This window comes from Phreatobacter sp. GW821-FHT04C01 (genome assembly GCF_059420385.1).
Window position 1 is genome coordinate 1 of record NZ_JBWKTP010000018.1, and the last position, 56,815, is coordinate 56,815.

Consider the following 56,815-nt stretch of genomic DNA (forward strand, 5'->3'; position numbering starts at 1 on the left):
GCCGCAATGGCCAGCCCCGCCGCACACCCGAGTCAATCCGCCGCACTTCCTCTCCAGAGATATGTGCATGCCGTAGGCGAAGGCGTGGGAGAGGGTTCGCGCGGCTTCAGCCCCATTCGCTATTCGCCACTCGCTACCTGCCGAACCGCGGCACGATCCGCTCCGGCGGGCCCTGCATGAGGCAGAAGCCGGAAGCGCGTGGGGTGAAGCCCGCGGCCGAACGGCTCTCCTGGCAGGTGGCGTGTCGATCCTGGCACTGCTCGCGCGTACCATAGACCGGGCCCGAGCGCGCCAGCAGCGCCTGGGCTTCCGCCAGCAGCGCCCGGCAGCGCTCAGCCGGGCGGCCGGAGGCCGTGCAGGCCTGTTCGGATCGGAATTCGGTCCCGCCGGGACAATCGCCGCCGCTTTGCCAGGCAAAGACCATGACGCCCGCGACCGCCGCGACAATTGCTGCCACGGCGACCGCGACGGGGCGCATCAGACCAGCCTCGACTGCACCTTGGCCGCCTCGATGAACGAGCGGAACAGCGGATGCGGCTCGAACGGCCGGCTCTTCAGTTCGGGATGATATTGCACGCCGACGAACCACGGATGGTCGGGATATTCGATCGTCTCGGGCAGCACGCCGTCGGGCGACAGGCCGGTGAACACAAGGCCCTTGTCCTCGAGCCGCGCCTTGTAGTCGAGATTGACCTCGTAGCGGTGCCGGTGGCGCTCGGAGATCACGTCGGAGCGGTAGATCGCGGCGATCTTGCTGTCGGGCTTCAGATGCGCGGTATAGGCGCCGAGCCGCATGGTGCCGCCGAGATCGCTGCCCTGGCTGCGCTTGACCAGCTCATTGCCCTGCAGCCACTCGGTCAACAGGCCGACCACCGGCTCCGGCGTCGGGCCGAATTCGGTCGAATTGGCGGCGCCGATGCCGGCGAGATTGCGCGCCGCCTCGATGACGGCCATCTGCATGCCGAAGCAGATGCCGAAATAGGGCACCTTGCGTTCCCGGGCGAATTGCGCCGCGCGAATCTTGCCTTCGGCGCCGCGCTGGCCGAAGCCGCCGGGCACCAGGATGCCGTGGACATGCTCGAGATAGGGCGACGGATCTTCTTTCTCGAAGACCTCGCTCTCGATCCAGTCGAGATTGACCTTGACCCGGTTGGCCATGCCGCCATGAGCCAGCGCCTCGATCAGCGACTTATAGGCGTCCTTCAGCCCGGTATATTTGCCGATAATGGCGATGTTGACCTCGCCTTCCGGGTTGTGCACCCGGTCGGAGACATCGGCCCAGCGGCGCATGTCCGGACCGCCCTTCGGCTCGACGCCGAAGGCGCGCAGCACCTCGTCGTCGAGGCCGGCGCGGTGATAGGCGAGCGGCACGTCATAGATCGAGGCGGCGTCCTGCGCCTCGATGACGGCGGAGGGACGGACATTGCAGAACAGCGCCAGCTTCTTGCGCTCGCCCTGCGGGATCGGCCGGTCGCAGCGGCAGAGCAGGATGTCGGGCGCGATGCCGATCGACCTGAGCTCCTGCACCGAATGCTGAGTCGGCTTGGTCTTCAGCTCGCCGGCCGAGGCGATGAACGGCAGCAGGGTGAGGTGCACATAGATGCTGTCGCCCTCGGGCAATTCGTTGCCGAGCTGACGGATCGCCTCGAAATAGGGCAGCCCCTCGATGTCGCCGACCGTGCCGCCGATCTCGACCAGCACGAAGTCATAGCCCTCGTTGCCGGTGCGGACGAAATCCTTGATGGCATCGGTGACATGGGGAATCACCTGGATGGTGGCGCCGAGATAATCGCCGCGCCGTTCCTTGGTGATGATGTCGAGATAGATGCGGCCGGTGGTGATATTGTCCTGGCGCGTGCAGGGCCGGCCGGTGAACCGCTCGTAGTGGCCGAGATCGAGATCGGTCTCCGCGCCGTCGTCGGTGACGAACACCTCGCCGTGCTGCGTCGGGCTCATCGTGCCCGGATCGACGTTCAGATAGGGGTCGAGCTTGCGCAGGCGGACCGAATAGCCACGCGCCTGCAGCAACGCACCGAGGGCAGCGGAAGCAAGTCCCTTGCCCAAGGACGAAACCACGCCGCCGGTGATGAAAATATACCGCGTCATGGGGCTTCCTCTTTAAAGCTCTCAATCCGATTCGGGTAGCGGCCTGCGACGAGATCGCGCAGGCAGTCCCACAAAAAAACGAGGGCCGGTTGCCCGGCCCTTGTTGTGATCACGTCCGGCACCTCGAAAGGCGCCTATCGGCGGATGCCCGGACCCTGGCGGTCCGGGATCGCGGGTCAGCGCGACGGCGCGGCCGGCGGCTGCGAACCGCCCGGTGCCGACGGTGGCTGCGAACCACCCGGAGCCGCCGGCGGCTGCGACAGGCCGCGAAGCCCTTCGAGCACGCCCGTGCCACCACCCTGCCCCGATGACGGCACCTGCGGCGTGGCAGGCGCGCCGGGAACCGCGGGCGCGGAAGGCGCGGCCGGAGCCGTGCCCTGCTCGAGCAGCGAACGCGGCCCGCGGGCCTGGGTCGCCAGCAAGGCCAGCACGATCGAGGTGAAGAAGAAGGCCGCCGCCAGAATGGCGGTCGCCCTGGTCAACACATTGGCCGTGCCGCGCGACGACATGAAATTGCCGCCGCCGCCCATGCCGAGGCCGCCGCCTTCGGAACGCTGCAACAGAACAACGATGATCAGCGCAAGCACGATCATCAGATGAACGACGAGAATGACGGTCTGCATGGAGGCTCGACGGTCCTTCGAGATAAGGAAAGCGGGTCTCTACACGATCGAATTGGCCTTGCCTACCCCGGATTGCCCAGGAATATGGCAGGCGTCATTCGCATGGGGAAAGCGCTTCGGAAAGGTGGCGAAAGCCACCTTCGACATCGGTGATATGGGCACTCCGGCGCCATTTGCCAGCCGGGCAAGACTGCCTTGCGGCAAATCGGGCGCGGCCGACGACGGCCGCCGGAAACAGCGGTGTCAGCGATAGGCCGCCGCGATTCCCAGGAAATCGGCTGCCTTCAGGCTGGCGCCACCGACCAGCGCGCCGTCGACATTTTCGACCGCCATCAGCTCGCGGGCATTGGACGGCTTGACCGAGCCGCCATAGAGAAGGCGGATGCCGGCGGCCTGCTTGCCGTGGCGCTGGATCAGCTTCTTGCGGATCAGCGCATGAACCTCGGCGACGTCGGCCGCGGTCGGCGTCAGGCCGGAGCCGATGGCCCAGACCGGCTCATAGGCGACAACGACGGTCTCGGGGGTCGCATCCTCGGGCACCGAGCGCTGGACCTGGCGTCCGACCACGGCCAGCGTCTTGCCGGCCTCGCGCTCGGCATGGGTTTCGCCGACGCAGACGATGGCGGTCAGCCCGGCACGGATCGCGGCGAATGCCTTGGCCGCCACCAGCGCGTCGGTCTCGCCATGATACTGGCGACGTTCGGAATGGCCGACGATGACGGCGGTCGCTCCGCTCTCGACCAGCATGTCGGGCGCGATATCGCCGGTGAAGGCGCCGGAAACCTCGGTGTGGCAGTCCTGGGCGCCGATGCCGATACGGCTGCCGAGCGCGCTGACGGCGGCCATCTGAAGCAGGGTCGCCGGCGGGCAGATCATCAGGTCGACCTTGGCGCGCAGCGCCGGGTCGTAGCCCTCGGCCATGGCTGCGATCTCATCCAGCGCCTTTTTCGAACCGTTCATCTTCCAATTGCCGGCGACCAGGGGACGCAGCGCCATCAGGACCTCCTCGCTTGTTTCGCGGCTTGCTACCAGATGGCGGGTTTCACCGCTACCGGGCGCGCTTGCCCGAAACAGGGGGCGTCACTATGCTCCGCCAACTTTTTTGGCCCCCCGACGGCGCGGGCCGTCTCACGGAGTTCGCACGGGCATGCTGACCGGCATTCGCACAACCTTCGCCACGGGCTTCATGCGTCTCGTGCTCATCGCCTTGATGGGCCTGCTCGTCGGCAGCTTCGCGATCTGGGGCATCGGCGACATCTTCCGGGGCGGCACATCGACGACGCTGGCGACCGTCGGCAGCACCCATATCTCGCAGCAGACGTTCCAGACCATGTATAATCGCGAGGTCCAGAACCTCGGCCGCATGCTCGGACGCGGCGTGACGCCCGACCAGGCGCGCGGCTTCGGCATCGAGCAGCGCGTGCTCAGCCAGCTGGTCACCGACGCGACCCTCGACGAGCGCGGCCGTCAGCTCGGCCTCGGCATCGACGACGCGACGATTCGCAACCGGATCATCTCCTCGCCGTCGTTCCGCGGGCCGACCGGCCAGTTCGACGTCAACACCTTCCGCGAATTGCTGCGCCAGAACGGCTATACCGAGCAGAGCTATATCGACATCGAGCGCCGGCTGGCCGTGCGCCAGCAGATCGCCGGCGCCATTTCCGACAAGCTCGGCACGCCGCAGGTGCTGCTCGACGCCCTGGCGCGCTACCAGGGTGAAACCCGCACCGCCGAGTTCGTGACGATCGGCGCGCGCGCCGCCGGCGACATTCCGGCGCCCGACGCCGCGGTCCTGCAGGCCTTCTTCGAAGCCCGCCGCGCCGCCTTTCGCGCGCCCGAATATCGCAAGCTGGTGCTGCTGACGCTGTCGCCCGAAGAGCAGGCATCCTTTGCCCAGGTCCCGGCCGATCAGATCGACGCCGAGGTCGCGCGCCTGCGTGAAGCCAGCGAGAAGCGCACGATCCAGCAGATCACCTTCCCGAATGCCGAGGAGGCCGCCGCCGCCGCCGCCCGCATCAAGGCCGGCCTCGATTTCGAAGCCCTGGCCAAGGAACGCAATATTTCCGACGCCGACCTGACGCTCGGCACGCTGTCGCGCGCCGAGATGACCGATCCGCCGGTGCGCGACGCCGCCTTCGCGCTGGCCGAAGGCGCCGTCAGCGAACCGGTCCGCGGCAGCTTCGGCACCGTCCTGTTGCGCGTCACCAAGGCCGAGCCGTTCAATGAACAGGCGACGCGCGAGCAGGCCCGCGTCCGGCTCGCCATCGAAGTGGCGCGCAATGCCGTGAACGAGTTGCACGACAAGATCGAGCGCGAGCGGGCCAGCGGCCTGCCGCTCGCCGATATCGCGACCAAGGTCGGCCTGGCCGTCACCGTGGTCGACGCCGTCGACCAGAATGGTCACGATCCCTCGGACGCCCAGCTCAACCTGGCCGGCGCCACCGAGCTGCTGCCGGCCGCCTTCCGCGCCGAGATCGGCATGGAGAACGATCCGGTCCAGATCCGGCAGAGCGGCACCTATATCTGGTTCGAGATCGCGAGCATTACCCCGGCGCGCGACCGCACCCTCGACGAGGTCAAGGACCGTGTCGAAGCCCGATGGCGTGAGGAAGAGGTGAAGAGCCGTATCGCCAAGGCTGCCACCGAGATGACCGAAGCGATCCGCCAGGGCAAGCCGCTCGCAGAGCTCGCCCAGCCGCTCGGCCTCGAGGTCAAGACCAGCCGCGCCTTCACGCGTTCGACCACCGAAGGCGACTGGGGCACCGGGGCGATTCAAACCCTGTTCGTCACGCCGAAGGGCAGCGCCGCCAATGCGCCCGCCGCCGACGGCATCGATCGGATTGTCTTCGTGACCACGGATATCGCGCTGCCGGCCAATACGCCGGTCGACGCGCGCACCCAGGGCCAGCTGACGCAATCGGTCGAAGACGACATTCTCGGCCAGTATATCGCGCGCCTGCAAAAGGACTTCGGAGCCAGCATCAACCAGACGGTGCTGCGCCGCGCGATCGGAGCCGGCGAAGGCGGTTGAGGCCGCTTCATTCGCCCGGGGAGTTAAGACGATGCAGATCGAACCGGCCTTCGAGGCCTTTGCGTCCGTTCACGCCGCGGCCAGGCCGCAGGTGCTGTGGACGACGCTCGTATCCGATCTGGAGACGCCGGTTTCGGCCTATCTCAAGATCGCCGGCGGCAAGGCCAACGCCTTCCTGCTCGAATCCGTCGAGGGCGGCGCGGTCAAGGGCCGCTACTCGATCCTCGGACTGGAACCCGACCTGATCTGGCGCTGCCGCGGCTCGGTCGCCGAGATCAACCGCCGTCCTGGCGCCGACCGGACGGCCTTCGTGCCGCTACCCGAAGCGCCGCTGATCGAGTTGCGCAAGCTGCTGGCCGAAAGCAAGATCGACATTCCCGACAAGCTGCCGCCCATGGCGGCCGGCGTGTTCGGCTATCTCGGCTACGACATGGTCCGGCAGATGGAGCATTTGCCCGACGTCAATCCGGATCCGCTCGGCCTGCCCGACGCCCTGTTCATCCGGCCGACCGTGGTGCTCGTCTTCGACGCGGTCAAGGACCAGATCACCGTGGTGACGCCGGTGCGCGCGCAAGCCGGCCAGACCGCCAAGGCGGCCTATGACCGGGCGGTCGACCGGCTGACCGCGGTGGTCGATGCGCTCGACACGCCGCTCGACAAGCAGACGCCCCTGCCCGATCACGCCGAGATCATGGCGGGTCTCGTCTCCAACACCAGCGAAGCCGATTACTCGGCCATGGTCGACCGGGCCAAGGAATACATTGGCGCCGGCGACATCTTCCAGGTGGTGCTGTCGCAGCGCTTCTCGACGCCGTTCCAGTTGCCGCCCTTCTCGCTCTACCGGGCGCTGCGGCGGGTGAACCCCTCGCCTTTCCTCTACTACCTCGCCTTTGACGGCTTTTCGGTCGCCGGTTCTTCGCCCGAGATCCTGGTCCGCGTGCGCGACGGCCAGGTGACCATCCGCCCGATCGCCGGAACCCGGCCGCGCGGCGCGACGCCGGCCGACGACAAGCGGCTCGGCGAGGAACTGCTGGCCGATCCGAAGGAGCGGTCGGAGCATCTCATGCTGCTCGACCTCGGCCGCAACGATGTCGGACGGGTTTCGAAGATCGGCACGGTCAACGTCACCGACCGGTTCTTCCTCGAGCTCTATTCCCACGTCATGCATATCGTCTCGAATGTCGAGGGCGAGCTCGACCCGAAACACGACCTGATCGACGCCATGGCCGCCGGCTTCCCGGCCGGCACCGTGTCGGGTGCGCCGAAAGTCCGCGCCATGCAGATCATCGATGAGCTGGAGAAGGAAAAGCGCGGCATCTATGCCGGCTGCGTCGGCTATTTCTCGGCGACCGGCGCCATGGACACCTGCATCGTGCTGCGCACCGCGGTGGTCAAGGACGGCGTCATGTATGTCCAGGCCGGCGCCGGCATCGTCGCCGACAGCGTCAACGCCATGGAACAGGCCGAATGCGTCAACAAGGCCAAGGCCCTGCTGACCGCGGCCGACGAGGCGGTGAAGACGGCGGCCCGCGCCGGGAGGGGACAATGAGCGGCGCCGGTCCGATCCGTTCGCGTTCATCCCGAGCGATTTTCTCCGGCCTTTCCTGCTTCACGGCCGCCGCGCCCATCCAGGTCGCGGCGGCCTTGGTCTTTCGATGGTGGTGGCGCGTGCCGGCCGACGGCCTGTTTGCCGTTTCGGTTCTGTCCGCCGTTTCGCGCTTTGCGAAAACCCCGATGATCGATGCATCGAGATGACCCCATGAAAATCACCCTCATCGACAATTACGACAGCTTCACCTGGAACCTGGTCCATTACATCGGCGGCCAGGGCGCCGAAGTCGACGTCGTCAGGAACGACAAGATCAGCGCCGACCAGGTGATCGCGTCCGATCCCGACGCCATCGTGCTCTCCCCCGGCCCCTGTACGCCGAACGAAGCCGGCATCTGCCTGGAGCTGGTCGGGAAGGCCTCCGCCGACATCCCCATGCTCGGCGTCTGCCTCGGCCACCAGGCCATGGGCCAGGCTTTCGGCGGCACGGTGGTCCGGGCCCCTGTCCCGATGCACGGCAAGCTCTCCGAGATCAGCCATTCCGGCCGCAGCGTGTTCCGCGGCATCAACGGCAAGTTCCAGGCGACCCGTTATCATTCGCTCACCGTCGACCGCCACGGCTGGCCCGACGCCCTGGAGGTCACCGCCGAGACCGCCGACGGGATCGTCATGGGCCTGATGCACAAGGACCGGCCGGTCCATGGCGTTCAGTTCCATCCGGAAAGCATCGCTTCCGAGCATGGCCACCGGATGATCGGCACTTTCCTGGCGCTGGCCGCCGAATGGAACCAGGCCCGGGGACGCCGCTGATGGAACAGTTCAAATCGCTGATCGCGACGGTTGCCGGCGGCGCCAGCCTCGGACGCGCCGAGGCCGAGCGCGCCTTCAACATGATCATGTCGGGCGAAGCGACGCCCTCGCAGGTCGGTGGCTTCCTGATGGCGCTGCGGGTACGCGGCGAGACCGTCGAGGAGATCACCGCGGCGGTCGCCACCATGCGCGCCAAGATGGTGGCGGTGGTGGCTCCCGATGACGCGGTCGATGTCGTCGGCACCGGCGGCGACGGCTCGCACTCGCTCAACATCTCGACCTGCGCCGCGTTCATCGTCGCCGGCGCCGGCGTTCCGGTGGCCAAGCACGGCAATCGTGGCATGTCGTCGCGTTCCGGCACGGCCGACTGCCTGATGGCGCTCGGCGTCAAGCTCGACCTGCCGCCGGAGGCGATCGGGCGCTGTGTCCGCGACGCCGGCATCGGCTTCATGTTCGCGCCCGCCCATCACCCCGCGATGAAACATGTCGGCCCGACCCGGGTCGAGCTCGGCACCCGCACCATCTTCAACCTGCTCGGGCCCCTGTCCAACCCGGCCGGTGTCAGGCGGCAGATGGTCGGCGTCTTCGCCCGCCAATGGGTCGAGCCGCTGGCCGAGGTCCTGAACAATCTGGGCTCGACCCGGGCCTGGGTCGTGCATGGCTCCGATGGTCTCGACGAGATCACCGGCACCGGACCGACCGCCGTCGCCGAACTGAGGGATGGCCGCGTCTCGACCTTCCAGGTCGAGCCGGCCGATGTCGGCATGCCGCTGTGTTCGGCCGAGGCGTTGAAGGGCGGCGATGCCCCCGACAACGCGGCGGCGCTGCGCGCGGTCCTGACCGGCGCGAAGAACGCCTATCGCGACGTCTCCGCCCTCAATGCCGCCGCCGCCCTCGTCGTCTCGGGCCGGGCCAACACCTTGCCCGACGGCTACGCCATGGCGCTGGCGGCCATCGACAGCGGCGCCGCCGCCGGCAGGCTCGACCGGCTGATCGCCGTGTCGAACGCCGTCTCAGCATAAGGATCGCGCGGCATGGCCGATATCCTCAAGGCGATCGAGGCCTATAAGCTCGTCGAAATCGCCGCCGCCAAGGGCGTCAAGCCCTTCGCGGTCGTCGACGCCGAGGCGCGCCGGGCCGCGCCGCCCCGCGGCTTCGCCCGCGCGATCGAGACGACGATCGCGGCCGGCCGCACCGCGCTGATCGCGGAGATCAAGAAGGCGAGCCCGTCCAAAGGCCTGATCCGGCCGGATTTCGATCCGCCGGCTTTGGCCCAAGCCTACCAGGCCGGGGGCGCCACCTGCCTGTCGGTGCTGACCGATGCGCCGTCATTCCAGGGCGCGCCCGAATTCCTCACCGCGGCGCGCGCGGCGACCACGCTGCCGGCGTTGCGCAAGGACTTCATGCACGACGTCTATCAGGTCGCCGAGGCGCGCGCCTGGGGCGCCGATTGCATCCTGGTGATCATGGCCTCGGTCGATGATGCGCTGGCGGCCGATCTGGTCGCCGCCGCCGACAGTTATGGCATGGATGCGCTGGTCGAGGTCCACGACGACGACGAGCTCGACCGGGCCCTGCGCTTGCCCTCCCGGCTGATCGGCATCAACAACCGCAACCTCCGGACCTTCGAGGTGACGCTCGCGACCTCCGAGCGCCTCGCGCCGCGGGTGCCGGCAGATCGGATCATCGTCGGCGAAAGCGGTATCTTTACACCGACGGATGTCCAGCGCCTGTCCGCTTCCGGCATCCGCGCCCTGCTCGTCGGCGAGAGTTTGATGCGCCAGCCTGACGTTACGGCAGCGACACGGGCGCTCCTGACGTAACGCTACCCTACGTAAAGCAACATGACGTTGCGCCCTCAGCTCTTTTCCGAACAATCCTGGTTAATTCGAAGTTACTATCCACTGTAAAATCAATACACAATTGAATCGCGTCCGATTCCGATTACTTATTTTGTCGCCTCTATTGTGGCCCTGGGTCGTAGGAACAGGATCACTTTTTGATGTGGAATCGTCTTCGGCAATTTCGCGATGATCATCGCGGTGCAATCGCGGTGGTCTTCGCGGTCGCCTTGTATCCCGTCATGGTGATGATCAGTTCCGCGGTCGACCTCAGCCGGATCAGCCAGCAGCAGGTCCGGCTCCAGGCGGCCCTCGACATCGCGGCCCTGCGTGTCGCGCGCCAGATTTCCGATGGCACGCTGACCGGCGATCTGAGCACCGTGGCGCGCGCCATCGTCATGGGCAATATCAACCCGAGCGAGTTGAAGAACGTCACCGTCATGGCGTCGCTGGACGGCTCCTCGGTGCGCATCAACGGCAGTGGCCAGATCAGTCCGCTGGCGATCAGCCTGTTGTCCACCGGCAGCCTGACGATATCGGGCACCGCATCCGCCATCTGGCAAACCAAGAAGATCGACCTCGTCCTGGTGCTCGACAATACCGGGTCGATGGCGAGTTCGAACAAGATGAGCGCGCTCAAGACGGCGGCGACGAACCTGATCGCCACGTTGCGCGCGGCGGCGACCCAGCCGGACTCGGTCCGCATCGGCATCGTCCCGTTCGACACCCAGGTCAATATCGGAACGACCTATCGCAACGAAAGCTGGCTCAGCTATTCCGGCAATATCGATGCGTCGAACTGGACCGGCTGCGTCATCGACCGCAACCAGTCCTATGATGTCGACGACACCGCGCCGACATCCAGCGCCACCAACTTTCCGGCGCGCAACTGCACCACCGGCAAGCTCGCCACGATCCTGCCGCTGACCACCGACTGGACCGCCCTGACCGACAAGGTCAACGCCATGAACCCGTCGGGCAATACCAACATCACGATCGGGCTCGCCTGGGGCCTGCACATGCTCACCCCCTCGCTGCCGCTGACCAATGCCCGCACGCTCGCCCAGGAGCCCAATCTCGAGCGGATCATCATCCTGCTGACCGATGGCGACAACACCCAGAACCGCTGGAGCTCCAATGGCTCGACGATCGACGCCCGCACCGATCTCGCCTGCGCCAACGTCAAGAGCAACGGCATCCGGCTCTATACGATCCGGGTGATTGACGGCGACGCCGCCCTGCTCCGCCGCTGCGCCTCGCAGTCCACCATGTATTACGAGGCCAGCACCGCCGAGCAGCTCGGCCCCGTGTTCCAGCGCATCGGCTCCGAGATCAGTCAACTGCGCCTGAGCCAGTAAGGCGCGAATGGCGAATAGCGAATAGCGATGGGGTTGAAGCGACACGCGTCACGCGCGTCACCCCTCGCCCGCTTGCGGGAGAGGGTGGCGCCGTCAGGCGCCGGGTGAGCGCCTGAAGGACGCCAGCCTATCAATTCGACCCGAAATTCACGTTACGCATTGACGCAACCACCCTTACCCGGCCGCTGCGGCGGCCCCCCTCTCCAGCGAAGGCGCGGGCGAGGGTTGACGCAGCCCTTCGGCGCCGGCCCGCCCTTCCCTACTTGCCATTCGCCCGACAGAAAAAACCCGGCGCTGGCAGCGCCGGGTTTTTTCATGTCTGTCAGGATCGGCCCGGCACCAGCCGGGCGCCAACCGATTACTTCGCGGCCGCGGCCTTGCCGAAGGTGCCCTCGTAGGGCTTGTAGATTTCCTTCGCGAGATCCGAATAGAGCTCGCCGATCTTGGTGGCGCGCGCGATCGCGGTCTCGTAGGCCGACTTGACCAGCGTCGACTGCAATTCGATCGCCTTGTCGAGGCTCTTCACCGCCGCGAACTTCTCGACCGCCGCCGTGCCGTCCTCCAGGGACTTCTTGGCATAGTCGACCACTTCCGCCGAAATGGCCTGGTAGCCCTTGGTCACCGCGGTGAGGCTCTTGACGGTCCGATCGAGACCGTCTTTGCCAAGCTTCTGCACGTCATCGAAATTCTGGAACATGACATGGCTCCTGAGGCGGCTGCGCCGCTTTGGTTTATTTTCCGCCAGGGCGAAACGCCCGGGAGACATATTTCACGTAGCCATATTGCTGCACTGCGTCAATCCAACTTTCGCGGTGCAACATAAGGAATATCAAGGCACTAAGACTGATCGGATGATCAGCGTGCCGGCTTCCTTTCGCAACTCGACGTGATTCGCTTAACCAACTGGCAACCGCGACCGGTTACCGTCCTCTCACGTTCCCGTCCTCGACGGGGGCGGCGTGAAGAGTACGGCTGCGTATCGCCGATAGTGGTGTTGCGTCGCCGGCGGCCCTCGACCAGGGTCGTCGGTTTCGCAGTCCTGTCGATCCGCGCCCGACCTCCAACGCGAGGGACAGGGACGCGGACCGGTCGCCAGAAGGCCCCCGGCCGCCTGCAGTCAGGGGTGGTGCAATGGCGACCACAATCGGCGCCGGCCGGACCGGATCGGGACGCTTCTTTCGGCGCTTTGCCGCGATAGCCGTCACCGCGGGTTTGATCGCGAGCACCCTGCCGAGCCAGGTCGAGGCACGCCCCCGGCGTTATGGCGGCTATATGCCGGCCTATTCGTCCATCGTCATCGACGTCAAGAGCGGCCAGACGCTGCATGCCGAGGCCGCCGACGCCCCGCGCTTTCCCGCCTCCATCACCAAGGTGATGACGCTCTACATGCTGTTCGAGCAGATCGAGGCCGGCCGCTTCTCGCTGCAGTCGCCGCTGCGCGTCTCGTCCGAAGCCGCCAGCCAGCCGCCGACCAAGCTGGGCGTGCGCCCCGGCTCGACGATCACGGTCGAGGAAGCGATCCGTGGCCTGGTGACCAAATCGGCCAATGACGCTGCCGTCGTCATCGCCGAGAACATCGCCGGCGACGAAGAGCGCTTCGCCACGCTGATGACCCGCCGCGCCCGCGCGCTGGGCATGAGCCGCACCACATTCCGCAACGCCTCGGGCCTGCCGGATGCCGAACAGGTCACGACCGCGCGCGACCTCGCCACGCTCGGCCGCGCGATCCAGGATCACTTCCCGCGCTACTGGAGCTATTTCCAGACCTATTCCTTCTCCTATCGCGGTGTGAACCACCGCAACCACAACAACCTGCTCGGCCGGGTCGAAGGCGTCGACGGCATCAAGACCGGCTATACCCGCGCCTCGGGCTTCAACCTGCTGACCTCGGCGCGCCGCGGCGATCGCCAGCTCGTCGCCGTGGTTCTCGGCGGCCGCTCCGGCGGCTGGCGCGACGCCCGCATGCGGCAGCTGCTGGAAGCCAATTTCCCGCAGGCCTATGCCGGCCGCCGCACCGCCCCGGTGCTGGCCCGCGCCGCCGAGCCGGAGACCCGCGCCCCGACACGCATCGCCGTCGCCGCCCAGGTGCCGGTCCCCGGCCGCCGCCAGCCGATCGCCGCGCCGATGCCGATCACCCCGATGGCCGCCGCCGTCGTTGCCGCCGGCCAGACCCGCGGCGGCGCCTCGACCGGAGCCTCGGCCGCCGCGCCGGTCACCGCCAGCGCCCAGGCCCAGCGTCCGGTCATTCGCGAAGAGACCGCGCCGGCCCCGGTGGTCGCTTCGCTCGCCGCGGCCAACAGCCAGCCGGCCGCCTTGCCCGGCAACCCCAATCCGCGCCCCGGCGTCCTCGGCACATTGCATTCCTCGCAGCTGACCACCGCCTCGGTATCGCCGCGCACCCTGCAGATGGCCGCCGGCGCCGCGCCCGCCCACGCCGAGCCCATTCCGGCCCGTCGCGGCGAATGGTCGATCCAGCTCGGCGCCTTCCCGACCGAAGCCGCCGCCCAGGCGACCCTCAAGGAAGCGCGCGAGACCACCGGCCGCCAGCTCGGCTCGGCCGATCCCTATACCGAGCGCGTCGAGCGCAGCGGCATGACGCTGATCCGGGCCCGCTTCGCCGGCTTCGATCGCGCCAGCGCCGACGCGGCCTGCCGCGTTCTGAAGAACAACGACTACGACTGCATGCTGGTCCGCAACTGAGCGGACCCGACGAAGCCCGGATGAATGTGTCAGGAGTTCCGGCGATGGTTTTCCAGGAGAACGTCCTTGGCTTGGTTGACGCGGGACGCGAGCCACGTCGAGCCCCCCTGGTCGGGGTGCAGTTTCTTCATGAGCGTACGGTGCGCGCCACGGATGGCCTGCTCGTCCGCCCCCGGCTCAAGGCCAAGGATCTGGTAGGCCTCCTCTTTGGTCATCGCGCTCGAGGCCGGCGGGCCGCCTTGCCCCGCACCCGCATTTCCCTCAGCGTGTTCACGCCAGCGGGGGTCTCGGCGGTCAAGATAAGCTTCGAGTAGAGCGGCACTTTCGGCATCGATCTCGGCGAAGGCCTGGATCAGCCGCGGAATCTGGATCTGCTCGAGGGTTTGCCCGGCCAGCGAGCCGGCGACGAAACGGCCGGACATCCGGCCGGTGTCGATGTCGAGTTCCATCTCGATGAAGCGCGACCGGACGCTGGAGGTTTGCCGCGGCGTCTTGGTGCCGGCCTGGCCCCAGCCGCCCAGCATGCCCTGCCCCGGCACCAGGCCGAGCAGCGACATGCCAACAATGCCGAGCGGAATCGCCTCGTAGAGCAGCCCGCGCGACATCAGGAACAGGGCCGCGCCAATAACCACCACGCCGCCGACCTTGCGCATCTGCTGCGACAGCCATTTCGGATTGGCGCCGAGAATGGAGTTGAGAGCGCCTGAAAAGACGACCACCGCAATAATGCCGGCGATGAGATAGGTCATGCTGCGGGTCTCATGCGGTCTGGCTCATTTCATCTGCCCGAGTAGAAGCTGGGCGCCACGCGCGCCTTTCGCCGAGGCATCGGTCAAGGCGACGCGGCCCCCCGAGGCGAAGATCGCCACGGCCCTGAGCAGTTCGGCGAGCTGGGCGGCCGCGCCGGGGTCGAAGCGGGCATAGGCGCCGCGGGTGATCCGCGCAATCTCGCGATAGGCCTGCTCGGCGGCGGGATCGCCGCCCTCCTGGAACAGGAAGACCGGCACATTGGCCAGCGCCAGGCGACCGGCCTTGGCGCAGAGGTCGTCGAGGCTCTCTTCCATGGCATCGCCGACATAGACCAGCGCATGGATACGCTTGTCGCTCGCCTCCTCCGCCGCGTGGCTGAGCACGCGGCCGATCTGCGTCTGGCCGCCGACGCACTGGATCTTCTGCATCAGGCCCGCGAGCCTGGCGGCGTCCGCCACCCAGCCGGAGGCGCGGCACTCGCCGATGCCACGGAAGAACACCAGCTGAATGTCGAGCGAGCCGACCTTGGCGGCTTCGGTGAACATCTGACCCTGGATGCCGCAGGCCATGTCCCACATCGGCTGGCGGCTCATGGTGGCGTCGAGCGCGAAGATCAGGCGGCCGCGTTCCCCGGCGACCTTCGGCTTGCCGACCGCGGCCGCGGTCTTCAGGAAGGCGGAGATGTCCGCGGCACCGGACGCCGGCACGGCACCGGTCTTGGCTTTCGCGGGATCGACGATATTGGACGGATCTTTGGGACTCATGACCTTGAATCTGGCGCGGCCGGCGTTGAATGCAAGCCGCTTGGCACGACCGACCCGCTTCTGTCACCAGCCCTGTCGTCCCATGCGGGCGCCGAACGCCGGATCGGCACCGATAGGCCCGCAACCCGGCGACGGAAGCGCTGCGACCGGGCCCATCGGCCTGGACCATCATGGCGCGGCCGGCCGCCGCTCCCGCCGGCATTGCCGCATGCGGCAATCGATCTCATCCGGTCATTTCGGCTCTGGCGCGCCACGGCTGATCCGTTCTAGCCTGCCTTTGCGTCAACCGGCGGCAAGCCTTCGCCGGCCTGGAGGAATCCCGATGGCTTTTCTGTCCCGCCGCTTCATGATCTCCGGTGGCCTGGCCATCGTCACCAGTCCGGTCCTGGCGCGGGCGGCGTTCGCCCAGCACCAGCATCACCAGGGCCAGTTCGAGCGCCTGAGCCAGCCCGGCCGGGTCGACCTGCCCGCCATTCATCACGAACAGGCGGTGACCGACAGTCCCGCGCCCAAGGCGGCGAACCAGGGCCGCTGGGTCGAGCGGGCGCCGCTGCCCATCCCGCGCACCGAAATGGCCTGGGGCGCCGAGCGCCAGGGCAAGATGCATCTGGTCGGCGGTTATGCCGAGCAGCGCGTCGACCGGCAGTACCACCACGTCTATGACGCGGCGACCGACCGCTGGGTCACCGCCGCCGAACTGCCACGCGGCGCCAACCATGTCGGCGTCGCCGTCGCCGGCAACAAGCTCTATGCCATTGGCGGCTTCATCGAGCAGAACCGCACGCCGCATGCCGAATGCTTCGTCTATGGCGCCAATGGCGACACATGGTCGAAGATCCGGCCGCTGCCGGAGGCCTGCGGCGCCATGGCCTGCGTGGCCATTGGCGACCGGGTCCACGCCATTGGCGGCGCCATCGGCAACAGTTTCGACAACCGCAAATCGATCGACTGGCACCTGGTCTACGACCCCAAGGACGACAGCTGGACCCGGCGCGCGCCCTTGTTCCTGGCGCGCGACCATACCGGCACCCTTGTCGTCAACGGCCTCATCCACGTCATCGGCGGCCGGGTCGACACCTTCCTGACCAATTCGAACCTGCACCACAGCTACGACCCGGCAACCGACCGCTGGACCGCGCGCGCGCCGCTGCCGACCGGCCGCTCGGGCCATGGCGCGGTCTGGTACCGCAACCGCATCTTCGTCATGGGCGGCGAGGGCTGGAACCGGGTCTACGGCCAGAACGAGGCCTTCGATCCGGCCACCGACAAGTGGGAATCCTATGCCCCCATGCTGACGCCGCGCCACGGCACCGGCGCGGTGGTGGTGGGCGATGCCATCCACGTCGCCGGCGGCGGGCCGCAAATGGGCGGCGCTGTCAAGAGCGCCGTGCACGAGGCTTTTTCGCTGGGATGACAGGCGGGCTCCCGCGAGCCCGCCTCTTGATCGAGCAGAAGTGCACGGCACCAAGGATAGCCGTCCTTCGAGGCTCGCAAGAGCCTCGAAGGACGACTATCCTCGATGCAATGCTTCAATCCGAGGTGATCAGGCTCGAGCCCTACTCGGCCGAAACCAGCTTCAGTCCAGCAATGCCCACGACGATCAGGGCGATGCAGGCAAGGCGCGTCAATTGCGCGGATTCGCCGAGCAGGGCGATGCCCAGAATGACCGTGCCGACCGTGCCGACGCCGGTCCAGATCGCATAGGCCGTGCCGAGCGGCAGGGTCTTCAGCGCCAGGCCAAGCAGGCCCAGGCTGACGACCATGCTGGCAATGGTCAGCACCGTGGGAACGGGGCGTGTGAACCCGTCGGTATATTTCAGGCCGATCGCCCAGCCGATTTCAAACAGGCCGGCGAGAAACAGATAGACCCAGGCCATGACAGAACCTCCGTCAACGGCAGGGTCGTCCCCACCTCGAGTTGGGAAAAAGCGGCGAGGTCGTCCACGTCGCTGTCTCGGCAAGGCCTGTCCTGGACAGGCCCTGCTCAGATAGGGTGCCGCCGGCCGGGTTCAACCGGCCGGGCCGCGATCAGGCCGTGCCGGTGACCCGGGCGACGAAATCGGCCGGGCTGAGCAATTCACGCTCGCCGGTATTGCGCATCTTCATCTCGACCTTGCCTTCGGCCAGGCTGCGCGGCCCGATCATCACCTGGCAGGGAATGCCGATCAGGTCGGCGGTGGCGAATTTCGCGCCCGGCCGGTCGTCCCGATCGTCATAGAGCACCTCGACGCCCTTGGCGGTGAGCGTGCGATAGAGCTCGGCGCAGGCCGCGTCGCAGGCACTGTCGCCCTGCTTGAGGTTCAACAGCGCCACGTCGAAAGGCGCCACCGAAGCCGGCCAGCGGATACCGGCCTCGTCATGGCTCGCCTCGACGATGGCCGCGACCACCCGCGACGGACCGATGCCGTAGGAGCCCATGTGAACCGGCACCGGCTTGCCGTCCGGTCCCTGCACCTGGGCGCCCATCGGCTCGGAATATTTGGTGCCGAAATAGAAGATATGGCCAACCTCGATGCCGCGCGCCGACACCCGGCTCGCCTCGGGAATGGCCTCATAGGCCTTCTGGTCGTGCATTTCCGAGGTCGCCGCATAAAGCGACGTCCATTTGGCCACCGTCGCCTTCAGGCCGCCGGCATCGTCGAAATCGGTGTCGGCGGCCGGCACCTGGAAGTCCAGGTAGTCGCGGTGGCAGAACACTTCCGATTCGCCGGTATCGGCCAGGATGATGAACTCATGGCTGAGATCGCCGCCGATCGGGCCGGTATCGGCCCGCATCGGGATCGCCTTCAGGCCGAGCCGCTCGAAGGTCCGCAGATAGGCGACGAACATCTTGTTGTAGGAATGCACCGCGCTCGCCTGGTCCAGATCGAAGGAATAGGCATCCTTCATCAGGAACTCGCGCGAGCGCATCACGCCGAAGCGCGGCCGCACCTCGTCACGGAACTTCCACTGGATGTGGTAGAGGTTGAGCGGCAGGTCCTTGTAGGACTTCACATAGGCCCGGAAGATCTCGGTGATCATTTCCTCATTGGTCGGACCGAACAGCATTTCGCGGTCCTGCCGGTCCTTGATCCGAAGCATCTCCTTGCCATAGGCGTCGTAGCGGCCGCTCTCGCGCCACAGATCGGCCGACTGAATGGTCGGCATCAGGAGCTCGATGGCACCGGCGCGGTTCTGTTCCTCGCGAACGATCCGGCTGACCTTCTGCAGCACACGGTAGCCGAGCGGCAGCCAAGCATAGATGCCGGCGCTCTCCTGGCGCACCATGCCCGCGCGCAGCATCAGGCGGTGCGAGACGATTTCGGCTTCCTTCGGCGTCTCGCGCAGGATCGGCAGGAAATAGCGGGACAGGCGCATCGAAGACCTCTGAAGCACTCACAAGACAAACGGCGCCCGAGATGACGCCGACGACCGGATAAGACATGGCGCGGCCTGACGACCGCAGTGCGGGAGCGGGACTTGACCTGCTTTTGGCCGGTTTCGCAAGGGCGAAGCCGGCAATCCAGAGCCAACCGTCCAACGCGCGCTCCTGGCGCGCCAAAAAGAAAAGGCGGGATCATTGATCCCGCCCGTTCCAGGTTATGCATGAGAGTTTCTTGGTCGTCGCGGATGATCGCGCCGAAAGTCTCTTTCCTTGATCAACCCATGACGGACGTCCCGGTGGACGTCGCACCTTAGGGGGTCTTCCTCCCAAGACCTGAGCCACGAGACCTTCCTTCTTGTCGAAGGGGCCTCTTTCTTTGCAGCAAGGGGACGCTAGACGACCAAAATTCGTTTGTCATCAACTTGTGCAGTTGGTGGCGAAAAAAAGTGCACCAGAATGCACTCGGAAGAATACGTATATTATCCCAGCGGCGGCTTCGGCAGCAGTGGAAAGTTCTCCAAGGTCAGGAAGCCGCCGACATAATTGGCGTAGAACAGGCTGAACAGCACCGCCGAAACCGCCGTCGTCCAGATCACGTTGCGCAGCATGTGGTGGCGCGCCGGCGCGCCGCGCTCGGTGCCCGGCACCACCCGCCCCTCCTCGATCTGCGAGCGGACGCCGAACGGCAGGATCACGAACAGGGTGGTCCACCAGATGATGAAGAAGATCGCTATGCTGCTGATGAGGCTCATGCCTGTTCGAGCTCCACGAGAGTGCCGCAAAAATCCTTGGGATGCAGGAAGAGCACCGGCTTGCCATGGGCGCCGATCTTCGGCTCGCCATCGCCCAGCACCCGCGCCCCCCCAGCCTTCAACTGATCGCGCGCCGCGATGATGTCGTCCACCTCATAGCAGAGGTGATGAATGCCGCCATCCGGGTTCTTGTCGAGAAACCTGGCGATCGGGCTTTCCGGCCCGAGCGGCTCCAGCAGCTCGATCTTGGTATTGGGCAGCTCGATGAACACGACGGTGACGCCATGCGCGGCCTCGACGACCGGCGCCGTCACCCTGGCGCCCAGCGTGTCGCGATAGACCGCGCTCGCCTTGGCAATGTCGCGCACCGCGATGGCGACATGGTTCAAACGCCCGATCATCCGGACCTCCCGCGCGAGCAAGCTCTGTTGACACGACCGGCCGCGGCATGCGGCCGCGCGCCTCGGGTCACCGCGCCGGAAAGACGCCGCGACCGAGGCGCTTATACCGTGATGACCAGCACGTGGCACATCGGCTTTTTGCCCCATCTGCCGTTCAGCGTACCCCGGATGGTCTTGGTGACGCTTTCGCGCACGGCTTCCGGATCGCGCCGGCGCGCCTTGGGCAGCGTCTCGATGCAATCCAGCACGGCCTCGCCGACCAGGTCGCCCAGGTCCTCACCAAGCGCATCGACCTCGGGGATGCCGGCCATGTCGAGCTCGATATCGCCGACCAGGTGGCCGCGCTCGTCCATGGCGAAGGCGACCGAGACGATACCGGCGAAAGCGAGCTTGCGCCGCTCGGGCACCACCCGGGCGGCCTCTTCCACCAGCAGCATGCCGTCCTTGAACAGCCGCGCGGCGGGAATGGCGTCGACCACGTCGGGATCGCCGGGTGCCAGGCGAATGACGTCGCCGTCGGAGGCCAGCATGACCTCCTTGACGCCCATGCGCTTGGCCAGCGCGGCATGTTCGGCCAGGTGCAGCGGTTCGCCATGCACGGGAATGGCGATCGCCGGACGGACCCAGCGATACATCTGCTCGAGCTCGCCGCGGCGCGGGTGGCCGGAGACATGCACCAGCCCGTCCCGGTCGGTGATGATCTTGATGCCCTGCTTGACCAGGCCGTTGACGATGGCGCCGACCGCCTTCTCGTTGCCGGGAATGGTGCGCGAGGAGAAGATCACGGTATCGCCCGGCGTCAGCGTCACCTCCGGGTGGTCGTCATTGGCGACGCGCGCCAGAGCCGCACGCGGCTCGCCCTGGCTGCCGGTCAGGATGGCGACCACCTTGTCGCGCGGCAGGTAGCCATAGGATTCGGCGCCGACGAAAGGCGGCAGGCCGTCCAGCATGCCCTGCTCGCGGGCGATACTGACCACCCGATCCATGGCGCGCCCGACCAGCACGACTTGGCGGTCACAGGCGAGCGCTGCTTCCGCAACCGAACGGATGCGCGCGACATTGGACGCAAAGGTGGTGACCGCCACCCTGCCCTTGGCCTTGCCGATGATCTTGGCCAGCTCGACCGCCACCTCGGTTTCCGAGGGCGACTGGCCCTCGCGAATGGCATTGGTCGAATCGCCGATCAGCGCCAGCACGCCTTCGTCGCCGATCGCGGTGAACCGGGCCTCGTCGGTCTTGTCGCCGAGCACCGGGTTGGGATCGATCTTCCAGTCGCCGGTATGAATGACCGTGCCGAGCGGCGTGCGGATGGCGAGCGAGGTCGATTCGGGGATCGAATGCGCCACCGCGATCATCTCGACGTCGAACGGCTCGAGGCGGAGACGTTCGCCCGGCCGCAGGATATGCAGCGGGATCTTGGGCGCTCCGCTGTCGCCATAACGCTTGGCCTCGAGCATGGCGGCGGCAAAGGGCGTCGCATAGATCGGGCATTGCAGCTTCGGCCAGAGATCGGCGACCGCGCCGATATGGTCCTCATGGGCATGGGTGATGATCAGCGCCTTGAGGCGCTTGCGCTCGCCTTCGATGAAGCGCGTGTCCGGCATGATCAGGTCGACGCCGGGCAGATCCGGCCCGGCAAAGGCGACGCCGCAATCGACCGCCAGCCATTCCTTCTTGGCCGGCGAGCCGTAACCGTAGAGCGACAGGTTCATGCCGATCTCGCCGACGCCGCCGAGCGGGACGAAGACCAGTTCCGGGGTATTGCCCTGCGGGCGCGGCTTGGTGGCCATTTTATTGCACCGTCTTTTCCGGTGCCATCAGCACCTCTCCGGCGGTGATGAACTGACGGCCATCCGGCGTGTCGAGAATCAGCCGACCATGGGCGTCGAGCCCTGTGAAAATACCTTCGGCACGCTTGCCGTCGGTGTGAAGGAACAGCGGTCCGCCGAGGCCGGCGGCGCGCGCCAGCCAGCCCGCGCGGATCGCATCGAAACGCTCGCCCCGATTCCAGAGAGCCAGCGCCCGGACCATGGAGGCACTCAAGGCCTCGAACAGCTGGTCACGGGTAAAGTCGAAACCCTTGGCGGCAAACGAGGTGGTCGGATAGGGCGTATCGCTGGGGTGGTGGAGGACGTTGACGCCAATGCCGATCGCCACATGGGTGGTGGTCCCGCGCGTCGTCGCCTCGACCAGGATGCCGACGGTCTTGGCTCCGTCGAGCAGCCCGTCATTCGGCCATTTCAGCTTGAAACGCTCGACGGCGCCGGGGGCGACCGCCAGGAGCGCGTCGTCGAGCGCCAGCGCCGCGACGAAGCAGAGCTCGGCGACATGGGCGACCGGCGCCGGATCGACCAGCAGCAAGGTGGCGAACATATTGCCGTCGGGCGACGTCCAGCTGCGCCCGCGCCGGCCCCGTCCGGCGGTTTGCCGGTTGGTCACGAACCAGGTCGGATGCACCTCCCCTTGCGCCGCGCGTTCGAGCGCGACGGCGTTGGTCGAGCCGGTTTCGTCGAAGGTGGTGAGACGGTAACCGGCCGCCGCGGCTGCTTGGGAGAGCTTTGTCACCGGATCAGAACAATGATCTTGCCGCGGCGCCCGCGGCCGCCACCAGCGGCGCCGGATAGACGACGAACAGGACCACGAACAGCGCCGAAACCGCCAGGACCACCTTCAGTTCGGCCGCCATCGGTTCGAAGGGCGCCGCCGGCTCGTCGAAATACATCAGCTTGACGACCCTGAGGTAGTAGTAGCAGCCGACCACGCTCGCCAGCACGCCGATCACCGCCAGCACATAGAGCTTCGCCTCGATCGCCGCGGCGAAGACGTAGAACTTGGCGAAGAAGCCGGCGAGCGGCGGAATGCCGGCCAGCGAGAACAGCAGCGCCGCAAGCGCCGCCGCCATGAACGGATTGGTGCGCGACAGGCCGGCGAGATCGTCGATCGTCTCGATCGATCCCTCCTTGCGGCGCATGGCGATGATGCAGGCGAAGGTGCCGAGCGTCATGATCATGTAGACCGCGATATAGACGGCCACACCCTGCACGCCGTTGGCCGTGCCGGCGGCGAGCCCCACCAGCGCGAAGCCCATATGGCCGATCGACGAATAGGCCATCAGCCGCTTGATGTTGGACTGGCCGATGGCGGCGAACGAGCCGAGCAGCATCGAGGCGATCGAGACGAACACCACGATCTGCTGCCATTGCGGCGCGGCCGTCGGGAAACCGTCGACCATGGCCCGCACGAACAAGGCCATGGCGGCCACCTTCGGGCCGGCGGCGAAGAAGGCGGTCACCGGTGTCGGCGCGCCCTCATAGACGTCGGGCGTCCACATGTGGAACGGCACCGCCGAGATCTTGAAGGCGAGACCGGCCATCAGGAAGACCAGGCCGAAGATCAGGCCGAGGCCGATCGTGCCGCTCTTGATCGCCTGGGCGATGCCGGGCAGCGACACCGTGCCGGTGAAGCCGTAGATCAGCGAGCAGCCATAAAGCAGCATGCCCGACGACAGCGCGCCGAGGACGAAATATTTCAGGCCGGCCTCGGTCGAGCGCTCGTTGTCGCGATGGAACGAGGCGATGACGTAAAGCGCCAGCGACATGAGCTCGAGGCCCATATAGAGCGCGATCAGGTCGTTGGCCGAGATCATGACGCCCATGCCGGTGGCCGACAGCAGCACCAGCACGGGGAATTCGAAACGATCGATGCCCTCGCGCCGGAAATGATCCCAGGACAGCAGCAGCGCGGCCGCCGCCCCCGCGAAGGCCAGCACCTTCATGAATTTGGCGAAGCCGTCGAGGATGAAGGAGCCGCCGAAGGTCAGGCGCGGCGGGCCGCCGATGGCGCAGGTGGCGATCGCCGCCACCACCAGCAGCAGGATCGCCGCGATGGTGACCGAACCGGCCGATTTTTCGCCGGTGAAGACGCCGAACATCAGGAGCGCCATGGCGCCGATCGCCAGGATCAGTTCGGGCAGGACCGGGACGAGGTCGAGAAGCGGAGCGTTCATGGATCCCGTCCCGTCAGCGCGGCAGAACGGCGGCGGCCTTGCCGGCCGCGGCGTTCGCCTGATTGTAGGATTCGACGAGCGCGTTCACCGCCACCTCGGATGTGTTCAGCACCGGCGCCGGATAGAAGCCGAGCACGATGGTCAGCACGACCAGCGGCACCAGGATCACCAGCTCGCGCCGGTCGACATCGGTGATGGTGGCCAGCGACGGCTTGTCGAGCACGCCCCAGATCACCTGGCGGTAGAGCCAGAGCGCGTAGCAGGCCGAGAACACCACGCCGGAGGTCGCCAGGAAGGCCACCCAGGTATTGGTCTTGAACGTGCCGATCAGGGTGAGGAACTCGCCGACGAAGCCGGATGTGCCGGGCAGGCCGACATTGGCCATGGTGAACACCATGAACACCACCGCATAAACCGGCATGCGGTTGACCAGCCCGCCATAGGCGGCAATCTCGCGGGTATGCATGCGGTCGTAGACGACGCCGACGCAGAGGAACAGCGCGCCCGAGACGATGCCGTGCGACACCATCTGGAACACCGCGCCCTGGATGCCCTCGGCATTGCCGGAGAAGATGCCCATGGTCACGAAGCCCATATGGGCGACCGACGAATAGGCGATCAGCTTCTTGATGTCCTCCTGCATCATCGCCACCAGCGAGGTGTAGATGATGGCGATCACCGAGAGGGTGAAGACGAAGGGCGCGAAGAAGGTCGAGGCCTCCGGGAACATCGGCAGCGAGAAGCGCAGGAAGCCGTAGCCGCCCATCTTCAGGAGCACGCCGGCCAGGATCACCGAACCGGCGGTGGGGGCTTCCACGTGGGCGTCCGGCAGCCAGGTATGCACCGGCCACATCGGCATCTTCACCGCGAAGGACGCGAAGAAGGCCACCCACAGCCAGAACTGCATGTTGCGGCTGAACACGGTCGGCCCGAGCTTGATCAGCTCGGCGATGTCGCTGGTACCGGCGGTCCAGATCATCGCCATGATGGCCAGCAGCATCAGCACCGAGCCGAGCAGCGTGTAGAGGAAGAACTTGAACGAGGCGTAGATGCGCCGCTTGCCGCCCCAGATGCCGATGATCAGGAACATCGGGATCAGGCCGGCCTCGAAGAACAGGTAGAACAGCACGATGTCGAGCGCGCAGAACACGCCGATCATCAGCGTCTCCAGCACCAGGAAGGCGATCATATATTCCTTGACCCGCTTATCGATCGCCTCCCAGGACGCCAGGATGCAGAACGGCATCAGGAAGGTGGTCAGGATGATCAGCGGCAGGGAAATGCCGTCAATGCCCATGCGGTAGGAAATGACGCCGCCGAGCCAGTTGGCCTTCTCGACGAACTGGAATTCCGCGGTCGCGGCGTTGAACAGATAAAGCGGGATCAGCGACAGCCCGAAGGTCACGAGCGTCGTGAACAGCGCGATCATCCGGATATTGCGCTTGGCAGCCTCGTCCTCGCCGCGCACGGAAAAGACCAGCAGCGCGCCGAGCAGCGGCAGAAAGGTGATGATCGACAGGATCGGAGCGTTCGACATCAGTGCAATCCGCCCGAGAACATGAACCAGGTGACGAGGGCGGCGACGCCGATCAGCATCACGAAGGCGTAGTGATAGAGATAACCGGTCTGGATCCGGACGACGCCGCGGGTGACGTCGACGACCCGGGCCGCGATGCCGTCGGGACCGAAACCGTCGATCAGCCAGCCGTCACCCTTCTTCCAGAAGAAGCGGCCGAGCGCACGCGCCGGGCGCACGAAGATGGCGTCGTAGAGCTCGTCGAAATACCACTTGTTGAGCAGGAACTGGTACAGGGCCGGATGGCGCCGGGCGATCTCGCCGGGCATTTCCGGGTGCCGGATATACATGTACCAGGCGAGCGCGAAGCCCGCGGCCATCATGACGAAAGGTGTCCATGGCACCCAGCCGGGCACGTGGTGGAACTCTTCCATGATGTGATTGTCCGGCCGGAAGAACAGCGCTTCGCGGAAGAACTTCTCGACGCCGTGGTGGTCGGCGAACCAATAGGTGAAGGCAAGGCCCGAGAACACCGCGCCGATCGCCAGCAGGATCAGCGGGATCAGCATGACCTTCGGGCTCTCGTGCGGCTGATGCGCGCCGTGGCCGTGATCGTCATGGCCATGGGCGGCATGCGCGTGGTCGTCGTGACCATGAGCGGCGTGGGCATGATCGTCATGGCCGTGAGCCCCGGCCCAGCGCGGCTTGCCGTGGAAGGTCAGGAAGATCAGGCGCCAGGAGTAGAACGAAGTCATGGCGGCGGCGACCACCGTCAGCGCGAAGGCATAGGGGCCCATCACGTTGTGCGAGGCATAGGCGACCTCGATGATCGCGTCCTTCGAATAATAGCCGGCGAAGCCGACATGCAGGAAGGGAATGCCGAAGCCGGTCAGTGCCAGCGTGCCGATCAGCATCATCGCATAGGTGACTTTGATGTGCGGCGCGAGGCCGCCCATGTTCCGCATGTCCTGCTCGTGATGCATCGCATGAATGACCGAGCCGGCGCCGAGGAACAGGAGCGCCTTGAAGAAGGCGTGGGTGAACAGGTGGAAGATGCCGACCGAATAGGCGCCGGCGCCGAGCGCGACGAACATGTAGCCGAGCTGCGAACAGGTCGAATAGGCGATGACCCGTTTGATGTCGTTCTGCACGAGGCCGACGGTCGCCGCGAAGAAGGCGGTGGTCGCGCCGAAGAACATGACGACCGACAAGGCGGTCGGCGAATATTCGAACACCGGCGACAGCCGGGCCACCATGAAGACACCGGCGGTGACCATGGTCGCGGCATGGATGAGCGCCGACACGGGCGTCGGGCCTTCCATGGCGTCCGGCAGCCAGGTGTGCAGCAGGAACTGCGCCGACTTGCCCATGGCGCCCATGAACAGCAGGAGGCAAACGACGGTCAGCGCATCCAGCTGATGGCCGAGGAATTCCATCTTCTTGCCGACAAGGCCCTGGGCCGCGCCGAAAATGGTGTCGAACTCGATCGAACCGGTGAGCTTGTAGAGGCCGAAAATGCCCAGCGCGAAACCGAAATCACCGACCCGGTTGACGATGAAGGCCTTCATCGCGGCGGCATTGGCCGAGGGCTTCTGGTACCAGAAACCGATCAGCAGATAGCTCGCGAGACCCACGCCTTCCCAGCCGAAGAACATCTGCAGGAGGTCGTCGGCGGTCACCAGCATCAGCATGGCGAAGGTGAACAACGACAGATAGGCGAAGAACCGCGGCCGATGCGGATCCTCGTTCATGTAGCCGATCGAATAGAGGTGGACGAGGAACGAGACGCTGTTCACGACCACCAGCATGACCGCGGTCAGCGTGTCGACGCGCAGCGTCCAGGACACCTCGAGCGCGCCGGCCGAGATCCACGGGAACAGCTCGATGCTGGCGGTCTGGCCGCCGAAGCCGACCTGGAAGAAGGCGACCCAGGACAACAGGGCGGAAATGCCGAGCAAGCTGGTGGTGACGATTTCCGAGCCGCGCGCGCCGATGGCGCGGCCGAACAGCCCGGCGATCAGGAAGCCTGTGAGCGGCAGGAAGACGATGGCTTGATACATGTCCCCGTCAGCCCTTCATCATGTTGACGTCTTCGACCGCGATCGACCCGCGATTGCGGAAGAAGACCACGAGGATGGCGAGGCCGATGGCGGCTTCGGCCGCGGCGACGGTCAGCACCAGCAGCGCGAAGACCTGGCCGACGATGTCGCCCATATGGGTCGAGAAGGCCACGAAATTGATGTTCACCGACAACAGGATCAGCTCGACCGACATCAGGATGACGATGATGTTCTTGCGGTTGAGGAAGATGCCGAGCACGCCGAGCGTGAACAGGATCGCGGCGACCGAGAGATAATGCGAAAGACCGATCGTCAGCATGGTCAGACCCCCTGCCCCGACTTGACCTTGACCACCTCGATGGCGGTCGCCGGCGTGCGCGCCGACTGCGCCGCCGGGTCCTGCCGCTTGATGCCGACCTTGTGGCGCAGCGTCAGCACGATGGCGCCGATCATCGCGACCAGCAGGATCAGCCCCGAGGCTTGGAAGTAGAACAGGTACTTGGTGTAGAGCACCTGCCCGAGCGCTTCGGCATTGGTGACGTTGGTCGGGATCGCCGCGACCACCGTGCGGGCCGCCGACCCGCCGCCCAGCGTCCAGGATCCGAGCACCATCAGAAGCTCGGCCAGGATCACCAGCCCGAGCAGCACGCCCACCGGCAGATATTGCAGGAAGCCCTGGCGCAGCTCGGCGAAATCGACGTCGAGCATCATGACGACGAACAGGAACAGCACCGCCACCGCGCCGACATAGACCACGACCAGGATCATGGCGAGGAACTCGGCCCCCATCAGCACGAACAGCCCGGCGGCGTTGACGAACGCCAGGATGAGGAAGAGCACGGAGTGCACCGGGTTACGCGCGGCGATCACCATGAAGGCGGAGGCCACGAGCACGGCTGCGAATAGGTAAAAGAAGAGACCGGCGAGCATGCTGCCCCTTTGCCCCGTTCCTGTTCTCGATGACGGTTGGGACTCAAATAAGTGTCCGCGCGCGCCGTTCTTAAGGTCCAAGTTGGAACGCGTCCAGACAGCAAAGCCCGGATGCATCCCTCACATTCACTTCAGCCGCGCGGCGAACCGCCCGGCCGGTAGCGTCACCGATAAGGCGCGTCGAGCACCTGATTGGCGGCGATCTCGCGTTCCCAGCGGTCGCCGTTGGCGAGCAGCCGGTCCTTGTCGTAGTAGAGCTCTTCGCGGGTTTCGACGGCGAATTCGAAGTTCGGTCCCTCGACGATCGCGTCGACCGGGCAGGCTTCCTGGCAGAAGCCGCAATAGATGCACTTCACCATGTCGATGTCGTAACGCGTCGTACGGCGCGTGCCGTCATTGCGGCGCGGGCCGGCCTCGATGGTGATCGCCTGGGCCGGGCAGATCGCCTCGCACAGCTTGCAGGCGATGCAGCGCTCCTCGCCGTTCGGATAACGGCGCAACGCATGCTCGCCCCGGAAGCGCGGCGAAATCTGCCCCTTCTCGAAGGGATAGTTGATGGTCGCCTTCGGCTTGAAGAAATAGCGCATCGACAGGAAGAAGGCCGAGACGAATTCCTTCAGGAATATCGCCTTGGCCGCCTGGTCGAGCCGCATTGCCGACGCCATGGGACCTCTCCTCGGATGGTTCGTTCGCACCGAGCGAACGAACCGGAACATCACTACCGGCCGGCCGCGATGCGGGCCGACCGAACCTTGAACCGTCAGGCCCGGCGCCTCAGGGCGCCCAGCCGGTGATCTGCAGCGTCGCCGCGACCACGACCACCATGGCGAGCGAGATCGGCAGGAACACCTTCCAGCCGAGCCGCATCAACTGGTCGTAGCGGTAGCGCGGCACGAAGGCCTTCACCATGGCGAACATGAAGAAGACCATCGAAACCTTGAGCACGAACCAGACCACGCCCGGCACCCAGGTGAAGGGGGCGATCGGGAACGGCGGCAGCCAGCCGCCGAGGAACAGGATCGTGGTCAGCGAACACATGGTCATGATCGCCACATATTCGGCCAGCATGAACATCATGTACGGGGTCGAGGCATATTCGACCATGAAGCCGGCGACCAGCTCGGATTCGGCTTCCGGCAGGTCGAAGGGCGGCCGGTTGGTCTCGGCCAGCGCCGAAATGAAGAAGATCACGAAGACCGGGAACAGCGGCAGCCAGAACCAGCCGAACATGCCGATGCCCTTGTCCTGCGCCTTGACGATGTCGCTCAGATTGAGCGAGCCGACGCAGAGCAGCACGCAGATGATCACAAAGCCGATCGAGACCTCGTAGGACACCATTTGCGCTGCCGAGCGCAGCGCGCCCAGGAACGGATATTTCGAGTTCGACGCCCAGCCGCCCATGATGACGCCATAGACGCCGAGCGAGGACACCGCGAAAATGAAGAGGATGCCGACATTCAGGTCGGCGATCGCCCAGCCGTCGGACAGCGGGATCACCGCCCAGGCGGCGAGCGCCAGGATGACGCTGACCAGCGGCGCGAGCAGGAACACGCCCTTGTTGGCGCCGGACGGAATGACCGGCTCCTTGAAGACGAATTTCAGGAGATCCGCGAAGGACTGCAGCAGGCCGAACGGGCCGACCACGTTCGGTCCGCGCCGGAGCTGCACCGCCGCCCAGATCTTGCGGTCGGCGAGCAGGATGAAGGCGACGAAGACCAGCAGCGCGACCATCAGCACGAGGCTTTGGATCGCGATCAGCAGCAGCGGCCAGAGATTGGTCCAGAAAAATTCCATCGTCTCACTCCGCCGCGATTGCGGCCGGACCGCGGGCCAGCGCCGAGCATTCCGCCATGGTGGCGGAAGCGCGGGCGATCGGGTTGGTCAGGTAGAAATCGTCGATCGCGAGCTTGAAGGCCTGCGGTTCAACCGCCCCGCCCTTGGCCGCCAGCGCCGCCAGCGGGCCGGCATCGACCGCGCCGAGCGCGCCGACGCGCAGCGTGCCCGGATGGTCGCGGCCCATCGCCGCGCGCAGCGCGCCGAGTGAATCGAAGGGCAGCTTGACGCCGAGCGCTTCCGACAGCGCCCTGAGGATCGCCCAGTCTTCCTTGGCCTCGCCCGGCGCGAAGCCGGCGCGATTGACCGCCTGGACCCGTCCCTCGGTATTGACGGTGAGGCCCGACTTCTCGGTATAGGTCGCGCCCGGCAGGATGACGTCGGCGCGATGCGCGCCGCGGTCGCCATGGGTGCCGATATAGACGACGAAGGATCCCTCGGCGATCTCGATCTCGTCGGCGCCCAGATTGAACAGCACGTCGACGCCGCCACCCTTGGCCATGGCCTGGGCATCGAGCCCGCCCTCGCCCGGCACCAGGCCGAGATCGAGCGCGCCGACGCGCGAGGCGGCGGTGTGCAGCACGGCGAAGCCGGTCCAGCCGTCCTTGATCGCGCCGACCGAGGTCGCCGCATGCGCCGCCAGTGACAGGATCGCGGCACCGTCGGGACGGGTCAGCGCGCCCTGCCCGACAATGATCAGCGGCTTCTGCGCGCCACGCAGCACTTCGGCGAAGGAATGCTTCCCGGAAACGATGTCGGCGAGCGTCTCCGGACCGGCACCGAGATAGTCGTAGGTATAGGTCAGGTCGACCACTTCGCCGATCACGCCGACCTTGAGGTTGCCCATGCGCCAGCGCTTGCGGATGCGCGCATTGACCAGTGAGCCCTCCTTGCGCGGGTTCGCGCCGACGATGAGGATGGCATCCGCCTCCTCGATGCCGGCAATGCCCGGATTGAACAGATAGGACGCGCGACCGAGCGACGGATCGAGCTTGGTGCCGTCCTGCCGGCCGTCGATATGGACCGAGCCGAGCCCGGCGATCAGGCCCTTCAACGCATACATTTCCTCGAGCGTCGCCAGGTCGCCGGCAATAGCGCCGGTCTTGGCGCCGCCGACCGCCTTGACCTGCGCGGCGATCGCGGCGAAGGCCTCGCCCCAGGAGGCCGGGCGCAGCCGGCCGTTCTGGCGCAGGTAGGGCCGGTCGAGCCGCTGGGTGCGGATGCCGTCGGCGATATGCCGAGTCTTGTCCGAGATCCATTCCTCGTTCACCGCCTCGTTGAGGCGGGGCAGCACGCGCATCACCTCGCGGCCGCGGCTGTCGACGCGAATGGCCGAGCCGACCGCGTCCATCATGTCGGTGGACTCGGTCTTCAACAGCTCCCACGGCCGGGCATTGAAGGCGAAGGGCTTGGAGGTCAGCGCGCCGACCGGGCAGAGGTCGACGACATTGCCCTGAAGCTCCGAGGTCATGGCATGTTCGAGATAGGTGGTGATCTCGGCATCCTCGCCGCGGCCGATCAGGCCGAGCTCGGAAATGCCGGCGACCTCGGTGGTGAAGCGGACGCAGCGCGTGCAGTGGATGCAGCGCGTCATCACAGTCTTGACCAGCGGGCCGATATACTTGTCTTCGACCGCACGCTTGTTCTCGTGATAGCGCGACTTGTCGACGCCATAGGCCATCGCCTGGTCCTGCAGGTCGCACTCGCCGCCCTGGTCGCAGATCGGGCAATCCAGCGGGTGGTTGATGAGCAGGAACTCCATCACCCCTTCGCGCGCCTTCTTCACCAGCGGCGTGCGGGTGTTGATGACCGGCGGCTCGCCGTTCGGGCCGGGGCGCAGGTCGCGGACATTCTGCGCGCAGCTGGCGATCGGCTTGGGCGAACCCTTCACCTCGACCAGGCACATGCGGCAATTGCCGGCGATCGACAGTCGCTCGTGGTAGCAGAAGCGCGGAATCTCGGCGCCCGCCGCCTCGCACGCCTGCATCAGCGTGTACTCGGCCGGTACTTCGATCTCTTGCCCGTCGACGATCAGCTTCGCCATCGGCCTTCCCATTCGGTCGGTTCAGGCCGCGCCATGGCGCGGCCTTGTGATGTCAATCCGACGCTCGCGGCCGCCTCATGCGGCCAGCGAACGCCCGGTCCCTATCCCATCCGCCGCCGGGCTCCAAGGTCGCGAGACCCGGGCCAGGCGGCCGATGCACTCAAATCTGCGTCGGGCTCTTCGCCTTCACCTGGCGCGAAGCCTTCTTCTTGTCGCCGGACGCGGCACGCGCCGCCGCCGGCTTGTCGTCCTGGGTCGATGCCTTCGCCGGCGAAACGGCCTTTGCCGGCGCCGGCGCCACGACGGTCTCGGCGACAGGCGCCGTGATCACCGGAGCGGCCACGCGTGCTTCGGCCACCGGCTGCGCCGGCGCTGCTGATTTCGGCTTGGGCGGCGTGCCGCCTGGCGTCGTCGGCTTGGGCGGCGCACCCGGCGAAGCGGGTTTCGGCGGCGTCCCGGCCGGCTTCGGCGCGGCTTGCATCGGCTCGGTCACGGGCGCCAGGACAGCGGGAGCCGCCACCGGAGCCGCCACAACAGGGGCCATCACGGGTGTCTCGGCGACGACGGCAGCCGCCGCCGGCTTGGCCGCCGGGGCCGCGTCCGGCGCGGGCTTGGCGGCGACCGGCGTATCGACGACCGATTTGGCCGGCTCCAACACAGCAGTCGCGGGCGCCCGGGCGGGCGCGGCCTTGGGCTGCGCCGTCCTGGCCGGAACCGCTCCCGCCTTGGCGATCTCGGGTTTGACCACCTTGGCCTTGACCACTTTCGGCACGACCACCTTGACCGGTTTCGGCACGACGACATCCGGCACCACGGTCAGATGCGGCACCGCGACCTTGGCCTTGGCCGGCGCGCCGGCGACGGGCTCGTCGCCCTTCGTCGGCCGTCCCACCGGCGCGAAGGCCCGCATCACGCCGATGCCGACACCCCAGAACGCCACCCAGCCGGTCATCGCGACCGTCATCGGCAGCACGGCCGCCGCAACCATCGGGCCCGCCATTTCCTCGGCGGCCCGATAGGCCTTGGGCCCACGCCCGAACATTGCATTCACGTCCACGACCGGAAGCGACATGGCTTTCACCCTGTTCTCGTTGCGCACCTGCACTGCGGTCTTGACGGACATTTCCTCGTCGCTCGCCCTGTTTTACTCAGCCGCCACCAGTCGATCCGGGTGCGGGTTCGCGGCATAGGCGTCGATCTTCTTTTCGATCTCGCCGCGGAAGTGACGGATGAGGCCCTGCACCGGCCATGCCGCGGCATCGCCGAGCGCGCAGATGGTGTGGCCTTCGACCTGCCCCGCGACGTCGAGGAGCATGTCGATTTCTTTCTTGTGGGCACGGCCCTCGGACATGCGCGTCAGGACGCGCCACATCCAGCCGGTGCCCTCGCGGCACGGCGTGCACTGGCCGCAGCTCTCATGCTTGTAGAAATAGGAGATGCGGGTGATCGCCCGGACCACGTCGGTCGACTTGTCGAGCACGATGACGGCAGCCGTGCCGAGGCCCGATTTCAGCGCGCGCAGCGCGTCGAAATCCATCGGCGCGTCCCAGATCTCGTGGGCCGGCACCAGCGGCACCGACGATCCACCAGGGATCACCGCCAGCAGGTTGTCCTTGCCGCCGCGAATGCCGCCGCAATGCTTCTCGACCAGTTCCGAGAACGGGATCGACATCGCCTCTTCGAAGGTCGCCGGCTTGTTCACATGGCCGGAGACGCAGAACAGCTTGGTGCCGACATTGTTCGGGCGGCCGAAGCCGGCGAACCAGGCCGGACCCCGGCGCAGGATGGTCGGCACGACCGCGATGGATTCGACGTTGTTCACCGTCGTCGGGCAACCGTAGAGACCCATATTGGCCGGGAACGGCGGCTTCAGGCGCGGCTGGCCCTTCTTGCCCTCGAGGCTCTCCAGCAGCGCGGTCTCTTCGCCGCAAATATAGGCGCCGGCGCCGTGATGGACGTAGAGGTCGAAATCCCAGCCGTTCTTGTTGCCCTTGCCGAGCAGGCCGGCGTCATAGGCCTCGTCGATGGCGCGCTGCAGCGCCTCGCGCTCGCGAATGAATTCGCCGCGCACATAGATATAGCCGACATGGGCGCCCATGGCGCAGCCGGCGATCAGGCAGCCCTCGACCAGCGTATGCGGATCGTTGCGCAGGATCTCGCGGTCCTTGCAGGTGCCAGGCTCGGATTCGTCGGCATTGACGACGAGATAGCTCGGCCGGCCGTCGGACTGCTTGGGCATGAACGACCATTTCAGGCCGGTCGGGAAGCCGGCGCCGCCGCGGCCGCGCAAGCCGGAATCCTTGACCTGCTGGATGATCCAGTCGCGCCCCTGGGTGATGAAACCCTTGGTCCCGTCCCAATGGCCGCGGGCCATCGCGCCCTTCAGGCTCTTGTCGTGGAAACCGTAGATATTGGTGAAGATGCGGTCCTTGTCGGCGAGCATCATCTCACTCCTTCACGGACGGCTGGTCGGCCGCCGACGTCTTGGGGGCCGCTTTCTTGGCCGGAGCCTTCTTCGGCGCAGGCTTGTCGGCAACCGCCGCCCCGTCCGGGCTGGCGGCGTTGAACGGCAGGTCGTGCAGCGTCAGCGCGCCGCCCGCCGGCTCGGCGCCATGGCGGCCGTTCTGCGGGCCCGGGGCCGGCTTCTCGCCGCGCGCGAAGGCGTCGAGCACCTTCTCGAAGCTTTCAGGGGTCAGATCCTCATAGGTGTCGGAAAACACCTGGATCATCGGCGCATTGACGCAGGCGCCGGCGCACTCGACCTCTTCCCACGAAAACGCGCCGTCATCCGACAGGTGGAACTGGTCGTGGTGGATGCGCGACTTGCAGATCTTGATCAGGTCTTCGGCGCCGCGCAGCATGCAGGGCGTGGTGCCGCAGACCTGGACATGGGCCTTGGTGCCGACCGGCTGCAGCTGGAACATGGTGTAGAAGGTGGCGACCTCGAACACCCGGATATAGGGCATGCCCAGCATATCGGCGATATATTCGATCGCAGCCTTGGGCAGCCAATAGGCATGCTGTTCCTGGGCCCGCCACAAAAGCGGGATCACGGCGGACGCCTTCCGCTCGACCGGATACTTGCCCATGGTTTCCGTCGCCCAGGCAAGATTCTCCGCCGTGAAGGCGAAGGAGGCCGGTTGGACCTCGTCAGGGGCAAGTCTGCGGACGCTCATCGGTCGATGCTCTCGTGATTGTCGTCAGTTCAGCGGAATGCAGGGAAGCGCGGTCAGCCGCGCCGGCGGATCCGCCTGATTGGTTCCCCGTGCGCCGGTGACGACGCAAATGAAGGCCCTGGCGCCCTGCTGGACGGTCAGCACCACCTCGCCCGGCCGCCCGTTATTGGTCGAGGACGAGATCGCGAAGCCCGAATTGATCAATTCGCCCAGCGGCTTGCCGGCCGACATGTCGAGCGCCTGCGCCCGGACCTCGGAGCCGACCGAGACCATCGCCAAAAGCGACATCGCCGACAGGCGCATGACGGTCATCGATCGACCTCCCCGAAGACGATGTCGATCGAGCCGAGGATCGCCGAGACGTCGGCCAGCATGTGGCCCTTGCACAGGAAGTCCATCGCCTGCAGGTGGGCGAAGCCCGGCGCGCGGATCTTGCAGCGATAGGGCTTGTTGGAGCCGTCGGCGACCAGATAGACGCCGAACTCGCCCTTGGGCGCCTCGACCGCGGCATAGACCTCGCCGGCCGGCACGTGGAAGCCCTCGGTATAGAGCTTGAAGTGGTGGATCAGCGCTTCCATCGAGCGCTTCATCTCGCCGCGCTTCGGCGGCACCACCTTCTGGTCCTTGGCCGAGACCGGCCCCGGCGTCTCGCGCAGCAGCTTGGTCACCTGCTTCATGATCCGGACCGACTGGCGCATCTCTTCCATGCGGATGAGATAACGGTCGTAGCAGTCGCCGTTCTTGCCGATCGGGATATCGAAATCGAGCTCGGCATAACATTCATAGGGCTGCGACTTGCGCAGATCCCAGGGCGTGCCGGAACCGCGGATCATCACGCCGGAAAAGCCCCAGGCCCAGCATTCCTCGATCGACACGACGCCGATATCGACATTGCGCTGCTTGAAGATGCGGTTGGGCGTCAGCAGCGCGTCGAGATCGTCGACCACTTTCAGGAACGGATCGCACCAGGCCTCGATATCGTCGACCAGCTTCACCGGCAGGTCCTGGTGCACGCCACCGACGCGGAAATAGGCCGCGTGCATGCGCGAGCCCGAGGCGCGCTCGTAGAAGATCATCAGCTTCTCGCGCTCCTCGAAACCCCAGAGCGGCGGCGTCAGCGCGCCGACATCCATGGCCTGGGTGGTCACGTTGAGCAGATGCGAGAGAATGCGGCCGATTTCGCTGTAGAGCACGCGGATCAGCTGGGCCCGGCGCGGCACCTCGATGCCGAGCATGCGCTCAACCGCCAGGCAGAAGGCGTGTTCCTGGTTCATCGGCGCGACATAGTCGAGCCGGTCGAAATAGGGGATCGCCTGCAGATAGGTCTTGGTCTCGATCAGCTTCTCGGTGCCGCGATGCAACAGGCCGATATGCGGATCGACACGCTCGACCACCTCGCCGTCCAGCTCCATGACGAGCCGCAAGACGCCGTGGGCCGCCGGATGCTGCGGCCCCCAGTTGAAGGTGAAGTTACGGATATCGTGTTCGCCCATCTCGACCTCCGCTCAATTCGCCTTAGATTTCTCGTCGCCGGGCAGCACGTAGTCCGTACCCTCCCAAGGTGACAGGAAATCGAACTGGCGGAATTCCTGGGCTAGCCGGACCGGCTCATAGACCACCCGCTTCTGCTGGTCGTCGTAACGGACCTCGACGAAACCGGAGGTCGGAAAGTCCTTGCGCAGCGGATGGCCGTCGAAACCGTAATCGGTCAAAAGCCGGCGCAGGTCCGGATGGCCGGTGAACAGCACGCCATAGAGATCGTAGGTCTCGCGCTCGAACCAGACGGCGCCCGGGAAGACCGACGTGATCGAGGCGACCGGCGTCGTCTCGTCGGCCTGGACCTTCACGCGGATCCGCGAATTCTGCTTCGGCGACAGGAAATGATAGACCACATCGAAACGCTTGGCCCGGCCCGGATAGTCGACGCCGCAGACGTCGATGATGTTCCAGAACTGGCAGCGCGCGTCGTCACGCAGGAAAGTCACCACCTTGGTGATCTCGGCTGCTTCCGCGGTCAGGGTCAGTTCGCCGTAGGCGACCACGGCACCGGTTACGGCACCGGGCAACGCCTGCACGATATAGTCGCCGAGATCGTTCAAGAGCAGCCCCTCGCCACCGATCGCCATATTCCGCGTTCCCACATTCCCAAGCACTTCAAAACCCAAGCTAGCCGGCTGACTCACAAGTGGTCTCGAATGACGGCAGTCTGACCCAAAATCCATCCAGATTGCAGCGTCCGATCCGTAAGCGCGCTTCGGTTGAAAAAAACGTCAAATGACATGTCTTCCGTACGTTGCGCACAATTCCCTGGTGCACGACGCGCAACCTATTGCGCGACAACCTCGACCATCGGCCGCCGAAATCCCACCCGTCACCATCACTGGCGACGCCCCCGTGAAACACCCCGCCCCTGCAAAAACACACAGTTGCAGATCGGAGCCTGCGTTTTGAATCGGCATCGTCGAATTGGGCCGAATAACAGCGTCCTTCGATCAAATCCTCACCGTCCGCCACAGCAGGGACGGACCACGCACCCATCGAGGCTGCCACCAGCAAAAGTGCGCTGCAGAACCTCGTCATGCCCTCACCGCTCGATCGTGCCGGTGCGGCGGATCTTCTTCTGCAGAAGCAGCACGCCGTAAAGCAGCGCTTCCGCCGTCGGCGGGCAGCCTGGCACGTAGATGTCGACCGGCACGATGCGGTCGCAGCCGCGCACGACCGCGTAGGAATAATGGTAATAGCCGCCGCCATTGGCGCAGGAGCCCATCGAGATGACGTAGCGCGGCTCCGGCATCTGGTCGTAGACCTTGCGCAGCGCCGGCGCCATCTTGTTGGTCAGCGTGCCGGCGACGATCATCACGTCGGACTGGCGCGGCGAGGCGCGCGGCGCGAAACCGAAACGCTCGACGTCGTAGCGCGGCATCGACAGCTGCATCATTTCCACCGCGCAGCAGGCGAGCCCGAAGGTCATCCACATGAGCGAGCCGGTGCGCGCCCAGTTGATCAGGTCGTCGGTGGCGGTGACGATGAAGCCCTTGTCGGCGAGCTCGTTATTGATGCCCGAGAAGAACGGGTCGGCCGAGCCGATGGGCTTGCCGTCCAGGCCGAGCAGGCCCTTGGGGGCTGGAGCGACGATCGGATCGCCGCGGTCGAGGGCGGTTGCCATGGGTCAGAACCTCAATCCCAAACGTCTCAAGTTCGAGCGCCTCAATCCCATTCCAACGCGCCCTTCTTCCACTCGTAGATGAAACCGATGGTCAGCACGCCGAGAAAGGACATCATCGACCAGAAGCCGAACCAGCCGACGGTCTTGAAGGCCACCGCCCACGGGAACAGGAAGGCGACCTCGAGGTCGAAGATGATGAACAGGATGGCGACGAGATAGAAGCGCACGTCGAACTTCATGCGCGCGTCGGCGAAAGCGTTGAAGCCGCACTCATAGGCCGACAGCTTCTCGGGATCCGGATTCGAGTAGGCGATCAGGAACGGCGCGACGAGCAGCGCCAGCCCGATGACAGTGGCAAGGGCAATGAAAATAACGAGCGGTAGATAGTCGTTCAGAAGCTCGTTCACTGGCTGCTCTCCACGCCTCGATCGCAGGTTTTCCCGCCTGCGTGCGACATTTGCCCCGTGCCTTACTCCCTCGCCTGTTGCGGTGCAAGCAGCGGGGGCCGCCGGGCGATCACATTCCTTAGAAACGTTATGAGGAAAACGCAGGGCTCAGAAATCGGCACGCAAACTGAGCTGTGGAACGATCAGCCAACGTGAATAGCGCACCTCCGGCGCGCTCGACCAGCGATTCTCGTAAGCCAGGAATGCCGAAACCTGGACGCCCCTACGGATCTCGTAGCGCGCGCCGGCGGCGACATTGGCCACCACGTCGTTGCGCGTCGCGGTCCAGTGCGGCACGTGGCGGTGGTCGAGCTTGGGCACGAAGACCAGGTCGAGCTGCGCGTTGATCCGGTAGAAGAAGGGCAGCGCGATCTGGACCTTGGAGCGCTCCTTCTCGGAATCGGTCGAGAACCGGTAGGCGAGCATGATGCGCGGCGACATCGACCAGGGCGTGCCATCGAAGGAATAGTTGCGCGACAGCTGGGTCTGGAACTCCAGGCCGGTCGCCGACGCGCTGTTGAACAGCCCGTCCCAGGACGGTGTCGCCTCCATCGTGCCGGACCAGGAGACATCGCCGAAGCTCCGGCTCAGCGTCAGCCCGCCGGCAAATCCTGACGCGCCGACGACGAAGGGACGCCCCGCCAGCCCCAATTGCGTCAGCACATAGGATTCGACCGACGTGTCGGGATCGATCTGCCGGCGCATCGCGACGCGGAAGCCGGGAATCACCACGAAATTGGGGGGCTTGCCGTTGAGAATGTCCGGATCGGGGAAATCGAAATCGGCCGACGACGCCGGTGATGCCGTCGCCAGGGCGAGAATCACCAGCGCGGCGGCGCGGCCGCGGCCCGATCTGTCCGGCATGACGCCGAGCCCCCATCCAACGCAGCCCGAAGACGACCGTCACGTTGACCGAGTTCGTCTCGCGGCTCAAGCCGTCGGTGCAGGCATCGCACTGTTTTCCGCCGATCACGCCCGGCGGCCGGCCCGCACCCCACGGTGAGCCCAACCCATCGCCTGCCCGGGCTGTCCCGGGCATCCACGAATTTATCCACTCGCGGCAATCAAGCCATCCTAATCACCGTGTGGCAACACTAGCTGCCGGATGACCGCCTGGCGCCGGCCAGCGCCAATTGCCGCCGGACCGACATGAAGTTCGGCGTCGCGATCGTCGGCGCCTTGGCGCGCTCGGCGATCTCCGCCATCTCGGCCATGGCGAGGTCGAGGAAGTGAATCACCAGGCCATGGCGCTGCGGATCGGCCAGGCCGCGCAATTCGCACAGCATGCCGACGAGATAGTCTTCGCGATTGGCGGAGAGTTGATTGTGGTCGTAGCTCATGACGGCAACCTCAGTGCAGGAGTTCGGGAACGCGAACCGGATGTCTTTGCGCGGCGGGAATGTTGCGGCCGATCAGCACGTCGAGCGCCTGCGGGGTGATTTCCATCGCCGCCGAGACCGCGATTTCGTTCTCGACCCGGGTCGGCAGGCCGAGCGGCCGCGCCTTGATGCCGAGCCGGTCGAAGCGCAGCAGCCAGTCGGGGTGGCCCTGCCAGGTCAGCGTATCCACGTCGTTCTCGAGGCAATGCTCGAACACCGCCCGGAGCATCTCGCCCGAGCCGAACGACCATCGGCCGTCGCCGCGCACCGGTGCCGCGATGCAGAGCCGCGTCCATTCCCAGATCTGCGGGCCCCGGGGAATGCCGCGGGGCGCCAGGTAAGGATAAACATTGGCCAGGAGGTGGGGATAGATCGTCGGCAGGATGCGGGAATAGACCGCCAGCCGGCCATCCTTGACCAGGAGGACATGCTGCGCATGGGCGTGGTCGAACTCGTCGATCTCGCGACCGTCGCCATGCCGGAGGCTCTCCCATCCCTTTTCTTCGACGAAGACCTGATGTCGAAGCTGAAAGGCCTGGTCCATCAGCTTGGGAAAGCGACCGACCTCGGTGCCTTCGATGATGAAAAGTTCCATCGCGAACCTCCTCGTTGCGGCAGTCGCAACAAGGAGGGTTCAGCCGGGCCTATCGGGAATCAACTACCGAGAACTGGGTAATTGACCGTGCTCCCGGCGCAATGGATGATGTCGGCGCGAAGCGCCTGCGCGGCCGTCCGGTTCAGTGGATGATGCCGGCGCGCAGCGCCCGGGCGACCAGCTGCGGCTTGTTCCCGCAGCGCATTTTTCGCTCGGCCGAATGGATGTGCTTGATCACGGTGGCCTCGGCGATACCGATGATTTCGCCGATTTCCCAGGACGTCTTGCCTTCCGCCGTCCAGCGCACGCACTCGGTCTCGCGCGGACTGAGCACCGACTTGTCGCCATTCATGATCTGGCGCGGCCGCAGCGCCATGTAGCCATACATGCTGATCAGATGCAGGGCGGCCTGGTCCCGCGTCGAAATCTCGTAGCGGTCGCAGCCGAAGGACACCGCGGCCTCGAAGCCGTCAGTGTCGTGAATCGGCACGATCAGGCCGTCGCGAAGCCCGAAATCGCCGGCCTCGTCCAGCACCTTGAGCTGATCGCGCTTGAGATTCGGCGATCGCGTGTCGGTCCAGCGGAACGGGTCGCGGCTCTGCAGCACCCGGTGCAGCGCCGGATCGAACCGGCCATAGTTCAATTCGTTGTAGCGATCCCACCACCCCTCCGGCCACTGGTGCATCATGACCAGCGGTTGCAGCCGCTCGCCGATGATCGGCACGCCGGAGACGATCACCGAGGAGAAGCCGAAATTGGCCATCGTCCTGGTGAGCTCGCCGAAGATAATGGCGGGGTCGGTTTCGTCGCGCAGACGGTCGGTGACGTCGAACGCATAGCGGTCAACATCGAATGCCCCATCGCTGTTCATGGTTCCAGCCCGCAACAAGGTGCATTCACAATCCTAGATCGAACGCATCTTTTTACCACAAGTCAATTGGGAGAGGCAGGAATCATCTCCCACAACCGCCTGCACGCCCGAGTTGATCAAAACGGGAACACGTAGAATTGGCGGTATCATACTATTGATCCACTCACCTTTCGCCCACTTTTTAGGCACCCGATCGTTTCGGAATTTAACCAGCCCTCGCCCTGGCCGAACCGAACGGCGACCGCGCCTCATTTCGCCGGCACGGCCTTGGCCCGACAGGCAAGCCACGCCGCTCGCAGGCTGGCTGGGAGACGATGACAGACGAGAATAAAAGGGGTCGGAGGCTTGGGCCCGGCCCCACCGCGTCCCTGCCGAACGGCGGGTCGCGAGGTGGAGGTCCAGAAATTCCCCTGATGGATCAAGGGGAAGAGTGGCGCGGGCGACGGGACTCGAACCCGCGACCTCCGGCGTGACAGGCCGGCACTCTAACCAACTGAGCTACGCCCGCGCGGTCTCGGCGGTTTGTTCCGCCGAGGTCGCGGTGGATACGGGAGCGCCCCGACCATGTCAAGGCGCATCGACGTCCTCCTGTGCATAGATTTCGCAATCCGCCGCACCGGGCCGTTTTGGCGCGGCCACCTCTTCCCTCTTCACGGCGTCGCCGCCGCGTATTCGTGGCCGTGCGAACGTCTTGGCCAGTATCACTGGTCGGCCCAACCGTAGGGCCGGACGTCGTCGCATCGGTTCGACCGATGACTTTGATGATTTGCCGACCGATCCCGCCACTCCCTTGTGTGGCGAGACAGAAGATCTCTGGATCGAAACCAGCATGGCTGGGAATATTTCGCCTCGATTAGACGATTGTTAACCGTAAACCGGCGTCATGACCGCAGGAAAAAAGGACTGGCGCCGCCCGACGGCGCCAGACGGCGCATGGGGGGCCGGGTTCATGGTTCTGGGTCAGATGTTCAAGCTCCGCAGCATTGGAGCGAAGCTGATGCTGTCGATGACGGCGACCGCTCTGGCCGCCGCCGCGGCGGTCGGCTTCGCCGGCTACCGGCAGCAGCAGTCCCTGAGCGACCTGGCGATCGAGCAGGCCCTCATCCAGCGTTACGACGCCATCGTCGCCGCCATGGCCGAACAAGGCCAGCGGGCGCTCGCAACCTCCCTGTCGATCGCCAATGACCCGCGCGTCGGCGCGGCCTTCAGCAGCGACGACCGCCCTGCCCTGCTCAACCGGTTCAAGGCGCTGTCGACAGTGCTGCGCAGCGATCTCGGCCTGGCGCTGATCAGCTTCCAGAAAACCGACGGCACCAATCTGGCGCGCGTCCATGCGCCCGATGCCCATGGCGACAACGTCCTCGGCCGCCGGCACATGATCCGTGATGCGATTCGCTCGGGCCGCACGCTCGTCGGCATCGAGCCCGGCCGCGACAATATCAGCATCTTCGCCAGCGTCCCGACGCTGCACGAGGGCGCGATCGTCGGCATTACCGATATCGGCGCCGTGCTCGGCGCGGAATTCCTGACCGACCTCAAGCGCCGCTTCAACGTCGACGTTGCCATGCATCTGGTCCAGGACGGCAAGATCGCGACGCTCGGCGCGACCTTCGCCGACAAGACCATGCTCGACGGCGCGACCCACCAGGCCGCGCTCGCCCAGCCGACCGCATGGCGCGCGGCGACTCTCGCCGGACATCCGGCCGCGGTCCTGGCCGGCCCATTGAGAAACTATTCGGGCACGCCCATCGGCACGGTGGAGGTGGCGCTCGACACCACCGCCTTCGTCACAGCGCGCGACCAGGCCATGCTGGTGCTGCTGGGCGTGCTCGCCGCGGTGGCGCTGGCCGGCGTCGCCGTCGCGCTGATGCTGACCCGCCATCTCGGCCGGCCGGTGCGCGCGTTGAACGAGACCATGCTGGCGCTGGCTGGTGGCGACCACGGCCGCACGGTGCCCTCGACCGGGCGCAGCGACGAGATCGGTGCCATGGCCCGCTCCGTCGAGGTGTTCCGCACCAATGCCATCGAACGCGAGCGGCTGGAGGCGGACACTCTCGGCGAGGCTGCCGCCCGCCGCGGCCGCCAGCTCAGGATCGACGCGCTGGTCCGCGACTTCAGCGATTCGATCGGACCGGTGCTGCAGGGCGTCGGCGACAATGCCCGCCGGATGGAGGAGACCGCACGCACCCTCACCGGCATCGCCGCCTCCGCCTCCGGCCAGGCCGATGAAGCCGCCGGCGCCTCCAAACAGGCCTCCAGCAACGTCCAGTCGGTCGCGGCGGCCTCGGAAGAGCTCTCCGCCTCGATCAACGAGATCGCCAGCCAGGTCGCCCAGACCAATGAGGTCGTGGTGCGGGCCAGCCGCGAGGCCGGCGGCGCCAATGAACGGGTCAAGGCGCTCGCCGATGCGGCCGGCCGGATCGGCGCCGTGCTCGGCCTGATCCGCGACATTGCCGAACAGACCAACCTGCTCGCGCTCAACGCGACCATCGAGGCGGCGCGCGCCGGCGAAGCCGGCCGTGGCTTCGCCGTGGTGGCGAGCGAGGTGAAATCGCTCGCCGGCCAGACCGCCAAGGCGACCGAGGAAATCGCCGCCCAGATCAATTCGGTCCAGCAGGAAACCGGCACGGCGGTGACCACCATCGAGGCGATCGCCGGCACCATGGGCGAAGTCTCCAACTACGCCTCGGCGGTTGCCGCCGCCATCGAGCAGCAGCGCGCGGCGACCGGCGAAATCTCGCAGAACGTCCAGGCGGCGGCGACCGGCACGGCACGCGTGGTCGACAATATCACCGGCGTCACCACGGCATCGGCCGAGACCAACCGGTCCGCCGAACAGGTGCTGGTCGCGGCCCGCAGCCTGTCCGATCAGGCCGGCTCGCTCGGCCGCTCGATCGAGAGCTTCCTGAGCGAAGTCCGCGCCGCCTGAGCCGGCGCGCCAGGGCGACGGTCAATCGGTGCCGGCCTCCGGCATCGGCTCGCCGGCCGCCCGGCGGATCGCCGCCTGCAGCCGGTCGGGCGCCAGCGGCTTGTGCAGCAGGACATGGCCGCTCGCGGCAAGCTCGCGCAGCCGCTCCGGCGAGGTGTCGCCGGTGACGATCAGGGCGGGAACGCGATAGCCGAGATGGCCGGCCAGGCGCTCGATGGCGGCCACGCCGGTCATGCCATCGGCCAGACGATAGTCGGCGATGATGACGTCGACCGGCGGCGCGCCAGCCTCCGCGTGCCGGCGGCGGACCGCGTCGACGCTCGCCCCGGTGAAGCCGCGATGGCCCCAGGTCGACAGCAGCACCGCGATGCCCTCCAGCACCTGGCGATCGTCGTCGACCACCATGATGCCCAGCCCGGAGACCGCCGCCTGCGCCGGCACGACAGGCAAAGCCGCGGCCGCCGGCGCGCGCGGCAGGCTGAGCGAAAAGCTCGACCCCTTGCCGGGCGACGACCGCAGCTTGACCGGATGCCCGAGCAGGTCGGCCAGGCGCCGCACGATGGCAAGGCCGAGCCCCAGGCCCTCCTGGCGGTCGCGATGCGGGTTGTGCAGCTGGGTGAACTCCTCGAACACCGCCTCCTGCTGATCCCCGGGAATGCCCGGTCCGGTGTCGAGCACCTGGATCTCGATCCTGTCGCCGCGACGGCGGCAGCCGATCAGGACGCGGCCGCCGGGCGCGTAGCGCAAGGCATTGGACAGGAAATTGTCCAGGATGCGCTTCAGCAGGGCGGGATCGCTCTCCACCCAGGCCTCTGACGCCACGGCACGCAGCGTGATGCCGCGCTCCCGCGCCTGGGCGCCAAACTCCTCGCGCAATCCCGCGATCAGCCGCGCCAGCGAGATCGGCCGCCGGTCCACCGAGACCAGCCCGGCGTCGAGGCGCGATACGTCGATGAGGCCGTGCAGCAGGCCGCCGAGCGAAGCGATGATCGCCTGCAGCTTCTCGGCGATGCCCTGCGCCTCCTGGCGGCCGACATCGCCCTTCCGGGCAAGCGCTGCCAGGGCCGCGGTGAACAGTCCGAGCGCGTGCAGCGGCTGGCGCAGGTCGTGGCTCGCGGCGGCGAGGAACCGGGTCTTGGCGTGGTTGGCGGCGGTCGCCCGGTCACGCTCGTGCTCGAGCCGGTCGATCAGCGCCGCATTCTCGAAGCGCAGCGCGACGGTTTCCCGGAGCGACCGGTAGTTGATCCGGCAGTAATAGAGACTGACGACGATCAGGCAGGCCTGAAGGACAAGGTAGAGGTCGAAGACCGGATCGTCCTGGGTAAGGCAGCGCAGGGCGAAGGGCGCATGCATGGCGAGCAGCACCCGGGCATGCGCCGGCGGATGCGCCGACACCGACGACACGCCGCCGCCCGACATGCCGGTGAGCACGATGCAGACGAAGGCGATCAGGTGGGCCTGGGACGGCACGAAGCCGATCCAGCCGAGTGCGCCCCATGACAAGCTCCACAGGATCGACAGCGAGGTGAAGCGCCAGGCCCAGGTCTCGAGGCCGGCCGTGTCGCCCGTCCGGCGGAAATAGCGGCGCGACAGCAGCCAGCGTGCCCCCGTCATCAGATGGATCGCCGCGGCCCAGGTGAGCAGCGCGGAAGCCGGCACGCTGCCCCACAGCACGTAGACGACCGGCCAGGGCACGACCACGCTGGCGATCATCGCGCCGTAGGACTGGCGATAGAGCAGGTCGACCAGGGCCGCCCGCAGACGCACCTCGCCGCTTGCGCCGGCCTCGGCGATGGTCATCGCCGCGCCCCCGGCCGGGCGATGGCCCCTGCCATCCCCGTGGGCGCCGCCCGCGGCACGCCTGCCCTGCTGAACATCGGATCAATGCCCCCATTTCCGGGTTTGCGCGCCGGCCTCGCCGCCGGCAAGGCCTTGGGATCTCCGGCCCGTGGGATCTCTGGCCCGTGGAATCTCCTGGCCGCCTGCCAGCCCATGCATCTTGCTGAGGCAAGGCGGACGATTTGGGAACTGTGGCACGGCGCAGCAGGGCGCCGTCGGCCGCCGGGCGGCAGGTGGTGGCCCGGCCGGTCCGGCTCATTCGGCCGGCTGGCGCGCCGGCCTCTGCTCCGCGCCGAGGAATCGGTTGGCGAGGCGGAACACCAGCGGCGCGGAAATCATGATCAGGAAGACGCGGATGATGTGATGGGCCGCGACGAAGGCCACCTCGGCATGCAGCGCCACCGCGATCAGGCTCATTTCGGCGAGCCCGCCCGGCGAATAGGCGAGCGCCAGCGTCACCACGCTGAAACCCGAGACGCGCGCCACGATGACGGCGAAGACGGTCATCCAGAACAGCAGGATGACCGTCGATCCCACGGACAAGGCCAGGATGCGCATCACGGTGCGGCTGGCGGTGCCGGCGAAACGGCAGCCGATCACCACGCCGAGAATGAGCTGCGCCGCATTGACGATCTCGAAGGGCGGCTTGAAGTCGCTCCAGCCCATCAGGTGCACCGAGGCGCTGACCAGCATGGGCCCGAGCAGGTTCTTGGCCGGCAGCCTGAGCAGATGGCCGAGCAATGCGCCGGCCAGGCCGCAGCCGACCAGCCAGGCCTCGCTGACCAGCGGCGCATTGAACATCGAGACCGCCCCGGCGGCGCGGTTGAGCGAGACGCCCTCGATCCACTGGATGGCGAAGGGCAATGTCATCACGATCATCAGGATGCGCGCAGAGTGGACCAAGGCGATGACCCTGCCGTCGCCGCCGCGCTCCTCGCCATAGGTGATCATCTCGACCAGCCCGCCCGGCATGCCGGAAAAGAACGCCGTGGTGCGGTCGTAGCCGCCGACATGGCGGAAATACCAGACCACCGTCAGGCCGCAGGCGGTCATGAAGGCGATGAGGCCGAGAATGGTCGGCAGCCACTGGGGGATCTGCGCGATGACGGCGGGATTGAAGCCCGAGCCGAGCATGACGCCGATCACCGCCGACATCGGCGGCCGGATGACCGACGGCGCGGCGACCGGCGCGCGGGTGAGTGCCGCCACCGTGCAGAACATCATGGCGCCGAGCATCCAGGGCAGCGGCAGCTTGAGGGTCGAGAAGATCATGCCGCCGGCAAAACCCAGCAGCAGCGCCAGCGCGAACTTGGGATAGGGCAGCCGCGACGGCGCCAGTTCGGCGATGCCGTAGCGGATTTCAGCCAGCCAACTGTTCACGCCCTGCTCCTCCGGTGATGGGCGGCCCGGGTCACGCCCGGATCGATGCGGCGTTCGAGGGCGCGACCGATGCTGCGGAAAGACGGCCGCAGGACCATGCCGTGCGAGCGCATAGCACCTTCGACAAAGCCCACGCCAGTTGGACTTATCCACGATGCCGCCGGGTCGGAACCGGGCCTGCGACGGGTCGCTTTCCATCCGGCGCGGCCCGGCCTATAAGGGCCGGCCCGGAGGGTTGCGATTTTCCGGGGCCGCCTTGATTCCGGCTGGGATCGATCGCGGAGCGGCCCCAGATGGACCCGACCCCACGCATGAGCACCGTTCTCGTCCTCAACGGACCCAATCTCAACCTTCTCGGCACACGCGAACCGGCGATCTACGGCGCCACGACGCTGGCCGACGTCGACGCGCTTTGCCGCCAGGCGGCGGCCGAACACGGCTTCACCGCCGATTGCCGGCAGTCCAACCATGAGGGCGTGCTGGTCGATTGGATCCATGAGGCCGGCCGGGCCTATGCTGCCGGCACATTGAAAGGCGTCGTGCTCAATGCCGGCGCCTATACCCATACCTCGCTCGCGATCGCCGACGCGATCCGGGGCACCGGCGTGCCGGTGATCGAGGTCCACGTGACCAACGTGCACGCCCGCGAGGCGTTCCGTCATCACTCCTATCTCTCACCCGTCGCGCGCGGGATCATTGTCGGGCTCGGCCCCAATGGTTACGTGCTCGCCATTGCCGCGCTCGCCGGACTTCCGCCGAAGGCCTGAGGGCCGACGGCGAAGCGATCGGCCAAAGAGGGCCCCATGCTCAAGAACAAATATCCCATCGATCCCGCGCTCATCCGCGAACTCGCGCAGGTGCTGACCGATACCGACCTGACCGAGATCGAGGTCGCCCATGACGACCTGAAGATCCGGGTCGCGCGCCAGATCACGGTGCACACGACGGTCGCGGCCCCGGTCCATGCGCAGGCGGCCCCCCTCGCCGCCCCCGCCGCGGTGCCGGCGAGCGCCGCGCCGGCGGCGATCGACGATCCGCGCAAACATCCCGGCGTCGTCACCTCGCCGATGGTCGGCACCGCCTATCGCCGCCCCTCGCCGGACGCCAAGCCGCTCGTCGAGATCGGCACGGTGGTGAAGGAAGGCGACCGGCTCTGCCTGATCGAGGCGATGAAGACCTTCAACGACATCGCGGCACCGCGCAGCGGCACGGTCACCCGCATCCTGTTCGACGACGGCCGGCCGGTGGAATACGGCGAGCCGCTCATGATCGTCGAATGAGCGGACAGGTGCCCATGTTCCACAAGGTCCTGATCGCCAATCGCGGCGAGATCGCGCTCCGGGTGCTGCGCGCCTGCAAGGAGCTCGACATCGCGACCGTCGCCGTCCATTCGACGGCCGATTCCGACGCCATGCACGTCAAGCTCGCCGACGAAAGCGTCTGCATCGGGCCGCCGCCGGCACGCGACAGCTATCTCAACATTCCCCAGCTGCTCGCCGCCTGCGAGATCACCGGCGCCGACGCGGTCCACCCCGGCTACGGCTTCCTGTCGGAAAACGCCCGCTTCGCCGAGATCCTGGAAAGCCACGGCATCACCTTCATCGGCCCGAAGGCCGAGCATATCCGGGTGATGGGCGACAAGATCGAGGCCAAGCGCACCGCCAAGCGCCTGGGCATTCCGACCGTTCCCGGTTCGGAAGGCGGCATCGACAATGACGACGACGCCCGCCGCGTCGCCAAGGAGATCGGCTTCCCGGTCATCATCAAGGCCGCCGCCGGCGGTGGTGGCCGCGGCATGAAGGTCGCGCGCACGGCCGACGAGCTCGAGGTCGCGCTGCAGACCGCCAAGACCGAGGCCAAGGCCGCCTTCGGCGACGACGCCGTCTATATCGAGAAATATCTCGGCAAGCCGCGCCATATCGAAATCCAGATCCTGGGCGATGGCCAAGGCAGCGCCATCCATCTCGGCGAGCGCGACTGCTCGCTGCAGCGCCGGCACCAGAAGGTCTGGGAAGAAGGCCCCTCGCCGATCATCACGCCGGCCCAGCGCGCCGAAATCGGCGGCGTCTGCGCCAAGGCCATGGCCGATCTCGGTTATGTCGGCGCCGGCACGATCGAATTCCTCTACGAGGACGGCAAGTTCTTCTTCATTGAGATGAACACCCGCATCCAGGTCGAGCATCCCGTCACCGAGATGATCACCGGCATCGACCTGGTCAACGAACAGATCAAGATCGCCGCCGGCCAGAAGCTGTCGATGAAGCAGTCGGACATCGTCATCGAGGGCCATGCGATCGAATGCCGGGTCAATGCCGAGAACCCGTCGACCTTCCGGCCCTCGCCCGGCAAGCTCGGCCTGTTCCATGTCCCCGGCGGCCTGGGCGTGCGCGTCGACAGCCATGCCTACCAGGGCTACACGATCCCGCCTTATTATGATTCGCTGGTCGGCAAGCTGATCGTCCATGGCCGCACCCGTGCCGAATGCCTGGCCCGGCTGAAGCGCGCCCTGGACGAATTCGTCGTCGACGGCATCGAGACCACCATCCCGCTGTTCCGTACGCTGGTGCGCAATCCCGAGATCGCCGCCGGCAATTACGATATTCACTGGCTGGAGAAATTCCTGGCCACGAACGAGATCGCGGCCTGAGCGCCGCGATCGCGCCTGCATCCGAATTGGCGGTTCGCGGTTAGGCCCTGAGACTGGAGGAGCCGCGACCATGCCTCTCGACAAGATCAGTTTCGACCGACGTTCCCTGATTGCCGCCGCCGCGACCCTGGTCGCGAGCCCGGCGCTGGCGCAGGTTTCCAGCCGGATCTCCAATTCGGCCTATGCCTTCACCTTCGATGGCCTCGAAGGCGAACCCGTCAGGCTCGCCGATCATGCCGGCCGGGTCCTGCTGGTGGTCAACACCGCCTCGTCCTGCGGTTTCACCCCGCAATATACCGACTTGCAGACCATGTGGGAGCGTTATCGCGCGCGCGGCCTGGTGGTGGTCGGCGTGCCCTCCGACGACTTCAACCAGGAGCGCGGCACGGCGCAGGAGATCGCCGAGGTCTGCCACGGCCAATATGGCGTGTCCTTCCCGATGACCGCCAAGCAGGTGGTGCGCGGCGCGGGCGCCCATCCCTTCTATCGCTGGGCGGCGGGCCAGCGGCCGACCGACATCCCCACCTGGAACTTCCACAAATTCGTCATCGGCCGCACCGGCCTGATCGCCGGAGCCTTTCCGGCGCGGATCCGGCCGGTCGATCCGCGTATCGTCGCCCTTGTCGAAACACAACTTGCAGGCGCTTGAAACCGCTTCGCAATCGTCACCCGACTCCTGTATGTAAGACGCGATGCTGATCACTTCCTCGTCCGACCTTGCCGCGATCTGCGCGCGCCTCGCCAAACATCCCTTCGTCACGGTGGACACCGAATTCCTCCGTGAGACGACTTTCTGGCCGAAACTCTGTGTCATTCAATTGGCCAGCCCGGATGAGGCTGTGGCCATCGACGCGCTTGCGCCCGGCATGGACCTGACGCCGTTTTTCGACCTGATGACCGATCCGGCCGTGATCAAGGTGTTCCACGCCGCGCGCCAGGACGTCGAGATCGTCTGGCACCTGTCCAAGCGCATCCCCGCGCCGCTGTTCGACAGCCAGGTCGCGGCCATGGTGCTCGGTTACGGCGACAGCATTTCCTATGACCAGCTGGTGCAGCGCACCAACGGCACGATGCTCGACAAGACCAGCCGCTTCACCGACTGGTCGAAGCGGCCGCTCAGCGAAGCCCAGATCACCTATGCCATCGCCGACGTCACCCATCTGCGCGACATCTACGTCAAGCTGACCGCCGAGCTGGAGAAGCGCGGCCGCAGCGAATGGGTCGCCGAGGAAATGGGCGTGCTGACCTCGCCCGAAACCTATCGCCAGGAACCGGAGCGCGCCTGGGAGCGCTTCCGCAACCGCGTGCGCAAGCCGCGCGAGCTCGCCGTCCTGATGGACGTCGCCGCCTGGCGCGAGCGCGAGGCCCAGGCCCGCGACGTGCCGCGCTCGCGGGTGCTGAAGGACGACAGCCTGATCGACGTCGCGATGACCGGCCCGAAGACGGTCGAGGCGCTCGGCGCCATGCGCTCGATCCCGAAGGGATGGGAGCGGTCGCGCGACGGCATGGCGATCGTCGAGGCCGTGCAGACCGGCCTCGCGCGCGATCCCAAGACCTTGCCGCCGATCGACAAGCATCGCCCGCCGAGCCATTCGCAGTCGGCCACCGTCGAGCTCCTGAAGGTGCTCTTGAAGATGGTCGCCGAAAAGCATCACGTCGCGGCCAAGGTGGTGGCGACCTCGGATGATCTCGACCGCATCGCCGAGGACGACGAGGCCGATGTCGGAGCGCTCAAGGGCTGGCGGCGCGAGCTGTTCGGCGAGAATGCGCTCGCCATCAAGCACGGCAAGATGGCGCTGGCGATCGAGCGCGGCCGGGTGGTGACCGTCGATCGGGACGTCCCCTGATCCGCGTCCCGCGGTGGGGTGGTGACAGTCAACCGCGACCTCGGCTGATCCGCGTCCCGCGGTGGGGTGGTGACCGTCGATCGGGACGTCCCCTGATCCGCGTCCCGCGGCCGGCCGCCATGCATTGGAGAGCCGCGCGGCAAAGGCCGCCGCGCGCCATAGTCGGATGGGCCGCATTCCCGTGGCGGCACGGCAAGAGAGACCCGTCATGACCAAGTCGGACCCGGCCCTGGACAAGGCCCACGAACTGCTCGGCAAATATCCGCTGTTCGACGGCCATAACGACCTGCCGTTCACCATTCGCCGCGACCAGGCCGCCCATGGCGACGTCGCGGCCTATGGCCTCGACCGCGTCCACCAGGAGAGCGACACCGATATTCCGCGCCTGCGCGAAGGCCGGGTCGCGGCCCAGGTCTTCGCCGCCTTCGTGCCGACTTCGGTGCCCCGGCCCGCCCGTTTCACCCTCGAGCAGCTCGCGATTTGCCTCGATATCGAAACCGTGCACAAGGATGCCTTCCTGCCGGCCCGGCACCCCGGCGACGTCGCGCGCGCCCGCAAGGCCGGCAAGATCGCCTCGGTCATCTCGGTCGAGAGCGGCGTCGGCCTGGAGAATTCGCTGAGCCCCTTGCGGGTCTGGCATGCCGCCGGCATGCGCATCCTCACACTTTGCCACAACGAGACGCTGGACTGGATCGACTCGGCCACCGACGCGCCCCGCCACGACGGGCTGACCGATTTCGGCCGCGCGGTCGTCGCCGAATGCAACCGCCTCGGTGTCATGGTCGACCTCGCCCACGCCTCGCCGAAAGCGCAGCACGATGCGCTCGACCATGCCCGCGCGCCGCTGCTCTGGTCGCATTCCAACGCCTTCGCGCTGTGCGACCATCCGCGCAACGTCACCGACGACGTGCTCGCCCGGGTCAAGGCCAATGGCGGCATGGTCATGGCGACCTTCGTGCCGAATTTCATCTCGCGGAAGAGTCGCGAATGGATGACGCCGTTCCAGGTCCACGGCAAGACCCGGCCGGGGCTCGATATCGACGCGGCGGTCACCGAGAAGGCCAAGGCCGAGGGTCCCTGGCCGAGGGGCTCGATTTCGGAGCTTTGCGACCATATCGAATATATCGTCGGCAAGACCGGCCCGAACCATATCGGCATCGGCTCCGACTTCTATGGCGGTCCCAATCCCGACGACCTCGCCAATGTCTCGCGTTTCCCCCACCTGATCGCGGCGCTGATCCGGCGTGGCTGGTCCGACGCCGCGATCGGCAAGATCGCCTCCGGCAACATGATCAGGCTCTGGAAGACCGTCGAGCGGAAGGCCGGCGAACGCGCCGAAGCCGAACCGCCGGGCGTCGCCCAGGTCGCGGCCGAGGCGATCAATCTCAAGCCGCGCACCAAAACCGAGCCGGCCAAGGGGTAATGGCGCCAGAGGCTGCGCTGTGATCGTGACCGGCTGATCCTGGTGGGAACAAGTCGTGGATGCCCGGGACAAGCCCGGGCAAGACGATGCGTTGACCTCAAGGGGATGTGGAGCAGCCGTCGCACGATGCTGCCGTGGCCAAAGACGGCGTGATGCTCACACATCGTCATGCCCGGGCTTGTCCCGGGCATCCACGACTTGCGTTTCTCCGAACTCAGCCGCCCTGATCACACAGCGCGGCGCCGCTCAATGCGACATCAGCACCGGCACCGACGAATATTGCAGCATAGTCGTCGTGGTGCCGCCCAGCACCATCTGCCGCAGGCGGGAATGGGCATAGCCGCCCATCACCACCAGCTGGGCGCGCACCGACGCGGCATGATCGGCGATCGCCTTGCCGGTGCCGCGTGTATAGGGCAGATCGGTCACCGACACCTTGACGCCGTGATGGGCGAGCATGGGCGCGAGCGCCGCGCCCGCGACCCGGTCCTCGGCATGCCGGTCGCCGAGCACGGAGACGATCTCCACCTGCCCTGCCCGGTCGATGAACGGCGTCGCCCCGCCGACCGCGCGCGCCGCGACCGCCGAACCGTCCCAGGCGACGATCACCGTATTGGAGGCGCGTTCCGCCTCGAAGCCGTCGGGCACCACGATGACCGGCCGGCCGCTCGACAGGAGCAGCGTCTCGGCAAGCTCCGTCGACCAGATGTCGGCGGCGCGCGGCCGGCCGCAGACCGCGAGGTCATGCAGGCGGGCGCGCTTGCCGATACGGGTGAACAAGGGATCGATCGCATCGCTCACCACTTCCACCGAGGCCGCCACGCCGTTGATCTGCGCGCTCCGGCCGATCGATTCGGCGAGCTCGTCGGCATCGCGGCCGCGGAAGTCGTTGTCGTCGGTGACGATCGCCTGGACCTCGGCGACCCCGGAATAGACCACCACCGGCACCTTGATGGCACCGACCACCACGGAGAGATGGGCCTTGTGGTCGGCGGCCAGCGAGATCGCATAATTGATCGCGCCCGCCGGGCGCTCACCGTCACCGGCGACAAGAGCGAGCAGAACTGTCTTGATCGACATGGCACGACCTCCGCTGCGTGGTACCGCCCGACTGAATCGGAGCGGCGCCAGCCATCCTCGGTAGTACGTCGGCCCGACGCAAGCGGACCGTCAACCCGGATTGCTCGAACCCGGTTTTCTCACAGCGGAATGTTGTCGTGTTTCTTCCACGGCATCTCGCTGGCCTTGTGCCGGAGCAAAGCCAGCGCCCGCGCCACGCGCCGGCGGGTCGAGTGCGGCATGATCACCTCGTCGATATAGCCGCGTTCGGCTGCGACGAAGGGCGACAGGAACCGCTCCTCGTATTCCTTGGTGCGGGCGGCGATCTTGGCCGTGTCGTTCATGTCGGCGCGGAAGATGATCTCGACGGCGCCCTTGGCACCCATGACGGCGACCTGGGCGCTCGGCCAGGCATAGTTCACGTCGCCGCCGATATGCTTGGAGGCCATCACGTCATAGGCGCCGCCGAAGGCCTTGCGGGTGATCACCGTGACCAGCGGCACGGTCGCCTGGGCATAGGCGAACAGGAGCTTGGCGCCATGCTTGATCAGGCCGCCATATTCCTGCGAGGTGCCCGGCAGGAAGCCGGGAACGTCGACGAAGGTGACGATCGGGATCGAGAAGGCGTCGCAGAAGCGGACGAAGCGGGCAGCCTTCCGGCTGGCATCCGAATCGAGCACGCCGGCGAGCACCATGGGCTGGTTGGCCACGATGCCGACGCTGCGGCCCTCGAGCCGGCCGAAACCGGTGATGATATTCTGGGCAAACTTGCCCTGGATCTCGAAGAAGTCGCCCTCGTCGACCATCTTCAGGATCAGCTCGCGCATGTCGTAGGGCTTGTTCGGATTGTCGGGCACCAGGGTGTCGAGCGACAGGTCGATGCGATCAGGCGTGTCGAAGGACGGCAGTTCCGGCGGCCCTTCCGTATTGTTGGCGGGCAGGAAATCGATCAGCCGGCGCATCTGCAGCAAGAGCTCGACGTCGTTCTCATAGGCGCCGTCGGCGACCGACGATTTCACCGCATGCACCGAAGCGCCGCCGAGCTCCTCCGAGGTGACGATCTCGTTGGTCACCGTCTTGACCACGTCCGGGCCGGTGACGAACATGTAGCTCGTGTCCTTCACCATGAAGATGAAGTCGGTCATGGCAGGCGAATAGACATCGCCGCCGGCGCAGGGACCCATGATCAGCGAGATCTGCGGAATGACCCCGGACGCGATGACATTTCGCCTGAAGACTTCGCCGTAACCGCCTAAGGCGTCGACACCTTCCTGGATTCGGGCGCCGCCCGCATCGAACAGGCCGATGACCGGCGCGCGCGCCTTCAGCGCCATGTCCTGGATCTTGGTGATCTTAGCGGCGTGCGCCCCCGACAGCGAGCCGCCGAACACCGTGAAGTCCTTGGAGAACACGAAGACCGTGCGGCCATTGACCGTGCCCCAGCCGGTGATCACGCCGTCGCCGGGGATATGCGACTTCTCCATGCCGAAATCCGCGCAGCGATGCTGCACGAACATGTCGAATTCCTCGAACGAGCCGCGGTCGAGCAGGAGCTCGACCCGCTCGCGGGCGGTCAGCTTGCCCTTGGCGTGCTGCGCGTCGATGCGCTTCTGGCCACCG

At 66.4% G+C, this 56,815-nt stretch carries 53 protein-coding genes and 1 tRNA gene (1 of these 54 cut by a window edge); 16 read left to right on the plus strand and 38 right to left on the minus strand.

Annotated elements, in window-relative coordinates:
- Window positions 1-133 precede the first annotated feature (133 nt).
- From AC07WJ_RS35795 to tpiA, 4 genes are all read right to left on the minus strand, one after another.
- On the minus strand, window positions 134-478 hold the full coding sequence (locus AC07WJ_RS35795) for a DUF1190 domain-containing protein (protein WP_494939517.1): 345 nt from the start codon (window positions 476-478) through the stop codon (window positions 134-136).
- Window positions 478-2,106: a CTP synthase gene (gene pyrG, locus AC07WJ_RS35800; RefSeq protein ID WP_494939518.1), complete on the minus strand. Its 1,629-nt coding sequence runs from the start codon at window positions 2,104-2,106 to the stop codon at window positions 478-480. The genes AC07WJ_RS35795 and pyrG overlap by 1 nt, the downstream gene beginning before the upstream one ends.
- A gap of 176 nt (window positions 2,107-2,282) precedes the next feature.
- Entirely contained in the window at window positions 2,283-2,729 is a 447-nt protein-coding gene (gene secG / locus AC07WJ_RS35805) for a preprotein translocase subunit SecG (RefSeq protein ID WP_494939519.1), read from the minus strand.
- A gap of 243 nt (window positions 2,730-2,972) precedes the next feature.
- A complete protein-coding gene (gene tpiA / locus AC07WJ_RS35810; RefSeq protein WP_494939520.1) occupies window positions 2,973-3,725 on the minus strand; it encodes a triose-phosphate isomerase in 753 nt (250 codons plus the stop codon).
- Window positions 3,726-3,876: 151 nt separating this feature from the next.
- Between tpiA and AC07WJ_RS35815 the strand changes: the two genes are divergently transcribed.
- From AC07WJ_RS35815 to AC07WJ_RS35845, 7 genes are all read left to right on the plus strand, one after another.
- Window positions 3,877-5,760: a peptidylprolyl isomerase gene (locus AC07WJ_RS35815; protein ID WP_494939521.1), complete on the plus strand. Its 1,884-nt coding sequence runs from the start codon at window positions 3,877-3,879 to the stop codon at window positions 5,758-5,760.
- A gap of 31 nt (window positions 5,761-5,791) precedes the next feature.
- The gene (trpE, locus tag AC07WJ_RS35820) at window positions 5,792-7,309 is read left to right on the plus strand and encodes an anthranilate synthase component I (RefSeq protein WP_494939522.1); all 1,518 of its coding nucleotides are present in this window, start codon (window positions 5,792-5,794) and stop codon (window positions 7,307-7,309) included.
- Window positions 7,306-7,515, plus strand: coding sequence for a hypothetical protein (locus tag AC07WJ_RS35825; RefSeq protein ID WP_494939523.1), 210 nt, complete (start codon window positions 7,306-7,308; stop codon window positions 7,513-7,515). The genes trpE and AC07WJ_RS35825 overlap by 4 nt, the downstream gene beginning before the upstream one ends.
- 4 nt (window positions 7,516-7,519) lie before the next feature.
- Window positions 7,520-8,119 (plus strand): anthranilate synthase component II, encoded by a 600-nt coding sequence (locus tag AC07WJ_RS35830; RefSeq protein WP_494939524.1) that lies wholly within the window; start codon window positions 7,520-7,522, stop codon window positions 8,117-8,119.
- Window positions 8,119-9,141 (plus strand): anthranilate phosphoribosyltransferase, encoded by a 1,023-nt coding sequence (trpD, locus tag AC07WJ_RS35835; protein WP_494939525.1) that lies wholly within the window; start codon window positions 8,119-8,121, stop codon window positions 9,139-9,141. The genes AC07WJ_RS35830 and trpD overlap by 1 nt, the downstream gene beginning before the upstream one ends.
- A gap of 12 nt (window positions 9,142-9,153) precedes the next feature.
- Window positions 9,154-9,942: an indole-3-glycerol phosphate synthase TrpC gene (gene trpC, locus AC07WJ_RS35840; RefSeq protein ID WP_494939526.1), complete on the plus strand. Its 789-nt coding sequence runs from the start codon at window positions 9,154-9,156 to the stop codon at window positions 9,940-9,942.
- Between the two features lie 179 nt (window positions 9,943-10,121).
- Window positions 10,122-11,318, plus strand: a complete 1,197-nt coding sequence (locus tag AC07WJ_RS35845) for a vWA domain-containing protein (protein ID WP_494939527.1) — start codon at window positions 10,122-10,124, stop codon at window positions 11,316-11,318.
- Window positions 11,319-11,676: 358 nt separating this feature from the next.
- Here AC07WJ_RS35845 and AC07WJ_RS35850 read toward each other — a convergent pair whose 3' ends face one another.
- Window positions 11,677-12,015 carry a phasin family protein gene (locus AC07WJ_RS35850; RefSeq protein ID WP_494939528.1) on the minus strand — a complete coding sequence of 113 codons (339 nt, stop codon included), beginning with the start codon at window positions 12,013-12,015 and terminating at the stop codon, window positions 11,677-11,679.
- A 434-nt stretch (window positions 12,016-12,449) separates the two neighbouring features.
- Here AC07WJ_RS35850 and AC07WJ_RS35855 point away from each other — a divergent pair, with 434 nt between their 5' ends.
- A complete protein-coding gene (locus AC07WJ_RS35855) occupies window positions 12,450-14,018 on the plus strand; it encodes a D-alanyl-D-alanine carboxypeptidase (protein ID WP_494939529.1) in 1,569 nt (522 codons plus the stop codon).
- Between the two features lie 29 nt (window positions 14,019-14,047).
- On the opposite strand, the gene AC07WJ_RS35860 is transcribed toward AC07WJ_RS35855, so the two are convergent.
- Window positions 14,048-14,767: a DnaJ domain-containing protein gene (locus tag AC07WJ_RS35860; protein WP_494939530.1), complete on the minus strand. Its 720-nt coding sequence runs from the start codon at window positions 14,765-14,767 to the stop codon at window positions 14,048-14,050.
- A gap of 24 nt (window positions 14,768-14,791) precedes the next feature.
- The gene (locus AC07WJ_RS35865; RefSeq protein WP_494939531.1) at window positions 14,792-15,532 is read right to left on the minus strand and encodes a vWA domain-containing protein; all 741 of its coding nucleotides are present in this window, start codon (window positions 15,530-15,532) and stop codon (window positions 14,792-14,794) included.
- A 322-nt stretch (window positions 15,533-15,854) separates the two neighbouring features.
- On the opposite strand from AC07WJ_RS35865, the gene AC07WJ_RS35870 reads away from it, so the two are divergent.
- Window positions 15,855-16,946, plus strand: coding sequence for a Kelch repeat-containing protein (locus tag AC07WJ_RS35870; RefSeq protein WP_494939532.1), 1,092 nt, complete (start codon window positions 15,855-15,857; stop codon window positions 16,944-16,946).
- A 142-nt stretch (window positions 16,947-17,088) separates the two neighbouring features.
- On the opposite strand, the gene sugE is transcribed toward AC07WJ_RS35870, so the two are convergent.
- From sugE to AC07WJ_RS36005, 27 genes are all read right to left on the minus strand, one after another.
- Window positions 17,089-17,409, minus strand: coding sequence for a quaternary ammonium compound efflux SMR transporter SugE (gene sugE, locus AC07WJ_RS35875; protein WP_494939533.1), 321 nt, complete (start codon window positions 17,407-17,409; stop codon window positions 17,089-17,091).
- A 151-nt stretch (window positions 17,410-17,560) separates the two neighbouring features.
- Window positions 17,561-18,889, minus strand: coding sequence for a proline--tRNA ligase (gene proS, locus AC07WJ_RS35880; protein WP_494939534.1), 1,329 nt, complete (start codon window positions 18,887-18,889; stop codon window positions 17,561-17,563).
- Between the two features lie 486 nt (window positions 18,890-19,375).
- Window positions 19,376-19,648 carry a DUF1467 family protein gene (locus AC07WJ_RS35885; protein WP_494939535.1) on the minus strand — a complete coding sequence of 91 codons (273 nt, stop codon included), beginning with the start codon at window positions 19,646-19,648 and terminating at the stop codon, window positions 19,376-19,378.
- Window positions 19,645-20,049 carry a methylmalonyl-CoA epimerase gene (gene mce / locus AC07WJ_RS35890; RefSeq protein WP_494939536.1) on the minus strand — a complete coding sequence of 135 codons (405 nt, stop codon included), beginning with the start codon at window positions 20,047-20,049 and terminating at the stop codon, window positions 19,645-19,647. Before mce ends, AC07WJ_RS35885 begins: the two co-directional genes overlap by 4 nt.
- A 101-nt stretch (window positions 20,050-20,150) precedes the next feature.
- Entirely contained in the window at window positions 20,151-21,839 is a 1,689-nt protein-coding gene (locus AC07WJ_RS35895; RefSeq protein WP_494939537.1) for a ribonuclease J, read from the minus strand.
- Window position 21,840: 1 nt separating this feature from the next.
- Window positions 21,841-22,614, minus strand: coding sequence for a biotin--[acetyl-CoA-carboxylase] ligase (locus AC07WJ_RS35900; RefSeq protein ID WP_494939538.1), 774 nt, complete (start codon window positions 22,612-22,614; stop codon window positions 21,841-21,843).
- Window positions 22,615-22,618: 4 nt separating this feature from the next.
- On the minus strand, window positions 22,619-24,055 hold the full coding sequence (gene nuoN, locus AC07WJ_RS35905; RefSeq protein ID WP_494939539.1) for an NADH-quinone oxidoreductase subunit NuoN: 1,437 nt from the start codon (window positions 24,053-24,055) through the stop codon (window positions 22,619-22,621).
- A 13-nt stretch (window positions 24,056-24,068) separates the two neighbouring features.
- Window positions 24,069-25,592: an NADH-quinone oxidoreductase subunit M gene (locus AC07WJ_RS35910; RefSeq protein ID WP_494939540.1), complete on the minus strand. Its 1,524-nt coding sequence runs from the start codon at window positions 25,590-25,592 to the stop codon at window positions 24,069-24,071.
- Window positions 25,592-27,631 (minus strand): NADH-quinone oxidoreductase subunit L, encoded by a 2,040-nt coding sequence (gene nuoL / locus AC07WJ_RS35915; RefSeq protein WP_494939541.1) that lies wholly within the window; start codon window positions 27,629-27,631, stop codon window positions 25,592-25,594. The genes AC07WJ_RS35910 and nuoL overlap by 1 nt, the downstream gene beginning before the upstream one ends.
- Before the next feature lie 7 nt (window positions 27,632-27,638).
- Window positions 27,639-27,947 (minus strand): NADH-quinone oxidoreductase subunit NuoK, encoded by a 309-nt coding sequence (nuoK, locus tag AC07WJ_RS35920; RefSeq protein WP_494939574.1) that lies wholly within the window; start codon window positions 27,945-27,947, stop codon window positions 27,639-27,641.
- 5 nt (window positions 27,948-27,952) lie between these two features.
- Window positions 27,953-28,561 carry an NADH-quinone oxidoreductase subunit J gene (locus tag AC07WJ_RS35925; protein ID WP_494939542.1) on the minus strand — a complete coding sequence of 203 codons (609 nt, stop codon included), beginning with the start codon at window positions 28,559-28,561 and terminating at the stop codon, window positions 27,953-27,955.
- A 164-nt stretch (window positions 28,562-28,725) separates the two neighbouring features.
- On the minus strand, window positions 28,726-29,214 hold the full coding sequence (nuoI, locus tag AC07WJ_RS35930) for an NADH-quinone oxidoreductase subunit NuoI (RefSeq protein WP_494939575.1): 489 nt from the start codon (window positions 29,212-29,214) through the stop codon (window positions 28,726-28,728).
- 121 nt (window positions 29,215-29,335) lie between these two features.
- The gene (gene nuoH / locus AC07WJ_RS35935; protein ID WP_494939543.1) at window positions 29,336-30,355 is read right to left on the minus strand and encodes an NADH-quinone oxidoreductase subunit NuoH; all 1,020 of its coding nucleotides are present in this window, start codon (window positions 30,353-30,355) and stop codon (window positions 29,336-29,338) included.
- Between the two features lie 4 nt (window positions 30,356-30,359).
- Window positions 30,360-32,438 carry an NADH-quinone oxidoreductase subunit NuoG gene (nuoG, locus tag AC07WJ_RS35940; protein ID WP_494939544.1) on the minus strand — a complete coding sequence of 693 codons (2,079 nt, stop codon included), beginning with the start codon at window positions 32,436-32,438 and terminating at the stop codon, window positions 30,360-30,362.
- 160 nt (window positions 32,439-32,598) lie between these two features.
- The gene (locus AC07WJ_RS35945; RefSeq protein WP_494939545.1) at window positions 32,599-33,561 is read right to left on the minus strand and encodes a hypothetical protein; all 963 of its coding nucleotides are present in this window, start codon (window positions 33,559-33,561) and stop codon (window positions 32,599-32,601) included.
- A 21-nt stretch (window positions 33,562-33,582) separates the two neighbouring features.
- On the minus strand, window positions 33,583-34,881 hold the full coding sequence (gene nuoF / locus AC07WJ_RS35950; protein WP_494939546.1) for an NADH-quinone oxidoreductase subunit NuoF: 1,299 nt from the start codon (window positions 34,879-34,881) through the stop codon (window positions 33,583-33,585).
- Between the two features lie 4 nt (window positions 34,882-34,885).
- Complete coding sequence (nuoE, locus tag AC07WJ_RS35955) at window positions 34,886-35,614, minus strand: NADH-quinone oxidoreductase subunit NuoE (protein WP_494939547.1); 729 nt, start codon at window positions 35,612-35,614, stop codon at window positions 34,886-34,888.
- Window positions 35,615-35,638: 24 nt separating this feature from the next.
- The gene (locus AC07WJ_RS35960) at window positions 35,639-35,926 is read right to left on the minus strand and encodes a hypothetical protein (protein ID WP_494939548.1); all 288 of its coding nucleotides are present in this window, start codon (window positions 35,924-35,926) and stop codon (window positions 35,639-35,641) included.
- Entirely contained in the window at window positions 35,923-37,107 is a 1,185-nt protein-coding gene (locus AC07WJ_RS35965) for an NADH-quinone oxidoreductase subunit D (RefSeq protein ID WP_494939549.1), read from the minus strand. Before AC07WJ_RS35965 ends, AC07WJ_RS35960 begins: the two co-directional genes overlap by 4 nt.
- A gap of 12 nt (window positions 37,108-37,119) precedes the next feature.
- Window positions 37,120-37,740 (minus strand): NADH-quinone oxidoreductase subunit C, encoded by a 621-nt coding sequence (locus AC07WJ_RS35970; RefSeq protein WP_494939550.1) that lies wholly within the window; start codon window positions 37,738-37,740, stop codon window positions 37,120-37,122.
- A gap of 458 nt (window positions 37,741-38,198) precedes the next feature.
- Window positions 38,199-38,780, minus strand: coding sequence for a NuoB/complex I 20 kDa subunit family protein (locus tag AC07WJ_RS35975; RefSeq protein WP_136964055.1), 582 nt, complete (start codon window positions 38,778-38,780; stop codon window positions 38,199-38,201).
- A 41-nt stretch (window positions 38,781-38,821) separates the two neighbouring features.
- On the minus strand, window positions 38,822-39,187 hold the full coding sequence (locus AC07WJ_RS35980) for an NADH-quinone oxidoreductase subunit A (protein WP_494939551.1): 366 nt from the start codon (window positions 39,185-39,187) through the stop codon (window positions 38,822-38,824).
- Window positions 39,188-39,334: 147 nt separating this feature from the next.
- The gene (locus tag AC07WJ_RS35985; RefSeq protein ID WP_494939552.1) at window positions 39,335-40,090 is read right to left on the minus strand and encodes a hypothetical protein; all 756 of its coding nucleotides are present in this window, start codon (window positions 40,088-40,090) and stop codon (window positions 39,335-39,337) included.
- Between the two features lie 230 nt (window positions 40,091-40,320).
- Window positions 40,321-40,566, minus strand: a complete 246-nt coding sequence (locus tag AC07WJ_RS35990) for a hypothetical protein (RefSeq protein WP_494939553.1) — start codon at window positions 40,564-40,566, stop codon at window positions 40,321-40,323.
- 10 nt (window positions 40,567-40,576) lie between these two features.
- A complete protein-coding gene (locus AC07WJ_RS35995; protein ID WP_494939554.1) occupies window positions 40,577-41,200 on the minus strand; it encodes an acyl-homoserine-lactone synthase in 624 nt (207 codons plus the stop codon).
- Window positions 41,201-41,342: 142 nt separating this feature from the next.
- Window positions 41,343-42,071, minus strand: coding sequence for a helix-turn-helix transcriptional regulator (locus AC07WJ_RS36000; RefSeq protein WP_494939555.1), 729 nt, complete (start codon window positions 42,069-42,071; stop codon window positions 41,343-41,345).
- A 431-nt stretch (window positions 42,072-42,502) separates the two neighbouring features.
- Window positions 42,503-42,579: transfer RNA gene (locus tag AC07WJ_RS36005), tRNA-Asp, on the minus strand.
- A 441-nt stretch (window positions 42,580-43,020) separates the two neighbouring features.
- Here AC07WJ_RS36005 and AC07WJ_RS36010 point away from each other — a divergent pair.
- Window positions 43,021-45,000 (plus strand): methyl-accepting chemotaxis protein, encoded by a 1,980-nt coding sequence (locus AC07WJ_RS36010; RefSeq protein ID WP_494939556.1) that lies wholly within the window; start codon window positions 43,021-43,023, stop codon window positions 44,998-45,000.
- Between the two features lie 21 nt (window positions 45,001-45,021).
- Here the strand turns inward: AC07WJ_RS36010 and AC07WJ_RS36015 are convergent, their stop codons facing one another.
- Window positions 45,022-46,800, minus strand: a complete 1,779-nt coding sequence (locus AC07WJ_RS36015) for a sensor histidine kinase (RefSeq protein ID WP_494939557.1) — start codon at window positions 46,798-46,800, stop codon at window positions 45,022-45,024.
- 294 nt (window positions 46,801-47,094) lie between these two features.
- Window positions 47,095-48,219 carry an AbrB family transcriptional regulator gene (locus tag AC07WJ_RS36020; RefSeq protein ID WP_494939558.1) on the minus strand — a complete coding sequence of 375 codons (1,125 nt, stop codon included), beginning with the start codon at window positions 48,217-48,219 and terminating at the stop codon, window positions 47,095-47,097.
- A 311-nt stretch (window positions 48,220-48,530) separates the two neighbouring features.
- Here AC07WJ_RS36020 and aroQ point away from each other — a divergent pair, with 311 nt between their 5' ends.
- The 6 genes from aroQ to AC07WJ_RS36050 all read left to right on the plus strand — a co-directional run bounded on the left by aroQ (window position 48,531) and on the right by AC07WJ_RS36050 (window position 54,136).
- Window positions 48,531-48,986 carry a type II 3-dehydroquinate dehydratase gene (gene aroQ / locus AC07WJ_RS36025; protein ID WP_494939559.1) on the plus strand — a complete coding sequence of 152 codons (456 nt, stop codon included), beginning with the start codon at window positions 48,531-48,533 and terminating at the stop codon, window positions 48,984-48,986.
- 36 nt (window positions 48,987-49,022) lie between these two features.
- Complete coding sequence (gene accB, locus AC07WJ_RS36030; protein WP_494939560.1) at window positions 49,023-49,499, plus strand: acetyl-CoA carboxylase biotin carboxyl carrier protein; 477 nt, start codon at window positions 49,023-49,025, stop codon at window positions 49,497-49,499.
- Window positions 49,500-49,513: 14 nt separating this feature from the next.
- Window positions 49,514-50,866, plus strand: a complete 1,353-nt coding sequence (accC, locus tag AC07WJ_RS36035; protein ID WP_494939576.1) for an acetyl-CoA carboxylase biotin carboxylase subunit — start codon at window positions 49,514-49,516, stop codon at window positions 50,864-50,866.
- 70 nt (window positions 50,867-50,936) lie between these two features.
- Window positions 50,937-51,515 (plus strand): glutathione peroxidase, encoded by a 579-nt coding sequence (locus tag AC07WJ_RS36040; protein WP_494939561.1) that lies wholly within the window; start codon window positions 50,937-50,939, stop codon window positions 51,513-51,515.
- Window positions 51,516-51,558: 43 nt separating this feature from the next.
- On the plus strand, window positions 51,559-52,713 hold the full coding sequence (gene rnd, locus AC07WJ_RS36045; protein WP_494939562.1) for a ribonuclease D: 1,155 nt from the start codon (window positions 51,559-51,561) through the stop codon (window positions 52,711-52,713).
- 208 nt (window positions 52,714-52,921) lie between these two features.
- Window positions 52,922-54,136, plus strand: a complete 1,215-nt coding sequence (locus tag AC07WJ_RS36050) for a dipeptidase (protein WP_494939563.1) — start codon at window positions 52,922-52,924, stop codon at window positions 54,134-54,136.
- A gap of 246 nt (window positions 54,137-54,382) precedes the next feature.
- Here AC07WJ_RS36050 and AC07WJ_RS36055 read toward each other — a convergent pair whose 3' ends face one another.
- Both AC07WJ_RS36055 and AC07WJ_RS36060 read right to left on the minus strand, forming a co-directional pair.
- Complete coding sequence (locus tag AC07WJ_RS36055) at window positions 54,383-55,216, minus strand: universal stress protein (protein WP_494939564.1); 834 nt, start codon at window positions 55,214-55,216, stop codon at window positions 54,383-54,385.
- A gap of 119 nt (window positions 55,217-55,335) precedes the next feature.
- Window positions 55,336-56,815, minus strand: partial view of an acyl-CoA carboxylase subunit beta gene (locus AC07WJ_RS36060; RefSeq protein ID WP_494939565.1) — the 3' portion only. Its footprint extends 53 nt past the window's final position; only the last 1,480 of its 1,533 coding nucleotides appear in the window; the start codon falls outside the window, past its right edge — the gene reads right to left on this strand; the stop codon is at window positions 55,336-55,338.

Bases quoted from the DNA above. Each gene is read 5' to 3' on its own strand.
- AC07WJ_RS35795 (WP_494939517.1), bottom strand. From the start codon at position 478: ATGCGCCCCGTCGCGGTCGCCGTGGCAGCAATTGTCGCGGCGGTCGCG.
- pyrG (WP_494939518.1), bottom strand. From the start codon at position 2,106: ATGACGCGGTATATTTTCATCACCGGCGGCGTGGTTTCGTCCTTGGGC.
- secG (WP_494939519.1), bottom strand. From the start codon at position 2,729: ATGCAGACCGTCATTCTCGTCGTTCATCTGATGATCGTGCTTGCGCTG.
- tpiA (WP_494939520.1), bottom strand. From the start codon at position 3,725: ATGGCGCTGCGTCCCCTGGTCGCCGGCAATTGGAAGATGAACGGTTCG.
- AC07WJ_RS35815 (WP_494939521.1), top strand. From the start codon at position 3,877: ATGCTGACCGGCATTCGCACAACCTTCGCCACGGGCTTCATGCGTCTC.
- trpE (WP_494939522.1), top strand. From the start codon at position 5,792: ATGCAGATCGAACCGGCCTTCGAGGCCTTTGCGTCCGTTCACGCCGCG.
- AC07WJ_RS35825 (WP_494939523.1), top strand. From the start codon at position 7,306: ATGAGCGGCGCCGGTCCGATCCGTTCGCGTTCATCCCGAGCGATTTTC.
- AC07WJ_RS35830 (WP_494939524.1), top strand. From the start codon at position 7,520: ATGAAAATCACCCTCATCGACAATTACGACAGCTTCACCTGGAACCTG.
- trpD (WP_494939525.1), top strand. From the start codon at position 8,119: ATGGAACAGTTCAAATCGCTGATCGCGACGGTTGCCGGCGGCGCCAGC.
- trpC (WP_494939526.1), top strand. From the start codon at position 9,154: ATGGCCGATATCCTCAAGGCGATCGAGGCCTATAAGCTCGTCGAAATC.
- AC07WJ_RS35845 (WP_494939527.1), top strand. From the start codon at position 10,122: ATGTGGAATCGTCTTCGGCAATTTCGCGATGATCATCGCGGTGCAATC.
- AC07WJ_RS35850 (WP_494939528.1), bottom strand. From the start codon at position 12,015: ATGTTCCAGAATTTCGATGACGTGCAGAAGCTTGGCAAAGACGGTCTC.
- AC07WJ_RS35855 (WP_494939529.1), top strand. From the start codon at position 12,450: ATGGCGACCACAATCGGCGCCGGCCGGACCGGATCGGGACGCTTCTTT.
- AC07WJ_RS35860 (WP_494939530.1), bottom strand. From the start codon at position 14,767: ATGACCTATCTCATCGCCGGCATTATTGCGGTGGTCGTCTTTTCAGGC.
- AC07WJ_RS35865 (WP_494939531.1), bottom strand. From the start codon at position 15,532: ATGAGTCCCAAAGATCCGTCCAATATCGTCGATCCCGCGAAAGCCAAG.
- AC07WJ_RS35870 (WP_494939532.1), top strand. From the start codon at position 15,855: ATGGCTTTTCTGTCCCGCCGCTTCATGATCTCCGGTGGCCTGGCCATC.
- sugE (WP_494939533.1), bottom strand. From the start codon at position 17,409: ATGGCCTGGGTCTATCTGTTTCTCGCCGGCCTGTTTGAAATCGGCTGG.
- proS (WP_494939534.1), bottom strand. From the start codon at position 18,889: ATGCGCCTGTCCCGCTATTTCCTGCCGATCCTGCGCGAGACGCCGAAG.
- AC07WJ_RS35885 (WP_494939535.1), bottom strand. From the start codon at position 19,648: ATGAGCCTCATCAGCAGCATAGCGATCTTCTTCATCATCTGGTGGACC.
- mce (WP_494939536.1), bottom strand. From the start codon at position 20,049: ATGATCGGGCGTTTGAACCATGTCGCCATCGCGGTGCGCGACATTGCC.
- AC07WJ_RS35895 (WP_494939537.1), bottom strand. From the start codon at position 21,839: ATGGCCACCAAGCCGCGCCCGCAGGGCAATACCCCGGAACTGGTCTTC.
- nuoN (WP_494939539.1), bottom strand. From the start codon at position 24,055: ATGAACGCTCCGCTTCTCGACCTCGTCCCGGTCCTGCCCGAACTGATC.
- AC07WJ_RS35910 (WP_494939540.1), bottom strand. From the start codon at position 25,592: ATGTCGAACGCTCCGATCCTGTCGATCATCACCTTTCTGCCGCTGCTC.
- nuoL (WP_494939541.1), bottom strand. From the start codon at position 27,631: ATGTATCAAGCCATCGTCTTCCTGCCGCTCACAGGCTTCCTGATCGCC.
- AC07WJ_RS35925 (WP_494939542.1), bottom strand. From the start codon at position 28,561: ATGCTCGCCGGTCTCTTCTTTTACCTATTCGCAGCCGTGCTCGTGGCC.
- nuoI (WP_494939575.1), bottom strand. From the start codon at position 29,214: ATGCGGCTCGACCAGGCGGCCAAGGCGATATTCCTGAAGGAATTCGTC.
- nuoH (WP_494939543.1), bottom strand. From the start codon at position 30,355: ATGGAATTTTTCTGGACCAATCTCTGGCCGCTGCTGCTGATCGCGATC.
- nuoG (WP_494939544.1), bottom strand. From the start codon at position 32,438: ATGGCGAAGCTGATCGTCGACGGGCAAGAGATCGAAGTACCGGCCGAG.
- AC07WJ_RS35945 (WP_494939545.1), bottom strand. From the start codon at position 33,561: ATGTCCGTCAAGACCGCAGTGCAGGTGCGCAACGAGAACAGGGTGAAA.
- nuoF (WP_494939546.1), bottom strand. From the start codon at position 34,881: ATGCTCGCCGACAAGGACCGCATCTTCACCAATATCTACGGTTTCCAC.
- nuoE (WP_494939547.1), bottom strand. From the start codon at position 35,614: ATGAGCGTCCGCAGACTTGCCCCTGACGAGGTCCAACCGGCCTCCTTC.
- AC07WJ_RS35960 (WP_494939548.1), bottom strand. From the start codon at position 35,926: ATGACCGTCATGCGCCTGTCGGCGATGTCGCTTTTGGCGATGGTCTCG.
- AC07WJ_RS35965 (WP_494939549.1), bottom strand. From the start codon at position 37,107: ATGGGCGAACACGATATCCGTAACTTCACCTTCAACTGGGGGCCGCAG.
- AC07WJ_RS35970 (WP_494939550.1), bottom strand. From the start codon at position 37,740: ATGGCGATCGGTGGCGAGGGGCTGCTCTTGAACGATCTCGGCGACTAT.
- AC07WJ_RS35975 (WP_136964055.1), bottom strand. From the start codon at position 38,780: ATGGCAACCGCCCTCGACCGCGGCGATCCGATCGTCGCTCCAGCCCCC.
- AC07WJ_RS35985 (WP_494939552.1), bottom strand. From the start codon at position 40,090: ATGCCGGACAGATCGGGCCGCGGCCGCGCCGCCGCGCTGGTGATTCTC.
- AC07WJ_RS35990 (WP_494939553.1), bottom strand. From the start codon at position 40,566: ATGAGCTACGACCACAATCAACTCTCCGCCAATCGCGAAGACTATCTC.
- AC07WJ_RS35995 (WP_494939554.1), bottom strand. From the start codon at position 41,200: ATGGAACTTTTCATCATCGAAGGCACCGAGGTCGGTCGCTTTCCCAAG.
- AC07WJ_RS36000 (WP_494939555.1), bottom strand. From the start codon at position 42,071: ATGAACAGCGATGGGGCATTCGATGTTGACCGCTATGCGTTCGACGTC.
- AC07WJ_RS36010 (WP_494939556.1), top strand. From the start codon at position 43,021: ATGGTTCTGGGTCAGATGTTCAAGCTCCGCAGCATTGGAGCGAAGCTG.
- AC07WJ_RS36015 (WP_494939557.1), bottom strand. From the start codon at position 46,800: ATGACCATCGCCGAGGCCGGCGCAAGCGGCGAGGTGCGTCTGCGGGCG.
- aroQ (WP_494939559.1), top strand. From the start codon at position 48,531: ATGAGCACCGTTCTCGTCCTCAACGGACCCAATCTCAACCTTCTCGGC.
- accB (WP_494939560.1), top strand. From the start codon at position 49,023: ATGCTCAAGAACAAATATCCCATCGATCCCGCGCTCATCCGCGAACTC.
- accC (WP_494939576.1), top strand. From the start codon at position 49,514: ATGTTCCACAAGGTCCTGATCGCCAATCGCGGCGAGATCGCGCTCCGG.
- AC07WJ_RS36040 (WP_494939561.1), top strand. From the start codon at position 50,937: ATGCCTCTCGACAAGATCAGTTTCGACCGACGTTCCCTGATTGCCGCC.
- rnd (WP_494939562.1), top strand. From the start codon at position 51,559: ATGCTGATCACTTCCTCGTCCGACCTTGCCGCGATCTGCGCGCGCCTC.
- AC07WJ_RS36050 (WP_494939563.1), top strand. From the start codon at position 52,922: ATGACCAAGTCGGACCCGGCCCTGGACAAGGCCCACGAACTGCTCGGC.
- AC07WJ_RS36055 (WP_494939564.1), bottom strand. From the start codon at position 55,216: ATGTCGATCAAGACAGTTCTGCTCGCTCTTGTCGCCGGTGACGGTGAG.